Source organism: Methylocystis sp. Sn-Cys (genome assembly GCF_016745395.1).
Classification (GTDB): Bacteria; Pseudomonadota; Alphaproteobacteria; order Rhizobiales; family Beijerinckiaceae; genus Methylocystis; species Methylocystis iwaonis.
This window is the reverse complement of sequence record NZ_JAERVJ010000002.1, coordinates 161,816-217,072: the sequence shown is the minus strand read 5'-3', so window position 1 is coordinate 217,072 and position 55,257 is coordinate 161,816. Positions and strand designations below refer to the sequence as shown.

Sequence of the window (55,257 nt, the reverse complement as noted above, 5' to 3'; positions counted from 1 at the left end):
CATCGGCTATTGCACCGTGCAACCGGGCGGCGGCAAGGTGGTGGCGGCGTGGTTTGCGTCCGATACGCGCGGCCTCGCGATGGGGATTCGTCAGGCGGGCCTGCCGCTGGGCGCGGCGCTCGCGGCCCTGATCCTGCCGGTCGTTGCCGCGCAGCAGGGGTGGCGCGCCGCTTTTGAACTCGGCGCCGGCGCCGCGCTGACGAGCGGGCTGCTTTTCGCCTTTCTGTACCGCCCGCCGCCGGACCCTTTGCCGGCGCGCAAGCGGGGCGAGAACCTTTGGCGAGAGCGCATCGACGAGATCGCGCCACGCCTGCCGCGCATCGCTCTGCCCGGAGCGGCGCTCGTCTGCGTGCAATTCTGCGTGACCGTCTATTTGCCGCTCGATCTTCGCGACCGCTTCGACATTCCCGTCGAAACGGGCGTGAAACTGTTGTTCGCCGCGCAGTTCGCCGGGGCGTTTGCGCGCATCATTCTCGCCCTCTGGAGCGACAGAAGCGCGCGCGGCCGTTTCTTCCCGCTCGCCGTCAGCATGGGCGCGATCATGCTGGGCCTTGCCGCCTATTTGTTTGCCCCCGGCGCGCCTCTATGGGCGGTCGCCTTGCTTGCGATCTGGCTGGGCTTCTTCGGCTTTGGCTGGTACGGGCCCTGGATCGCGCTGGTCAGCGAAGCCGCGCCCAAGGGCGCGATCGGCTTCATGATCGGCCTCGCCATGGCCATCAACCAGATCTGCGTCGTGCTCGCGCCGCCGGCCTTCGGCGCCTTGCGCGATGCGTCCGGAACTTATGCCTGGGGGTGGAGCGCCTTGATCGCAGCGTTGGCGCTGGCGCTGTGGGGAAGCTGGCGAAAGGAAGGTTTATAGGCGCAACCAAGCTAGCAAATAGTTCAGTCCGCGCTCGGCAGACGCCGCATGACGAATTCGATGCGGCCATCCTCGAGCTCGCGCCAGAACTCGATCTCGGTCATATAGGCGGCTTTGGGGTAGCGGTCGAACCACTCACGCGCCTTGGCGCGGGCGTCGAGGCGCGGCAAGGTGAAGGTCTCGCGCCGCCAGCCGTCGCTCCTGGCGCGGCCCTTCTCGCTGAGCCTGCGCGCAATATCCTTCGGCGCCCTGGTTACGCTCATACCGATGCTCCCGCACAGTGCGCTAAAACATAGCGCTTCAGGGGCAGAAATGGGAGTCTGCGATTCGCCCTCCCGCCCGCGTCGGTCAGGCTTTAATCGCGGCTTTATTTCCGGGAGATGAACATGCGTATTTTGCCTCTCGCGATTTTGTTCGCCATCCTTGCCGCCGCGCCCGCCCGCGCCACGGCCAATCTCGACTGCGCGATCGAGGACAAGCGGCTCAAAGGCGCGATCGGCGCCCTGATGGGCTCGCTTCCGGGCCTCCTGCAGATTCACGGCGAATTCGACGTTCTCCTTGACGGCGTTCCCGACGACTTCCGCAAAATCAGCCTTGTTGGCGACAACCTGCCGCATAGCTGGGTTCACGGCAAAGAGCTGAAGCTCCATGCCTATAAGGAACGCGACGGCGAGCGCTTCGCCAGTTTCGAGCTTATCGTCGAGACGAAAATGACGAGCGATCCCAATCAATATCGGGGCGCCTACGCGCTGAAGGTCAGCTTCCTGCCGGGTAAGGGCGCCGAGAGCAAGACGGTCACTGTCCGGGGCAGGGCCTCATGCTCGCTTGGCTGACGCGCAGGCTCCGACTTCCCCGCGTCTCAAAAGCGCGCTATCTCGGGCGCCATGTCTGAGCGCCCCACCTATATGATCTCCACCGCCATTCCCTATGCGAATGGTGCGCCCCACATCGGCCACGCCTATGAGCGCATCGCCACGGACGCCTTTGCGCGTTTCAAGCGGCTCGACGGCTATGACGTGCTCTTCGTCACGGGCATGGACGAGCACGGCCAGAAGGTGCAGCGCACCGCCGAGAAGGAGGGGGTGACGCCCCAGCAGTTCGTGGACGGCATTGCCGCGCAATTCGCCCGCATGGGAGAAGCGCTGAACGCCCGCGCCGACGACATCGTGCGGACGACGCAGGAGCGCCACAAGGAGGCGGTGCTCGACATCTGGCGGCGCATGGAGGCCAGGGGGGATATTTATCTCTCGAAATATTCCGGCTGGTATTCCGTCCGCGACGAAGCCTATTACGACGAGAGCGAGCTCACCGAGCGCGAAGGCAAGAAATACGCGCCGACCGGCACGCCGGTCGAATGGGTGGAAGAGGAAAGTTGGTTCTTCAAGCTCTCGGCCTATGCCGAGAAGCTGCTGGCTTACTATGAGGCCCACCCCGAGTTCATCACGCCCGAGCATTACAAGAACGAGATCGTCGCCTTCGTGAAGCGGGGGCTCTCGGACCTCTCCGTCTCGCGCACGACCTTCGACTGGGGCATCAAGATTCCGCCGCGCCCGCAGACGACGGCGAACCATGTGATGTATGTGTGGGTCGACGCGCTGACCAATTACATCACGGCGACCGGCTGGCTGACCGGCGGCGAGAAGGCGCGTTACTGGCCCGCCGACGCCCATGTCATCGGCAAGGACATCACGCGCTTCCACGCCATCTATTGGCCGGCCTTTCTGATGTCGGCCGAGGCGCCGCTGCCCAAGCAGATCGTGGTGCACGGCTTTCTGTTCTCGCGCGGCGAGAAGATGTCGAAATCGCTCGGCAATGTCGTCGGCCCGCAGGAGCTGATCGATCGCTATGGCGTCGACCAGCTACGTTATTTCTTCCTGCGCGAAGTGCCCTTCGGCAATGACGGCAATTATTCGCATGAAGCGATCGTCATCCGCATCAACGCCGATCTCGCCAATGATCTCGGCAATCTGGCGCAGCGCTCGCTCTCCATGATCGCCAAGAACTGCGATGGCGCCGTGCCGAAGAAGGGCGCCTTCACCGACGCGGACAGGGACATTCTCGCCCAGGCCGCGGGCGCTCTGGAGAAGGCGCGGGCGGCGATGGACGCCTATCAGCCGCATCATGCGCTCGCCGAGATTTTCCGCGTGGTGGCGGAGGCCAATCGCTATTTTGCCGGCGAGGAGCCCTGGGCCAAGAAGAAGACCGACCCGGCGCGCATGGAGACGATCCTCTATGTGACGGCGGAGACGTTGCGCCGGCTGGTGATCCCGCTGCAGGCCTTTATTCCCGAGGCGGCGGGGAAGTTCCTCGATTCCTTGGGCGTTGGCCCGGACGAGCGCGATTTCGCGCATGCCGGGGAGGGGAACGCCCTGCAGGAAGGCGCCTCGTTGCCGCCGCCGGCGCCGGTGTTTCCGAGGTTTGTGGAGGAGGAACTGTCCTGAATATCCCGTTTTTGCTATATTGATCTGAGAGGATGACGTTCATGGCGCTTTACATCAAAGATAAAGACGTCGATGCGCTCGCGGAGAAGCTACAGGCGGCTGTTGGAGCAAGCACGAAAGCGGAAGCCGTGCGGGCCGCACTTTTGCATGAACTCGAGCGCGTGAACGCACGTCAGTCCTTTGCAGAACGAAACGCCGAGGCTTTTGCTCTCGCGGATAAGATCGGCGCACCCAACCCGGACTTCGACGCCAAGGCGTTTATGGACCGGATGTGGGGCGAGTGATTTTCCTCGACGCCTCGGCTGTCATCGCGATTTTGAACCGCGAGCCGGATTCAGAGCGCCTGATCACGGCGATCGAAGAGGCTCGTGGCCAGCTTAATATTTCGCCGATTTCGACGTTCGAGTCAGTTCTCGGCTTGGCCCGGGCTCGGATCGGAGCACCCGCACGCCGCTCGGCTGCAGAGGATCTCAGACTAGCGACCGCCTCGGTGCGAGAGTTCATCAGGGCGAACGACATCAGAGAGATATCCATATCTCCAGAAATCGGCCAGGGCGCGATCCTCGCAGCCGCGACATATGGAAAGGCCGTCGGCCATCCTGCGGACCTCAATTTCGGCGATTGTTTCGCGTATTCTTGTGCTAAGGCGCTGGGGGCGACCCTCTTGTACAAAGGGGACGACTTCACCAAGACCGATTTGGGCGGCTGATCGATCTGCACTCAAAACGCCGAAGGAACAGCGATCTTGTCCTCCGACCCCGCCCGCTTCATCGGCGACATTCCCCGCCATTACGACCGCGGCCTGGGCCCCGTGATCTTCGAGGCCTATGCCGAGGAGACCGCGCGGCGGGCGGCGATTTGGGGACCGCGAAACGCGCTGGAGATCGCCGCCGGCACGGGCATCGTCACCCGCAAGCTGCGCGACGCGTTGCCAGCGGACGCCCGGCTCACCGCGACCGACCTCAACGCGCCCATGCTCGAGATCGCGCGGGAGAAGTTTAGGCCCGACGAACAAGTAAGTCTCGACGTGGCGGACGCGCTCGTCCTGCCCTTCGCGGACGGAGCCTTCGACGCCGTCATCTGCCAGTTCGGCCTGATGTTCTTCCCCGACAAGGACGCCGCCCATCGTGAAGCGGCGCGCGTGCTGAGGCCCCATGGCCGCTATCTGACAAGCGTCTGGGACGCGCCGCGCTACAACCCGTTCTCGCGCCTCGGCCAGGAAATGGTCGAGCGCTTCTTTCCCGGCGATCCTCCCAAATTCGTGTCGCCTTTCTCGTGCCCGGAGATCGATCCGACCAAGGAGGCGCTCATCGCGGCGGGCTTCACCAATATCGTCATCTCCGTCCTGCCGCGCGTGCATGAGATCGCGGATGTCGAGGCTTTCGCCACGGGCCTGGTATTCGGCCACCCGCTCCTCAACCAGATCCGCGCGCGGGGCGAGGTCGCGCCCGAGGCGATCGCCGCGGCCTTGGCGGAGAGGCTCGGGCAGGAATTCGGCGCGCCGGCGAGAATGCCCATGCAAGCCATTCTATTCGAGGCGTCGCGCTTATGAGATTCCTAGGGGCGCTCGCTTTTTTGATCTTCACGTTTACGGCCGCCCAAGCTGGCGATTGGCGGACATATCGCAACGACCGTTTTGGCGCGGCCGCCGACATTCCGGTCGGTTGGCGCATGGGTGAGGCGCCGGAGAATGACGACGGGCGTGTATTCACCTCTCCCGACGGACGCGCCAGCGTCACGGTGTCTGGCAGCTATGCAGTCCTGCCGCGCTTTCAGGAGGTCGAGATCATGACCAAGCCAGGCGCAGGGGAAACCGTCGACTACAAGCGCCAGGGCAGGGACTGGATCGTCGCTTCTGGCCGCAAGGGCGATCGGATTTTTTACCGAAAGTCGCTGCTCTCCTGCGGCGGGACGGTATGGAACAGCGTCTATCTCGACTATCCGGCCGCCGAGAAGGCTGCTTTCGATCCAATCGTCGCGCATGTCGCAGGCTCGCTGCGTGGCGGGAAGGGCTATGGAACGGGCAACTGCCGCTGAATGGGCCCGGCAGAGTCGGCGCTCGCGGCGGCAGCTCTTTGTGATATTCTTGAGGGATGATTTCGACCCTGAAAAAAATGCTCCCCGCGATCGAGAGCTGGCCGGAGGAAGATCAGCAAGCGCTCGCCGACGCGGCGCGCGAAATTGCGGCGGCGCGGGCGGGCTTCTACGCCCTGACTCCGGATGAGGAGCGCGCCGTTGCGGAAGGATTGGCGCAAGCCGATCGCGGGGACTTCGCGACCGAAGAGGAGATGGCCGCACTCTGGCGACGGTTCAAGCGATGAAAATCCGCGTTACGCGGCGTGCTAGAACCGACATGCTCGAAATTCTGTCCTTTGTGGCGGAAAAGTCCCCGCAGGGAGCGGCGCGTGTCGCTGCCGCAATCGAAGCTGGCTTGTCGTTCCTGTCGGAAAATCCCAGGGGCGGGCTGCGCACGGATCACCCAGAGCTTTACGTAAAGATACTGCCCGACTGCCCCTACAAAATTTTCTATCGGTTTCGGACGGACGCTATTGAGGTCGTGCATATCCGCCATTCCGCACGTGCGCCGTGGCCGGCCTCGTGAAGGCCTCCGCGCCGATGCGGGTTTGTCGAAAACTCGTCCTATCTCTTGGGGAAGAGCCGCACCACAGCGGCGCGAAACAAAGCGGTATGATTATGTTCCTAAGCGCCTCTGGGGCTCCCTCGTCCTCATTGGCCCGGAGGCTGGCCGGATCCGCTCTCGCCGCCACGCCGCCACGCCGCCGTCGACGCCTTTCGACGGCCGGTGGATCATCGACGCGACGACATCGAGCTTCGTTTGCCCCGTCGAGCGGAAGCAATTGGTCGCGATTGTGCATGGCGAGCGTGTCGCGCCGACCTAAAGGTTTTCAGCGTCATCGCCGTCATTCGCGGCACGATGAGCGGCCAGTCGGTAGCAGGCGACTGGTCGGCCAATAATATGCTATGCGCGCGGGGCGCCTGGCGCGCCGCCTATGCAGGAAACTGAACGTCACATGCTCATCGACACCCATTGCCATCTCGATTTTCCAGATTTCGCGCCGGAGCAGGCGGAGGTCGTCGCGCGCGCCAAGGCGCGGGGCGTCGGCCGGATGATCACTATTTCCACGCATCTGTCGCGCTTCGACCGCGTGAAAGCGATCGCCGAGGCCTATCCGGAAGTCTTCTGCACGGTCGGCACCCATCCGCTTCACGCCCACGAAGAAGCCGAGCCGACGGTCGAAGAGATTGTGGCGCTCGCACAGCATCCAAAATGCGTCGGGCTCGGCGAGGCGGGGCTCGACTATTTCCATGATCAAGCGCCGCGCGAGCTCTCGCAACGGGTCTTTCGCACCCATGTTGCCGCCGCGCGCGAGACCGGCCTGCCGCTCGTCATCCATACGCGCGACGCCGACGCCGACTGCGCCGCAATTCTGCGAGAGGAAATGGGGAAGGGGGCTTTCACCGCCCTCCTCCATTGCTTCACCTCGAGCCGCGCGCTGGCGGAAACGGCGGTTGATCTCGGCCTTTACATCTCATTTTCCGGCGTCGTGACCTTCAAGAATTCGGCGGAGCTGCGCGAGACGGTGAAGGTCGTGCCGCTGGAGCGGATGCTGGTCGAGACCGATGCGCCCTTCCTTGCGCCCGTGCCGCATCGGGGCAAGCGCAACGAGCCGGCCTTTGTCGTCGACACGGCGCGGCTGCTCGCGGAAATCAAGGGCGTTTCGGAAGAAGAGCTTGCCCGCGTGACGACGGAAAATGCGCTTCGGCTTTTTTCCAAAATGCCGCCGCTCGAGGCCGCCGCTTGACGCTCACGGTCACGATCCTGGGCTGCTCCTCATCGGGCGGCGTGCCACGCGTCGGGCAGGGCTGGGGCAAATGCAACCCGGACAATCCCAAGAACCGGCGCCGCCGCTGCTCGATCCTGGTCGCCCGCGGCGACGATGCGGCGAAAACCCAGCTCCTCGTCGATACGGGCCCCGATTTGCGCGAGCAGCTCATCGACGCGGAGGTCAGGCGGCTCGACGCGGTGCTCTATACGCATCCGCACGCCGACCACACACACGGGATCGACGACGTGCGCGGCCTCGTCATTCTGAACGGCAGGCGCATTCCGGCCTATATGGACGAGCGCACGTCCCGCGATGTCAGCGAGAAGTTCGGCTATATCTTCACCACGCCGCCCGGAAGCCTGTATCCGCCGCTGATGACGGAGCATCGGCTGCATCCGGGCCGGTCCGTGACAATCGAGGGGCCCGGCGGGCCGATCGAAGCGACGCCATTCCGGCTCGATCACGGCGACATGGACGCGCTGGGCTTCCGCTTCGGCAATCTTGCCTACACGCCCGACCTGAACGCCATCCCGCCGGAGAGCGCGCGCTTCCTCGAAGGCCTCGATCTTTGGATCATCGACGCGCTGCGCTGGCAGCGTCATGGCACCCATCTCTCAGTCGAACAGGCGCTGGCCTATATCGATCGTTTTCGCCCGAAGCGCGCCGTGCTGACCGACCTCCATGTCGATCTCGATTATGATGCGCTGACGGCCGTGCTGCCGGCGAATGTCGAGGCGGCCTATGACGGGCTGCAGATCGAGGTATAGCTCGTTATTTTTCAAGCTTATTCGTCTAATTTTCAAAGAAGGATTTAGCCATGAAAGCCGAACGCCGCGCATTCCTCGTCGGAAGCTCCCACGCCATTTTGTTCGGATCAGCGCTCGCCGCCGCCGCCGCCCAGACCGGCGCCACAGACGATCCGACGGCGACGATGCTGCCGCGCGGCGGGACAAGCCACTTCGCGCAGCTCAACGGCGTCAAGCTGCATTATGTGAGCGTCGGTTCGGGTCCTACCGTGATCCTGCTCCATGGCTGGCCGCAGACGTGGTTCGCCTGGCGCGGAACCATGGAGCGGCTTTCCGCCCGGTTCAATTGCGTCGCGCTCGACCTCAGAGGTCTCGGGCTGTCGGAGAAAACGCCGGCCGGCTACGACAAGCAGACAATCGCCGCCGACGTCGCCGCGTTGATCGACCATGTCGCCGGCGGCCGCGCGCATGTGGTTGGGCATGATATGGGCGGCAAAGCAGCCTTCGTGCTTGCCCATCTGCACCCCGGAAAGGTCGAAAAGCTCGTCCTTGTCGATTGCCTGGTTCCGGGGACGGAAAACATGGACGCTAGGCGGGGCGGAGCCTGGCACTATGGCTTCCATATGGCTCCCGAGATTCCAGAGATGCTGACGCACGGGCGGGAGCGAGAGTATATCGCCGCCCAAATTCGCGCCTGGTCGCACAAGAAGGATGCCGTCTCGGAAGCCGCAATTTCCGAGTTCGCGCGCCATTACGCGTCCGCGGGCGGCATGACGGCCGGGTTTTCCTATTATCGCGCTCTTCGTGACGATGCAGCGCTGGTCGCATCTTTTGAAAATCGGAAGCTGGAGGCGCCGGTCCTTGCGATCACCGGCCGCTATGGCGTCGGCGAAAAGCTCGCGGATGCGCTGCGTCCGCACGCGGCTCAATTGACGGCCGTGATCGCCGAAGATAGCGGGCACTTTGTCGCCGAAGAGGCGCCGGAGTTTTTCCGCGCGCAGCTAGAGCGATTTCTAGCGGCGTGACAGCTCTGAATTTGGGGCGAATTTGCCATGTTTCCAGAAATCGGCGCCCATGGCGCGGCGGCATGTTACTTTCGAGACGCGTTCTTGTCGGCTTTGTCGTTCCAAGACTGGGCCCGCCCGATCGTCGGTTTTGGTTCCATAATATCGATTATGCGAATCGATGCTGCGGTCAGTCCTGAACGCCACGCCCTTCCAGTCCGACTCGCCCTCGAAGAATCAGCCGGTTCGATTTTCGGGCAATTTGCTGCTTGCCCGCGAACCGCCGAGCGCTGCTCCGCGTCCGTAGCGGCGAAGGTTCAGAAACGTGGCGGCTTCCGCGGCCATGGCGCGCGCGAATGAAACCTCTGAAAAAACGGCCTATTGCCCCAGCCCGAGCGCGGCAGTTCTTTGGTTTTTTCGATGGGGCCACGAAAATCTCTGGCCAGAACGGCCTGAAATCTGCTAAAAGCCCTGTTGCGCGGGACTATATGGCATTCAACTGGCAACATCCCATCCTTTCCGAGCGGACGCATTTTGCGCGTCCGAACGGTTCTGCTTGGGCGCACGCGTTTGGCATAAGAGTCTTGCCTTTTTTGGCGGAGACGAGCAGGTAGACATGAGCAAAGGTAGAGATTTCCGGGGACCCCGTAAGCGTGGGTTCGACGACGATGGTCCGTTTGGCTATGACGCGCCGCGGCCCAGTCGCGCTCCGAGGTCGCCCTTCGGCGGCGGCGGATTCCCGGATGCGGCGCCCCCGATGATGAACGAGCCGTCCGTCGACGCCGTCGTGAAATGGTTCAAGTCGGACAAGGGCTTCGGCTTTGTCGAGCTGGCCAATGGCACGGGCGACGCGTTCCTCCACATCGGCGCGGTCCAGGCGGCTGGCTATGAGACGCTTCCGCCCGGCGCGAAGCTGCAGGTCGTGGTGACCAGCTCGGTCAAGGGCCAGCAGGTCTCCCGCATTCTCGACGTCGACCTCGCCGGCGCCGCCGAGCGCGCTCCTCCGCCCCCGCGCAGCGGCGGCGGCGGCTTCGACAGCCCCCGTCCTCCCCGTCGCCAGGCGCCTGATCCGTCGAGCGCCGTGCCGGTCTCCGGCAAGGTCAAGTGGTTCGACGAGACCAAGGGTTTCGGCTTCGTCCAGTCGAACGACGGCGGCAAGGACGTCTTCGTCCATATCTCGATCCTCGGTCCCTCGGGCGTGAACCGCCTGCTCGAAGGCCAGCCGGTGACCATGCAGGTCGTCGACACCGCGAAGGGTCGTGAAGCCCTCTCCATTGCTCTGGACTAACGTCCCGGCAATCTGATCAGACGCCGCGTCGCCCCTCCGGGCGCGCGGCGTTTTCTTTTGCTCCAGAGGATCTCCCCCTGATGTCCGGCGACATTGCGCGTCTTATCGAGATCATGGCGGCGCTCCGCACCCCCGGGACCGGTTGCCCCTGGGACCTCGAGCAGGATTTCCGCTCCATCGCTCCCTATACGATCGAGGAGGCCTATGAGGTCGTCGACGCCATCGAATCGGGCGACCTTGGCGATTTGAAAGATGAATTAGGAGACCTGCTGCTCCAGGTGGTCTTTCATTCCCGCATCGCCCAAGAGCAGGACGCTTTCGCCTTCCCCGACGTCGTCGGCGCCATTTGCGACAAGCTTATCCGCCGCCATCCGCATGTCTTCGAAGCGGGCGAATCGCTGACGCCCGAGGGCGTGACGGCGCAATGGAACGACATCAAGGCGGCGGAGAAGGCGGCGAAAGGCGCCCCTGCTCCCGCGAGCCTGCTCGATGGCGTCCCCCTCGCCCTGCCTGCGCTCACGCGGGCGGTGAAGCTGCAGCAGAAGGCGTCGAAAGTCGGTTTCGATTGGAACGACGCCGCGCATGTCATGGGGAAGATCCGCGAAGAGACCGAGGAAGTCGCCGAGGTATTGCGCCGGCCGGACCTCGACCCCAAATCTCTGGAAGAGGAGATCGGCGATCTTCTTTTCGTCGTCACCAATCTCGCGCGTCACGCCAAGGTCGATCCAGAACAGGCGCTACGGGGCGCCAACGCCAAATTCGAACGTCGATTCCACCATATCGAAAGGCGCCTGTCGGAGATGGGCTCGTCCGCGGAGGCGGCGTCTCTGGATGAAATGGAGGCGCTCTGGAGCGAGGCGAAGCAACTGGAAAAAGGGGCAAAGGCCGGCGCCGCGCCAAAGGCGGCGGATGTGCCTTAATTTGGAGCCTTCAACGGCGCTAAGGTCACGCTGACTACCATGGAGGCCATCTGTACCATGTCCATTGCCTCGAACCCATCACGTTACAGCCCGCCGTCGCAGCTCTTTCATTGGCTCACCGTTTTATGCGTCGCAGGCGCCTGGATTCTCGGCGTTGTCGGCGACGATCTGCCAAAGGGCTCGATCCGCCATATGGGCGAGTTCGTTCATGTGATCCTGGGCGAACTGGTCGTGCTGCTGCTCGTCCTGAGGATCGTCTGGCGCTTCATCGCCCCTGCGCCGCCCCTCGAGCCCACGCGCTTCGGAGCCGCCGGTGAACTGGCGACGAAGCTCGGCCATCTCGCCATCTATGGGTTGCTGCTCGCCGTTCCCGTCGTCGGCGTGGTGACGCTCTTCCATAGCGGCGACGCGCTGCCGCTCCTCGGACTCTCGGAAATTCCCTCTCCCTGGATCAAAAACCGCGAGCTGAAGCACTATTACAAGGAAATCCACGAGTTCCTGGCGCATACGCTGATGATAGTGGCGGCGCTTCACGCCGCAGCGGCCATCGCGCATCACCATGTGCTGAAAGACCGGACATTGAAGCGCATGTTGCCGGCGGTTTTCGAATGACGCCCATTTCCGGTTGAACAGCGCGCATCGGGGATCGTCACCGGCGGGCAAGCCCGAGCGGGAATCCAGAGCCACAAAAAGCGTTGCGGCTTTTGCTCTGGATTCCCGATCGCTCGCTTCGCGAGCGTCGGGAATGACACTAAACCAATGAAGCAGATTATGACTTCAATGGCCGCCGCCAAATTTCAAAACGATAATTCCTAATCCTATCAACACGATGCCCGCGATCTCCACCGAACCCAGGCTCTGGCGATAAATGACCCAGCCGGCCACGGAAACCAGCGCGAGGCCGACGCCCGACCAAACCGCATAGGCCACGCCAAGCGGGATGTCTTCCAGCGTCAACGACAGGAAATAGAAGGCCGTCGCATAGCCGGCGACGACGGCAAGCGACGGCAGCGGATTACGGAAGCCTTGGGCCGCCGGCAACGCCGTGGAGGCCGCGACCTCGGAGAGGATCGCAATCGCAAGGTAAAACCAGTGCATGGCGCTAAGATCTTATGTTCGCAAGGCCGATGAATAGCGCCGTCTTACCTCGTCCAGGCGCTCCGGCGCAACGCGCACTGTGAGGCGGGAGCCGCCGTCCTCCTTCGTCTCGCGGGAGAGGACCTCGACATGGGCATGGAGCCAGGCGAGCCCCTGCCCGTCTTCCGGAGAAATCTCCAGTGCGAGCGTCACGCGGCTCTCGGCGAGCAAGGTCTCGATGCGCGCCAGCAGATCGTCGAGTCCCTCGCCTGTCAGCGCCGAGACCAGCGCCGGGCGGCGGCGCGGGTCGAAACCGCGCGCGGCGAGGCGCATGGCTTCGAGCCGCTCGGGCTCAAGCCCATCGATCTTGTTCCAGACCTCGACGATCCGCCCCTCGGCTTCGCCCTTGAGGCCCAGCTCCTCCAGGATCGTCTCGACATCGCGCGCCTGAGCTTCCGAGTCCTCATGGGAGACATCGCGCACATGCAGGATCACGTCTGCAAGGGTCACTTCCTCCAGCGTGGCGCGAAAGGCGGAGACCAGCATGGTCGGCAGGTCCGAGATAAAGCCGACCGTGTCGGAGAGCAGCACGCGCGCGCCATGCGGCAAACGAATTTGCCGCAGCGTGGGATCGAGGGTCGCAAAGAGCATGTCCTGGGCGAGCACCTCGGCCTTGGTCAGCCGATTAAATAATGTGGACTTTCCAGCGTTGGTGTAGCCGACGAGCGCGACGACGGGGTAAGGCACCTCCCGCCGTGTCTTGCGGTGCAGGCCGCGGGTGCGCTTTACCTTATCGAGGTCCTGCTCGATGCGGCGCATACGCTCTTCGATGAGTCGGCGGTCGGTTTCGATCTGTGTCTCGCCGGGACCGCCAAGGAAGCCGAAGCCGCCGCGCTGACGTTCAAGGTGGGTCCACGACCGCACCAGGCGGGACTTCTGGTAAGCGAGATGCGCGAGCTCGACCTGCAGCGCGCCCTCCTTGGTGCGGGCGCGCTGGCCGAAGATTTCCAGAATGAGACCGGTGCGATCGATGACTTTCGCGCCCCAGGCCTTTTCAAGGTTGCGCTGCTGCACGGGCGAGAGCTGGCAATCCATGCTCACGAGGCCCGCCTCTTGCGCCTTCACTGTCTCGGCAATTTCCTCGACCTTGCCCTTCCCGAGATAGGTCGCCGGCCGAACTTCGTTCAAAGCCACAGGAAGCTCGCCAACAATATCGAGGTCGATCGCCTGCGCTAGACCGACCGCCTCAGCGAGCCGGGCCTGGGGATCACGAGAAAGCGCCGCCGGACCGCGCGAGAGATAGGGCCCGACGACGACCGCGCGCGTACGGTCCTCGCCGAGCGCGCGTTCTTCAACTGATACTTCGCCGATCAATCCGCTTATCTTTGCTTCTCCACGCCCTCGTCTTCCGCCGGTTCGAACATCTGGATCGGATGCCCGGGCATAATCGTCGATATGGCGTGCTTGTAGACTAGTTGCGAGTGGCCATCACGACGCAGCAGCAGGCAGAAATTGTCGAACCAGGTGACAATGCCCTGAAGCTTGACGCCGTTGACGAGGTAGATAGTGAGCGGAACCTTGTTTTTTCGGACGAAATTCAGAAATGTATCCTGTAGATTTTGCGAACGCTCCGACGACATCGGCTGTCCTGTTCTTTATCTTGTTGAGCCGAGCGGTATGACGCCGCCCCCCGCGGTTTATGATTTTTAGTTCGGTCGCCGCGCCGCCATTAGAACCCCTCGAAAGTTTTCGCGCAAGGCGGAAGTCGAATGGAGCCGAAGTTAGCCACCGCTATCGGCCACGCTGGCGCTTGGGCGACTGCTTCAGTAAAGGCTTTCGATGCGTTTGCACAACCAAGGCGTGTAGCATTCGCTTGATCTGGAAGAACTCGAAGCAGCGCTCCCCTTGTCCGCCACCCGACCGCGTTACCGAGGGCCCGAATGACGAGAGGGGCGCTCGGGCCGCGCCGGGGCAATTAAGGGAGTCGCAATTGTGCAGCGCAACCGCCCACAGGAGCGCTGGCTTTACTCAGAGCCCGTCATTGCGAGCGAAGCGAAGCAATCCAGGGCGGCGATGCGGCCCTGGATTGCTTCGTCGGCTCCGCCTCCTCGCAATGACGGCGGTGAGTCCCTGCGAATGCGGGCCGTCGGCCAGCCCGCTTCGGAAGCCGCAGATAACCCTAAAGTAAAGCATGAACATTAAGTCATAATTATCTGAAATAACTACTCAATTGAGAGCGACTTCAACTTCCTGTGGAGAGCCGACCTCTCCATTCCGATGAACTCCGCGGTGCGCGAAATATTGCCGGAGAAGCGGTTCAACTGCGCCACCAGATATTCCCGTTCGAAGACTTCGCGCGCCTCTCGCAGCGGGAGGCTCATCAACTTTTCGCCCCTCACGCCGGCGGGGGTGGCGGGCACCAGCTCCCCGACATCGGCCGGCAGCATGTCCGCGGTGATCACCGCGCCGGGCTCGCCGGCGGTCAGGATCATCAGCCGCTCGACGTTATTCTTGAGTTGCCGGATGTTCCCCGGCCAGTCGTGCAGTTGGAGAACGGCAAGGGCGTCCTCGGCGATTTTGCGCCGCGGCAAGCCCGCTGCGAGCGACAGGCTCTCCATGAAATATTCGATGAGGGCGGGAATATCCTCCCGGCGCTCGGCCAGCGACGGCACGCGGACCGGCACAACCGCAAGTCGATGGAAGAGATCCTCGCGCAGCGTCCCTTCCTCGATCGCTGAGGCGAGATCGCGGGCCGAAGACGAGATCACGCGAACGTCCACCTGGACCTTGGTCGACCCGCCGACGCGCTGGAAGGTCTGGTCGACGAGCACCCGCAGGATCTTGGCCTGCGTGTCCTTGGGCATGTCGGCGATCTCGTCGAGGAAGAGCGTGCCGCCATGGGCCTCCTCCAGCGCGCCGATCTTGCGCTCGCCGTCCGGCCCTTCGCGGCCGAAAAGCTCGATCTCCATGTTCTCCGGCGTGATGGTCGCCGAGCTGATGACCACGAAAGGCCCATCCGCGCGCTGGGACGCCTCATGGATGCAACGGGCGGCGAGTTCCTTGCCGGCGCCCGGCGCGCCCATGATCAGCACGCGAGAATTCACAGGCGCGACCCGCGCGATGAGCTGCTGAAGCTGATGCGCCGGCGGCGACGAGCCGACGATCCGGTCGAAGGCCCCTGCCCTCTGGCGGAGCGCCGAGATCTCGCGCCTGAGCTGGTAGGCCTCCAGCGCGCGCTCGGCGACCAGAACCAGACGATCGGCCTTGAAGGGCTTCTCGATAAAGTCATAGGCGCCGATTTTGATGGCGCTGACGGCCGTCTCGATATTGCCGTGGCCGGAAATCATGACCACCGGCAGGCCCTTGTGCTGCTTCTGGATCTGCTCCAGCACCTGCAGCCCGTCGAGCCGCGAGCCCTGCAGCCAAATATCCAGGAAGACGAGATGCGGCCGGCGCGCGGCGATCGCCGCCAGCGCCTCGTCGGCGTCCTTGGCCGTGCGCGTTCCATGGCCCTCGTCGCTCAGAATGCCAGCGACGAGCTCGCGGATGTCTTCCTCATCATCGACAATCAGAATGTCGCTTGCCATTAGGCCCCGCTCGTTTCAGAGGAATTTGCCGTTTCCGGCTGGTTTGTGTTGTCCTTGTCGGCGTCCGCCAGCGGCAGGACGAGCCGCACGCAGGCCCCGCGCCCAACGGGAGCGTCGAGAAGCTCCAGTCGGCCGCCGTGATCTTCTATGATTTTGGCGACAATGGGCAGACCGAGGCCCGTGCCGTCCGACCGCGTGGTCATGTAAGGCTCGAGCAGCCGTTGCCGGTTGATCGCCGGGAAGCCTTTTCCATTGTCGATGACGTCGATTTCCGCCATGCGCTCGCGCACAGACAGGCGGATTTCGACCCTGCCCTTCTCGGCCGCGTCCTGCGGCGCGCGGGCGGCGATCCCCTCTATGGCGTTCTTCACGATATTCGTCAGCGCCTGCGAGAGGAGCCGCCGGTCGAATTGCGCATAGACAGGCCCCCCTAGCTGGGTTTCGACGATGTCGACGTCAGAGTTTCCGACCCGCATCAGGAAGGCGACCTGCCGGGCGCATTCGCTGATGTCGTCGCGCGCCGGCCGCGCCTTGGGCATGCGGGCGAAGGAGGAGAACTCGTCCACCATGCGCTTGATGTCGTCTACCTGCCGCACAATCGTGTCGATACATTGGTCGAACACGTCGCGGTCCACCTGAATCAGCTTGCCATATTTGCGCTTGAGGCGCTCGGCGGAGAGCTGGATCGGCGTCAGCGGATTTTTGATCTCATGGGCGATGCGGCGCGCCACATCGGCCCAGGCGGAGGTGCGCTGGGCAGAGACGAGGTCGGTGATGTCATCGAGCGTGACGACGAAGCTCGGCGCGCCTTCCTCGGCGCGGCGCGCCGAGGTCACGCGAATGTTGAGGGTCCGCTCGGCCGTCCCGCGCTTCATTGTGACCTGGCTCTGCACCGCGCGCGGGAACAGTTCGAGCGCGTCGGTGAGAAGCGGCGCGATCTCGGGCATGACGTCCGCGATATTGGCGCCGACCGTCGCCTGCCCCTTGGCGTCGTTGAGCGACAATTCCTCGGCCGACCGGTTGAGGACGGTCACGATCCCGTCCGCATCGACGCCCATGACCGCCGCCGGCACGCCAGCCAGCACGGCCTCGGTGAATTCGCGCCGCTCGTCGTTGATCCGGTTCGCCTCGAGCAGCCGGCTCTGCTGAAGGTTCAGCTCGGTCGTCATATTGTTGAAGACGTCGCCGAGGCGCGCCAGCTCGCCATGGGCGCGATCGACCCGCACCTGCACCTGGAGATTGCCGCCCGAAACCTGGTCGGTCGCGGCGATAAGCGTGCGGATCGGGCTCACCAGCCGGTCGGCGAAATCGAGGCCGAACCAGACCGAGGACAGCAGCATGATCATCGTCAACAGGGCGTACATGAGCACGAAGGCGCGCTGCACGGCCACGCGATAGGCGTCGAAAGCGTCGTAATTGCTGATCAGCTTTTCGGCCTGCTTGGGGAAGTCGACGGCAAAGGGGTCGATCGGGCGGGTGACGTAAAGAAAGGTGTTCTCGAAGGCGTGCAGCGCCCTGAGCGCGACGAAGCTCTTGCCGTCGTCGATCATCAGACAGAGCGGCTCGCCCTTGCGCGCATTGTCGAATTCCGACTGCGGAGGCGCGATGACGATCGCCGAGGCGTTCTGGCTCACATCCACCCGGTCGATGACCTGACCGTTGGAGGACACCAGGGCCGCAACGGAGAAGCCGAGAAATTTGGCGCGCGAGTCGAAAATCTGGTGGAAATAATTGCGGTCGGTGATGAAGAGCACGCGCGCCCGGTCGAGGTCGGAGGCGGTCAGCTGCGCCTCCTGAAGCAGCGCCTGGCACTGGCTCGATTGAAAGGCTTCGGCCGCCTGGGCGGTGTTGTGCACAAAGACCTTCACGCCATTCATGAAGGCGGGGTTCAGCGCCCGCTCCAGCGTCAGCGACCCCGCGACGGCGAGGAGCACCGCCGGAATGAGCGCGATGACCGAGAAGAAGCCAACGATGCGGACATGCAGCCGCGCCGCCGCCTCGCCGCGCCGCCAGACGCGATACAGCCGCATCGCCTTGGCGACCACCATGGCCAGAAGGACGCCGACGAAGAACACATTGGCGATGAAAAGCGGGATGAGTCGATTGTCCGTCGGCGAGATAACGCCGAACTCAGCCGTGACGAGGAAGGTGGCGAGCGCACAACTGACGGCGCCGACGACGACCGCCGGCCCGAACCAGGCGCGGCCGCCCGCGCTTTTGCCGCTGTCGGAAAGTGCTTGCTCGCCTGTTTGGATCATTGGGCGGTTATAGGCCGCGGGCGAGACTGTCGCAAATGCGTAAGGCTTTGGGTGGGGATGCGCCGGGGACGTCCGTCACGGGTTGGTCTGCGAGTTCTCACAAACCAGCGCCGCTCTCCGATCGGTGTCGGCCGTGCTTGACTACTGGCTTAGGGTAGTTGGTACGTTGAGGATGCAGCCGGAAGCGGTCGGTTGGCTCCGGAGTAGCGATGTTTAGGAAAGCCGCCGCATGCTTGGTGTTAATCGAGGCGGTCGGCTCAACGTCGGCCAGGACATCAAGGCTGGCATGACAAATACGCGCCATCCACGATCTGCGCCGAAACCGACCGCATGAGCGATGCGCTCTTAAACCCTTACCCTCGAACCGGTAATGAGAGATTTCGATGAGGCTTGAGAGTTTCGAGGAATGGTTCGCCGTTCGTCCGAACCATAGCGACGAAGCCGATCACCTGCCCGCACGCCTGACCTTCGATTTGGATGAGGGAATATATCTCGATACGATTCGGTTTTCGGGGAGCCGCGAGAACCAGGATGGCTTTCGCGTCAGCGGCCAGACCTTGACAGGATGGCTGGACTATCAGCGGCCGGCGACACTCATCCAGCCGTGGGTTCAGAGAACCCGTCGATTAAGCATCGGCATGGATACCCCAGTAATGCGGGAGTCCCGACGGTTCGTCGCTAACGCCCTCCTACGGAATGTCTTCTTAGAGGACATCAGCGCCCCCATCTTCACGGGGCTCGCGGTCGAAAACCCGGCATTTCATGCTTGGGTAAATCCTTGCCTTGTCAACCCAGACTGGTCGCGGCCCGAGGACGCTGGTCTCCCCTCCCTTTCTGTCGATGTTCAGCCGCCGCAGCAGCGCACTTTCACCTTGGCAGATGGAACGCAGGCGAAGGTTACCAGCGCGACCCGCGTTCCCAGCGGCGAGGCCACGACGCTGGAGGAATACACCCTGCTGGAGCTGCAATTTCCCAAGCCGGTCAATTTCGACGCGGTTACTCGTGTAGCGGGGCGGGTTTCCGCTCTGTTCGAATTTCTGATCGGCGCACGGGTGCAGGCGCCTATCTATTATCTCCCTACAACGCATAAGCGACTGTGGAATGGCGAGGAACACGAGGTCGTCGCCGAGTACTGGTATCAACCTATCCCCAGAAAGAAGCGCCGAGACGCTCCACCAGAAGTATTCCGTCGCTTGACGTTCGAGAAACGGTCCCCTGTTCCGTTGGAGGCGCTGCTAAACCACGTCTCGGGAAGCAGTGACGAACTCATCTTCCTCGCCGACCAAATTCAGAGCGCTGAAGATTACGATCTCTCGATTACTCAAGGATACGGTGAGATTCTTGGCTGCCTAGAAGACTTTGACCGTCGCACATTCGGATCGGGAGCGGATGAAAATTTTGAGCAGGATATGAAGCGTCTGAATGCGCTGATCGAAAAACACGGCTCAAGAGCGGACATTACCTTATTCAGACGAATAAGCGGGACAGCATCCAATGGATATTCTCTTCTTAAACGTCTCGAACGCTTGCATAAGATTTGGAACGAAGATGGGTTCAGGGGAAATCCAGACCTTAAGCGTATCCGAGAGTTACGGAATCTCCTTCCCCACGGACGGGGACTGGAAGTGTCCAGCGACGTTTTACAGGAAATGGTTATCCATCTTCACTACCTCGCGGCGTTGGGTCGCTACCATGTTCTGAAGGTGCTCGGCTTCACCGGGGATCAGATCAGAGCCGCCTTCTTGTCGCAAGCGCATCGCTATGGGACGTTTATCCCGGATACGCCACGCCGTCAGCCGTCGGCTTAGCGCCACGCGCCCCGGCGGCGCAGGAAGGGCTTGATCGCCAACAGCCAGATATGGCTGATCGCTTTCGCCGGCCCGCCGATATAGATCATTGGGCCGTTATAGGCCGCAGGCGAGACTGTCGCAGATGCGTAACGCTCTGGGTGCGGGTGCCCTGGGGACGGCCGTCACAGGTTGCTCTGCGTCTTCTGACAAACCAGCGCCGCTCTCCGATCGGCGGCGACAGCGCTTGGCCCAAAGCGGCCATTCGCTGAGGCCGCCAAACGGGCCGAGACGATACCGGAATTTCAAGCCTATCTTTTGCACTTAGTAATCGCTGCAAGGCAGCGGCTCGAAAACAGAGATGATAAGATGATAATTCGTTGCGAAGAGCCTGCTGACGTTCCTGAAATTCGAAAGATTGTCGAAGCTGTTTTTCCCACACTCGCCGAAGCGCGGTTGGTCGAGCAGCTCCGGTCGGATGGCGACGCCGTTATCTCAATGATCGCTGTCGAATCCGGGTTCGTGGTGGGACACGTCATGTTATCGAAAATGGGCGCTCCGTTCCCTGCGCTAGGTCTCGGGCCAGTTGCCGTTGCCCCTGATCGACAGCGTAAAGGGATTGGCGGTTCGTTAGTCCGTTCAGCCTTGAAGGAGGCTGAAAAGGAAGGATGGCTGGGTGTTTTCGTGCTTGGCGATCCAGACCTGTATCAAAAATTTGGCTTTGACCCAGCCCTCGCAAGTGGCTTCACATCTCCCTATGCGGGGCCGCACCTCATGGCTCTGTCGTTCAATGGGACTTTGCCCGTTGCGACTGGGATAATCGATTACGCACCAGCCTTTGCGGCGCTTGGTTAAACAAATTTCTGTTTGTGGCGCAAAGCAACCGAGCCCCCGTTTCTAAAGTTTGTGCGCCACGCCGTCGGCCGTCTCGACCCTGATGTCGGCGTAGCGGCACGCGCCCCGGCGGCGCTGGAAAGGCGTGATCGCCAACAGCCAGATATGGCTGATCGCCTTCGCCGACCCGCCGATATGGGCGGCGTAGTCGGAAGCGACGTCCCGCTCCCTTTCGCGCCACGATCCGAGGCCATTCTCGCCGGAGTCGACGATCATGTGCGTCTCGACCGCATTCCAGCCAGGAAGCGGGCAGCGGAAGACCTTGCCGGTCGGCAGCGCGGCGCTCCAGATATAGGTGAGGTCCTGCCCATCCTCGAATTTCACGCCAATGGAGAGATAGTCGTGAACGGGAGCCTGATCCTCCGGGACGGCGGACGGCAGTTGGTCGATCTTCCAGCGCCAGCCGAGCTTTGGACGCGATGCGAGAGGAAGCGACAGCGGCCGCTCGATAATCGACGCGCCTCCCGCGCTCTCACAGACGATCTCGCCGTTCGCGTCCCGAAAGAAGCTCTCCTCACCGCCGCCGAGCAAGAAGAGGTTGGACCAGCCGTCCGGCAGCCTGCGGTTACGCCGCAGGCGCGCCAGCTCCGCCGCCAAGAGGCCGCCGACGTCGCCATGGGCCGCAAGGCTCGCAAGACCCGCGGCGGCCTCTCCGCGCCACAGCAGCGCGACGCCGGTGATTGTCACGTCGTCCTTGGCGTAGACGTCTTCGGGAATGGTCAGGCGGCCGTCCTCGTCGGCGGCCAGCGAAGCCAGGCGGGCCACCTCGATGGGACCGTCGTGCAATACCGTCATGGCGCCCGTGTCGGCGCCGGGGCTGTAGATCGGCCGTTTGCCGCGCGTGCGAGCGTGGAACCCGAGACCGGGACGAAACCAGAGGTCGTGTTGTCGAGACAGCCACCAACGACCGGTGATAAGAAAGGTGATCTGCTGGCCTTTGACAGCCTCGAGACCAAGATCGATCCAAGGCAGATCGGGGCCATTGATTTGGAAGAGCCGATAGCCCGCAAGCTCGGGCGACTGCGCCCGGGCGATAAGGTCTTCGACACCCTTTTTGAAATCCGCTGGCGCCAGGCCGCTCTGCTCAGCGGCGCAGATTGCGTTCGAGGCGGCCGTGAAGGGCAAGGCCACGCCGAGCGCCGCGGCGCGCCGCAAAATATCGCGTCGCGAAAAAGCGCCGGTCGCATTCGCGGCATAGGAAAGATTGAGACAATAAAGGCACATACGCTTCCTCCTTGATCACGCGCAAGCGCTCTGTGGTCAGGCGTTCGTGATCGGGAAGCGGGATGTTATGCTCGCGCCGGAAATCTGCATGCCTTGGCGTGCCGAAATCGAGCTTTTTACGGCGCGAGAGGGCAATCGATGCGACGGACCGGATATACGCGCGCGAGCACGCTCGGGCCGATCGCGGGCGTCGTCATGGAGAACGGCGGCTCGATCGAGCGCGTCTTTCAGCGCGCGGAGCTTCCCATCCGTTTGTTGGAGTCGCCCGACACCCTTCTGCCGCTGCGCGACCATTTTCGGCTGCTTGCGACCGCGTCGCGCGAGCTGCGCGACGAGGCTTTCGCGGCGCGCCTTGGTCGCCAAACCTCGATCGCGGGCCTTGGGGTCTACGGCAAATGGGTCACACAGGCGCCCACCTTATTCGAAGCGATCCACCGCTCGGGAACAAGTCTGCCGCACATGATGCAGAGTGCGACGCGCCTAGCCGTCCGACGATATGGCGACGAGGTCCACTGGTCCTATGAGTTGGCCGACCCCGCCACGGATGGGAGGCCTCAGAACGAGATGCTCGCGCTCTGGTACATGATTGTCATGATCCGCCATTTCGCCGGCGCGGATTGGTTACCAAGCCGCATCATGGTCGGCGGCCTGCCCGTCACCGCGCGACCTTCCATTGATGCGCAGATGGGCGTCGATACACTGATCCGTGACCTGCCCGGCACGATCGTCTTCGATCAACGGCTGCTCATGGCGGTCAACCCGCATCTCAGCGCGGATCGAGGCCTCGACGCCGACGAACTCGCGCGCATTTTCGACATACCGGCTCCGGACGACTTGCCAGGCAATATCGGCGCCCTGATCGATCTGGAGCTTCTCGACGGTCGTCCTGACCTTTCGCGCATTGTTCGTCGGATGGGCCTATCGAAACGAACGCTGCAGCGTCGGCTCGCGGAACTGGGGCTGAGTTTCTCCGATCTTCTGAAAAACACACGGCAGCGACGGGCGATAAGCTTTCTTTGCCAACCAGACCTGTCAATCACCGAGATTGCGATGATGCTCGGCTATCGTGACCCCGCGCATTTCAGTCGCGCCTTCGAAAGTTGGAGCGGCGTAGCGCCCGGCCGATGGCGGAAATTGGCGAAATCTGGCGGATAAAGGCAGGCAAACAAGGTGAAACTTAAAACTAAGCGACTCATCGCGCCCTGTGGGTAGAAGCGCGTCTTCTCCGAAAGCAGGCTCGCTCTTTCCGTTTGGACAGCTCGCGTGGGGCCTTGTCATTCCCGGCGGGCTGAAAGCCCGACCGGGAATCCAGAGCCGCAAGAGCGCTGGTCCGGCTCTGGATTCCCGATCGCTCGCTGCGCGAGCGTCGGGAATGACAGCTCCCCAATCAAGCGGATTTCGTATCGTCCTTGGAAAATTTCTTCACCTCGGCGACCGCATCAGCCGAATGTCGAGATCATTGACCTTCTTCCGCAGCGTATTCCGGTTCAACCCCAGAAGCTCCGCCGCCTTGATCTGATTGCCGCGCGTCGCCGCCAGCGCCGCGGAGATCAGCGGGATTTCGATCTCGCGGATGACGCGGTGATAAAGCCCGGGCGGCGGCAGGCCGTCGCCATAATCGCGGAAGAGCTTGGCAAGGTGCTGCTCGACGGAGGTCGAGAGCGTCTGGCCGTTCTCCAGCTCCTTCGTCGGCGCGGCGCCGGGCGACGACTGCTTATCCACTGTCGCCTGCCGCAACTCGTGGTCCAACTCCGCTTCGACGAGCGGGTCGGAGATCACTTCCTGCGGATGCAGCGCGGCGAGGCGGCGGATGAGATTTTCCAGCTCGCGAATATTGCCCGGCCAGCGGTATCTCTTCATCCGGTCGAGCGCCGCCTGCTCGATATATTTCTGCGGCAGACCTTCGCTCGCCGCCACTTTGAAGAAGTGGTGGACGAGATCAGGAATATCCTCGGTGCGCTCGCGCAGCGGCGGCAGGCGCAGCGGCACGACGTTGAGACGGAAATATAGGTCCTCGCGGAAGAGACCCTGCTGGATCAGACCGCGCAAATCCTTGTTGGTCGCGGCGATGATGCGGACATTCGTCTTGATCGGCGTGCGGCCGCCGACTGTCGTATATTCGCCCTGCTGCAGCACGCGCAGCAGACGCGTCTGCGCCTCCATCGGCATGTCGCCGATTTCATCGAGGAAGAGCGTGCCGCCCTCGGCCTGCTCGAAACGGCCGGCCGAGCGCTGGTTCGCGCCAGTGAAGGCGCCCTTCTCATGGCCGAACAGCTCGCTCTCGATCAAGTCGCGCGGAATCGCCGCCATATTCACCGCGACGAAGGGGCCCTTCTTGCGCTTGCCGTAATCATGCAGCGCGCGCGCGACCAGCTCCTTGCCCGTGCCGGACTCGCCGTTGATCATGACCGTCAGATCGGTCTGCATCAGCCGCGCGAGCGAGCGATAGATCTCCTGCATCGCCGGAGAGCGCCCGACGAGCGGCATGCCCTCCATTTCTTCCGGCGCGGCCTCCTCGCCGCCCTTGCGCGGCTCGGCCATGGCGCGGCCGACGATGCCGACAAGCTCCTTCAGATCGAAGGGCTTCGGCAGATAATCATAGGCGCCCCGCTCAGACGCGCGGATCGCCGTCATGAAAGTGTTTTGGGCGCTCATCACGATGATGGGCAATTCCGGCCGCAGCTTCTTGATGCGCGGCAGAAGCTCGAAAGCATTTTCGTCCGGCATCACCACGTCGGTGACAACGAGATCGCCCTCGCCCGATTGCACCCAACGCCATAAGGTCGCCGCCGTGCCGGTGGTGCGCACCTCGTAACCGGCGCGCGAGAGCGCCTGGGCGACGACAGTGCGGATCGCGGCGTCGTCGTCGGCGACAAGAATTTCGCCTCTCGTCATCAGACCAGTCTCCCCCGCTGGCGAAGCGTCATGAACGGGCCGCCTCTCTCTTCTCCGTTTTGGCGCGATACATGGGCATCAGAATTCGGAAGGTCGTACGTCGGGGAAGGGATTCGCATTCAATAACGCCGCCGTGGTCGTTGACGATTTTGGCCACCAAAGCAAGACCCAGGCCAGTCCCGGAAGACTTCGTGGTGACAAAGGGGTCGAAGAGATGCGCGGCGATGTCGTCGGGCACGCCGGGACCATTGTCGCGCACACAGAATTCGAGCGGCAGGCCGACGGGGCTGCGGGCGCCCATGGCGCGCAGGCTGACCCCCGGCCGAAACGCCGTGGAAAGCTCGATTTCGCCATCGACGGCGTCGAGCCCGATCGCCTCGGCGGCGTTCTTCACCAGATTGAGAAAGGCCTGCACGAGCTGGTCGCGATTGGCGTAAACCGGCGGCAGCGATGGATCGTAATTCTCGACAAATCTGATGCGCCGGGCGAAGCCGCTTTGCGCCACCTGCTTCACGTGATCGAGCACCGAGTGAATATTGACGCGCTCGCGCTTCAATGGCCGCGCGTCGGAGAAAACCTCCATGCGATCGACCAGCCGCACAATGCGGTCGGTCTCCTCGCAGATCAGCCGAGTCAGCGCCCGATCCTGGTCCGAGAGGCCGCTCTCCAGCAATTGTGCGGCGCCGCGAATTCCGGACAAAGGATTTTTGATTTCATGGGCCAGCATCGACGCGAGCCCGGAAACTGAGCGCACGGCGCCGCGATGGCTGAGCTGCCTGTCTATTTTATCGGCAATTGTTCGTTCTTGCAGCACAACCAGAACCAGCCCGTCCTGCTCCGGAAGCGGCGCGCAATGGACATCCACGCGGCGGTCGCCCTCCTGCCCTGGCCGGCCCAGATCGACCTTATATTCGTTGATCGCCGCGCCGCGGTCCTGAACATGCTGGACGAGGGTGATGAGCGGCGAGCCGAAGGGCAGCAGCCGCTCGAGTTTCTGGCCGATGAGCAAAGGCTTGCCCAGCTCGAAGAAGCTTTCGGCCGCGGCGTTGGCGTCCTCGATCACCCCCTCGCGCGAGACGGTGAGAATGACGCTCGGCAGCGCCTCGAGCACGCAGCTACGGCCGCGCTCGTCGATGATCTTGAGCGGGGTAAACTCGCCGCGCCGGGGGTCGTCGCGTCTGGGGCGATCCGAAAGGCTCATGCGGCGACCTCTTGTCCCTCTGTAAAAATGGCGTCGATCAGCCTGAAGGCCTCCGACGCGCAAGCGGTGGTGACGAGCGCGTGGCGCAGCGCCGCGACCTCGACGCAAGCGGCGCCGAAAGCCTCGTCTACATAAGCGGCGAGATGTTTGCGCGCGTGGCGCAGGCCCGCCTCCGCGCCCATTTGCGTGAGAAGCCCATCGAGATGCTCGCGCGCGAGCGCGCTGCGCTCGGCAAGCGACGGCTCGGCGCGACGCCGCCCGGCGCCAAGATAATGCGCAATATCGCCAACGAGCCAGGGTCGCCCCTGCGCGGCGCGGCCGACCATCACCGCATCGGCGCCAGACAATCTCAGCATTTCCGCGGCGTCGTCGACCGAGCCGCAATCGCCATTGGCGATAACCGGGATCGAAACGGTTTGCTTGACCGGGGCGATTGCCGCCCAATCCGCGCGGCCTTTGTAGAATTGCTGGCGCGTGCGTCCATGGACGGTGATCAGCGCGGCGCCTTCCTGCTCGGCGCGGCGCGCGAGCTCGGGCGCATTGCGCGAAGCGTCGTCCCAGCCGAGCCGCATCTTCACGCTCAGCGGAACGCTTATGGCCGCGCGCGCAGCCGCAATGAGGGCCGAGGCCTGGTCGAGGTCGCGCATAAGCGCCGCGCCGGCGAGACCGCCGGTCACCCGTTTGCAGGGGCAGCCCATATTGACGTCGACCCAATCGGCGCCCGCTTCTTCAGCATGGCGCGCGGCGACGGCGATTTCCTGCGAGTCGCGCGCCGCGATCTGGATCACGCGCGGCGCCATATTTGTATTGCTGGAAGACGCGAGCCGCAGCGCGGTCTCGCGGTCGCCCCGGGCGACGCCCGCCGCCGTGATCATCTCGCTCACGGTCGCGCTGGCGCCATAGCGTTCGGCAATGCGGCGCATGGCCGGATCGGTGACGCCTGCCATGGGCGCTAGAAAAGCGCGCCCGGAAAGGCGGACGGGGCCGATTCGCAGCGCCTCGCGCTCGGGTTCAAAGCCCGATTTTTCAGCAGCAGTCATCTTGCCTATACCATAAGCAGCTAGCTTCGCAGTTGCAACATAGCATTTCGCCGCATTCTCGCACATTTGACGCGATGCATGAAAAGCGACACAGGAGCGGCATGGTTGATGGAACGGAAATCTCTATCCTCGTCGTCGCCGGGGGACGCGGTTCGCGCGCCGGCGAAGGCTTGCCCAAGCAGTATCGCCGGCTCGCTGGCAAGACCGTGCTCGCGCGCACGCTGGAGGCGATGGGCGCCAACGCGCCGGGCGCGCGCCTGAAGGTTGTCATCCACCCGGACGACCGCGCGCTTTATGCGCAAAGCGTCGCCGAATTGAGCGACGCGGCGCGCGCCGCCGTCTCGGAGCCTGCGCTTGGCGGCGCCACACGGCAGGAGAGCGTGCGCAACGGGCTCGAAGCCGTCGCCAGAGAAAGCGCGCCGCAGATTGTGCTGATCCACGACGCCGCCCGGCCCTTCGCCGATCCGGCGCTCATCGCCCGCGCCATCGCGGCGGCGCGGGCCCATGGCGCCGCCGTCCCGGGCGTGCCGCTCAACGACACGGTGAAGGAGATCGACGCGGCGGGCTTCGTCGTCGCCACGCCCGACCGGGCGAGACTGCGCGCCGTGCAGACGCCGCAGTCTTTTCGCTTCCCGCTTATTCTCGCGGCGCATCGCGCGGCGGCGGCGGCCGAGCGCGACTACACGGACGACGCGATGATCGCGGAAGCCGCCGGCCACGCCGTGCACGTCTTTCCGGGCGATCTCGCCAATTTCAAGCTCACGACGCCAGAGGATTTTGCACGCGCCATGGATCAGATCAAAGCTCTGTCCGCCGCTTCCGGGTCAGATAATTTAACAGACGTTAGAACGGCTAGCGTTTTAACGGACGTTAGAACAGGACAGGGCTATGACGTCCATGCCTTCGCCAAGGGCGACCAGGTTTGGCTCGGCGGCGTGTCGATCCCCCACAGCCATTCCCTCGCCGGCCATTCCGACGCCGACGTGCTGATGCACGCGATTACCGACGCGGTTCTGGGCGCCATCGCCGAGGGGGACATCGGCGCACATTTTCCGCCCTCCGATCCCCAGTGGAAAGGCGCGGCCTCGACAATCTTCCTCGAACATGCCTGCAAGCTCGTCCGCGCGCGCGGCGGCATGATCGCCCATATCGACGCGACGGTGGTCTGCGAGGCGCCCAAGGTCGGACCGCATCGCGACGCCATCCGAGCGAGTCTTGCCGAGATCATGGGCCTCGACATCGGCCGGGTGGCGATCAAAGCAACGACGAGCGAAAAACTCGGCTTTACCGGACGCCGCGAGGGGATCGCGGCGCTGGCGATCGCGACGGTGCGGCTGCCGGAGTGACGGGACATTGCGTCGGCGCCTTCGCGCTGCCCGGCGCAACTGTCGTAATTCTCCGGCCGACGAAACCAGTCATACCGTTTCCGTTTGAATAGCGCGCACGGGGGCGTGTCATTCCCGGCGGGCTGAAAGCCCGACCGGGAATCCAAAGCCACAAGAGCGCTTGTTTTGCGCCCAGAGCCCGTCATTGCGAGCGAAGCGAAGCAATCCAGGGCAGCGATGCGGCGCTGGATTGCTTCGTCGGCTCCGCCTCCTCGCAATGACGGCGGTAATTCCGATCGCTCATTTTGCGAGCATTGGGAACGATAGCGAACCAATCAAATGCACCTCGTATCAGAGTGACGGACGCTTGCCCGGCCATCTCAACGCGCCGGCGTCCGGGTGATATTCACCATCTTTTCGAGAAAATGCGGACATTTCAGCGCGGCGCGCGCATGAATGTTTCGGGCCACTTTGAAGAAAAACCGCGCATCTTTTGATGGGGGGCATTTTTTCATGCGCGCAAGCGCCAAAGTTGCTCACTCCGCCTTGCCCGCCATGCGCGTCGATTGGGTCGATTACGCCAGGGGCTGGTGCATCATTCTCGTCGTGATGATGCATTCGACACTGGGCGTCGAGGAGGCGCTCGGCCAGCAGAGCTGGCTTCATGGCTTTATCGACTGGGCGCGGCCCTTCCGCATACCGGATTTCTTTCTGGTCGCGGGCCTCTTTCTCGCGCGCACGATCGAGAAGCCCTGGCCCGACTTTCTCGATCGCAAGGTGCTGCACTTCGCCTATTTCTTCGTCCTGTGGACGCTGATCCAGGGCGCGCCAAAGCTGCTGCTCGCGGGCGGCGATCCCTTGTCGATCTTGGGCGATCTTGCTTTCGCAATGGTCTTCTTCGTGACCACCAAGCTCCTGCGCCCCGCCCCGCCCTGCGCTGTGCTGACCGCCGCCAGCGCGCTTCAGATGGCGAATGTCGCCACGAATTCGACCGTGATTGACGAATTCGCGGCACGCTACGTCTACTTTTATGCAGGCTATCATTTTGCGCCGCGAATTTTCGCTTTCGCCGAAGCTGCGCGCGCGAATCTGCGACGGACAATTCCAGCCCTCATCCTTTGGGGCGTGACAAACGAACTTGCCGTGCGGTGCGGCTATTCGGGCCTCCCCGCAGTCTCGCTTCTTCTCGGCTTCGCCGGCGCGGCGGCGGTCGTCGCCTTCTCCGCGTTGCTGGCGGAGGCCCATGTGCTGCACTCATTGGCTTGGCTGGGCGCGCGCTCGATGGTCGTCTATCTCGCCTTCTTCCTGCCGATGGCGGCGACGCGCATCGCGCTTTTAAAGACGGGCCTCATTGTGGATGGGGGCGTGATCGCGCTGATTGTCACAGCCATCGCAGTACATGTTTCCATATTTGTTAGAACAGCAACCCTGGCCACTCCGTTCGAATTTCTGTTCGAATGTCCCACTTTTTTCAGAACGGCCGCCGCACGCCTGCCGGCTCACACCGGCCAGCAAGCCTTGTCGGCGGCGCGTCGGCAGTAGGTGCGTTCACCCGCATGCTTGTGAGCCGCATGCGTGCGTCCCTCTGTCGCCAGGGCTCCGAATTCGGGTTAACGAGCAGACGTGTTGCGGCGTCATGGCCGCGCTTGTCGCGGCCATGACGCCGCGCCAACGCGGGAAGCTGAGAGCATGAGCCGGAATAACGCCGCTTCTTCTCCCCGCACGTCGCAATGTCTCGGCGTGGATGCCCGCGACAAGCGCGGGCATGACGCGGCTGCCCTCCGTCGCCACGCGCCTTGACAATCGCCGAACGCGGTCGCGTTAAGAGAGGCCGGAACAAGCCCGGCGTGTCGAGACGGCCCCGATGATCCGCGTCACCCCTTCTATCTTTCTGGACGACTCCGAGATTTCGCTGGAGTTCCTCCGGGCGTCCGGCCCTGGCGGGCAAAATGTCCAGAAGGTCGAGAGCGCCGTGCGGCTTCGCTTCGACATTTGGCGGTCGCCGAACCTTCCGGAAGGCGTAAAACAGCGGCTGGCGCGGCTCGCCGGCTCCAGGCTCACCAAAGAGGGCGAAATCATCATCGAGGCGCAACGCCATCGCACGCAGGAGCGCAACCGCGCCGATGCGCTGGAGCGGCTGATCGACCTCATTCGCGAGGCCGCCGCGCCGCCTCCGCCGCCAAGGCGCAAGACCAAGCCGACGCTCGGCTCGAAGATGCGGCGGCTCGAAGGCAAGAAGCTGCGCGGCGACGTAAAGGCGATGCGGGCGAAACCAGCGCAGGATTGAGCGATGGCAGAAAATACATCTAACGTAAAAGCTATTACGCTTATCGTAAAAGCTAAAGAGCGCGGATTTCGCGTCGCAACGGCGGAATCCTGCACGGGCGGGCTGGTCTCGGCGGCGCTGACCGACGTCCCCGGCGCGTCAGACGTCTTCGACCGCGGTTTTGTCACTTATTCCAACGCCGCCAAGATCGACATGCTCGGCGTCTCCGACGCCATTCTCGCGGCGCATGGCGCCGTCAGCGCCGAGACCGCGCAGGCCATGGCAAGGGGCGCGCTCGAGCACTCGCTCGCCGACGTCGCCGTCGCCATTACCGGCGTCGCAGGGCCCGGCGGCGGCACGCCCCAAAAGCCGGTCGGCCTCGTGCATTTCGCCTGCGCCAGGCGCGGCGGCGAGGTCGTGGCCTTGGAGCGGCGCTTCGGCCCCCTCCCCCGACGCGACATCCGTCTGGCGGCGGTCGATCAGGCGCTCGATCTCATGATTTCGGCGCTCGGCGATTAGCGCCTATTTGCGCCGGTAAACCGCATCCGCCCGGCTCACGAAAGCGTCGGCATATTTCTGGAAAGCCTTGTCGAACATCGCGCCCATCAGAAGCCCGAGCGCCATGCTCTTGAACTCATAGGCGATGAAAAATTCCACGGTGGAGCGCGGGCGCCCGTCGGGCCCGGGCGCCTCGTCGCGGAAAGACCAGCGATTGTCGAGCTTGCGGAACGGGCCGTCGATATAGGTGACCCTCACCTCCAGCTTGTTGGAATCGCAGGTCACCCGGCTCGTGTAGCGCTCGCAGACAGCCTTGAAGCCAACCTGCATTTCAGCGACGAGCTCGACGACCCCGGGCGCGATCTCTGCACGCTTACGCACCTTCAGCCCCTCGCAGAGCGGCACGAACTGCGGATAGGAGTCGACGTCGCAGACGAGCGCGAACATATCGGCGGCGCTGTGCGACACATGGCGGCGGGTGCGAAAGCTTTTCATGAGGCTGGGCTTTTAAGCCATTTCCGCGCGCGATGGAACGCCGCGACCAAGCGCCTCTCGCACGGTCGACGGAAAGGGTCTAGCTTATTCCCTGTCACAGGGGGGAATCCATGGCGAACAAATCCAGCTTCACGGCCGAGCAGTGGGACAGGATCATTCAGGCGCCTCTCCTGGCCGGTTTCGCCATCAGCGCCGCCGACCCGAACGGCTTCATCGGCGCGCTGAAGGAAGGCATGGCCAGCGCCGAGGCCCTCTCCGCCGCAAAGACGGACGGCGGCGCGGATGAATTGATCCAATCCGTGGTGGACGATCTTTTCACCCCGGAAGGCCGCACTTCCGCCCGCGAGGGCGTCAGGAAGATCATCCAGGGCGCCGCGCTCGACGACATCAAGATCCGCGCCCTGGAGGAGCTGCGCAGCACGGCCAAAATCCTCGACGCCACGGCGCCGTTGGAGGCGCGGCCGTTCAAGAACTGGCTCAGCCATATTGCGCGACTTGTCGCCGAAGCCAGCGCCGAGGGCGGATTTCTCGGTTTCGGGGGCGAGCAAGTCAGCGCCAGCGAGCGCGCGACGCTGGCCGAGATCGCTTCGGCGCTCGGCGCCTAGAGCGCGTTCTTTTCGCGAAACGAATGCGCCTTAGCTTTTTAAATCTACGCGCTTTCTCATCGCTCGCATGATTCCATGCGAGCGGAAAGCGCGCTAGGCCACGGCGAACTGCGCCGCCTTTCGACGATCGATAAGCGCCGCAACGGCGTGAAGCCCCTTCAGGCTCACGGCGACGAAGACCACGTCGAACAAAGGAGACGCGGTATATGTCTCCCGGATGATTTGCCCGACCGCGCTGAGCACGCTACCCAGGCAGTACACAGGCAAAGCATGCCGCCCCATGAGGGATGTCGCAGGATAAAGGGAGACGGACCGGAGCCTTTGGGTGAAGCCCGAACAATAGATCACATAGGCAAGGGCCATGAAATCGAGGATGCGGACGGTCCCCAACTGGGTCTTGTCCCAATCGAGATACTCCCCCGCCGCATCGACCAGGCCCGGAACGAAGCCGAAGCAGTTGGATACGATGAGAGCCGCCCCCAGCGTGAAGCTGTGCGCCAGTCTATAAGTCACCGGCTCCGCCGTGAATCTGCGCCGAATTCCCCCGAAACCGCAGAACATGCCGAGCGCGAACATCAATTGCCATGCGAAGGGGTTGAAATACCAAAAGCCCTCGTCCGGCCACGAGGGCGCGTTGATCCCGCTCCAGCGCGCGAATGCGTAGGAAGCGGCGGACACGGCGAGCATCTTCCAACGATTTTGCAGCCCCAAGACAAACAATGCCGGGGCTGCGAACAATAAAACAACGTAGAGGGGAAGGATGTTGAAATAGCCGATCTGATGGGTGAGCGTGAGAATCCCGAGCACGCCCCGCAGCGGGTCGGCGAATGGCGTCCCGCGTCCGTGCTCCGCGAGAAGCGAATCCTGGCCGGTGATCGCGCTCGCGAGCCCAAAAAGCGCCAGGGCGGCAATCGTCAGAACCAGATGAACCCCATAGAGGCGCAAAGCGCGTTTGACGAGGGACGCGGCCCCGAAGAGCGCGGCGGACTGGAAGCGGTTTCCGTAAGCCAGCGAGACGGAGACCCCGGAAAGAAAAACGAAGGCCTCGGCAGAGTCCGAAAAGCCGAAATTTCGGGGTGTGATATTTCCCAGGATGTTGCCGGGAATGTGGTTGATGAAGATGGTGACGAGCGCAATGCCGCGCCAAAAATCTATCTCGTCGATACGCTCTCGCATTGCGATTGCCGGTTTTCCTGTGGGACGTCCTGCCGCCAGAAAATCATAATTATCCCGATTCGACAGGGCAATGCGCCCTAGCGCTTTCTCGTCGCAAAAGCCTGTCCACTTTTGCGGAATGCGCTCTAATGTCCGTAGAGGTAAATCACATAGGAACTGAGAAAATAGCAGGCGGAGAGCGCAAGGCTGGTCCAGCCGATCAGCCCGAAAAAGCGGGTGGATGGCCGATAAAGCAGGGCGACGATGACAATGCCGGACATAATGACGGCCGCAAAAGCGGTCACGGCGTGCGTCGGCGACGCGGCGGCGAAGAGAGCGCCGGAGCGGTAAGCAACATCGTCGACCGCCAGGACCAACATATTGAATAGGTTGCTGCCGAGAAGATTGGCGATGCCCATATCCAGCGCGCCAATCCGCAGGGCGGCCAGCGTGACGATCAACTCGGGGGCGGATGTCGCAGCCGCGATGAACAATGTGCCGACAAAGGTCGCCTGCCAGCCCATCGCCTCGGAAATTTCCGTGCCGGCAAACGGCAACCAGACACCAGCTCCCGCCACAATCACGGCGGCGGCGAGATAGCCCAGGACGGCGCGGGCGAGCCCGATGCGCGGCCCGGCGTCCTGCGAGTCCAAGGCGAGAGGGCGGCGCGCCTCATAATCGAAAAGGGCGCGCATCGCCACAAGGTAGAGGACGATCAGGACGGGCGTGAAAATCCCGACGTGAGAGAACGCGGGCGCGAAACCGCTCGATCCGACCAGAACTGAGGCTCCGGCAAAGCCGATCAGGATGACCCCGAAGCCCGCCGTGAGCACGTGGCCCTGATCCATTCGGGTGAAAACCGAACTTTCGCGGCTCATGACGTCGAGCAACACCAGGATCACCAAATTGAAAATGCAGCTTCCTAAGGCGTCGCCAACTGCAATATTCGGCGCTGCGGCGGCTGTGACGGCGCTCACGCCCGTGAAAAGCTCGGGAAGAGAGGTCGCTGTCGCCAGGAGCAACAAGCCGATCCATCCCCGCGACAAGCCCGTCTTTTGGGCGATGACGTCTCCATATCGGCTGAGTGAGGGCCCGGCGACGGCAATCAGGGAGACGCAAACGACGAACTTGCCCCAGACTTCCATCATCAGTGAGGGCCCCCGTTTGCTTCGTCCAGAAACCCGAGCCGCCGTAGCAGCAAGGGCATCGTGAGCCCCTGGATCACGATGGAAAAGCCAACCACGGCGAATGTGGCCACCATGATCTCGTCGCGCATCGGCAGGGTTGGCGGCAGCGAAAGCGCGAGGGCGAGCCCCAGTGCGCCCCGCAGACCGCCCCACCAAAGAACATGCTGCTCGGGGAACGTCACCGCCCAGCGGGAGCGCAGGAACGCCGAGCTGATCGGGTAAACAGTCAAGGCGCGGCCGATCAGCCCAATGAGAATGGCCCCGGCAATGAGTTTAGGGCCATAGGACTCGAAAGGCGCGCCGGCGACGTCGATCCCGATCAGCAGAAACACGACCGAATTGGCGACAAAGGCCGCATATTCCCAAAAGGAGACGACAAACTCCCGGCCTTTCCGGGTGAGATAGCTCTTATCCTCGGCGCTCAGAAGCCCGAGGTTCCCCATCATCAGCCCCGCTGTCACGGTCGCGAGCACGCCGGAGACGTGCAGATGCTCGGCGAGCAGAAAGGAACTGAAAGCGGCAATCGTCGTCAGCGCGGCTTCGACAAGATGCTCGGATGCTCTTCCGGCCAGAAGGATGGCGGCGGCGCCGCACGCCGCCCCGACGCCGATCCCCCCAAGGACGATGCGCGCGAGCGTGCCGAGCGTCTCCAGGCCGAGCTGCTCGCCGCCGCCCGCCAGCGCCCATCCGAGCGTCACGGCAAAAAGGACCGCCGCCGCCCCGTCATTCATGAGGCTTTCCGCTTCGACGAGCAGCCGCATCCGCCCATGAATTTTATTGTCCTTGAACATGGCGATGATCGCCACGGGGTCGGTTGCGGCGATCAGGGAGCCATAGACGAGCGCCGACGCGAGTGGCCACCCGAGCAGCCATGTCATTCCGATGGCCACGGCGGCGGCGGCGGCAGCCGTTCCCAATGTCGAAAGCGCCAGGATCGGCGGGCCGTCGCGCCGCAGTTCACGCCACGGAATGCTGAGGGCCGCCTCGAAGAGAAGCGGCGGCAAAATCAGGTCGTAGATCAAGTCGTGGGTGAGATGCGGCCCAAAATCTGTGTGTGAGAGCGTCAGCGCCGCCCCGACGACGACCAAACCGACAGTATAGGGCAGCTTGATTTGGCGCGCCCCGATCGCGACGATCATCGCCACGGCCAACAACAGGACGACCTGTCCTATGCTCTCGTCCATCTCAACTCTTCTCTCACATGAATTACGTTGCTGGGAATAACGCGAAAGGCGGGGAGCTTGCGCGGCGGATCGTTGTGTGCGCAGCTCGATCATAGGCACACCGTCTCCCGAGAAATGTCCAGCGTTTTCGGACATTCGTGGAGCGCTCCAACCACTCGAGATGGGCTTGATCGGTTCGCGGTCATTCCACGCTCGTAAAACGAGCGATCGGACCGCCGTCATTGCGAGGAGGCGGAGCCGACGAAGCAATGACGGCTCTGAGCAAAACCAGCGCTCTTGTGGCTCTGGATTCCCCGTCGCGCTTTCAGCCCGCCTGGAATGACACGTCCCCATGCGTTCTATTCAAACGGAAACGGTAACTTCAGAAAGTGAAGGCGGCTGGGCGCGGCGGGACTGCAGATTTGGCCGCGGAATGCTAACGCGAAGACGCCTTGCGCAGCCTTTCGAAATCCTCCCCCGCATGATGGGACGAGCGGGTCAGCGGCGAGGCGGCGACATAGGCGAAGCCCTTGGCGAGCGCGATCGCTTTATAGGCGTCGAACTCCTCCGGGGTAACGAAGCGATCGATGGGATGATGCTTGCGGGTCGGCTGGAGATATTGGCCAAGCGTCAAAAAGTCGACATTGGCGCTTCGCATGTCGTCCATGACCTGCATCACCTCGTTGCGGGTTTCGCCGAGGCCCAGCATCAGGCCGGATTTGGTGAACAGCTTCGGGTCGAGCTCCTTGACGCGCTGGAGCAGACGCAGGGAATGGAAGTAGCGGGCGCCCGGCCGCACCGTGACATAGAGCGAGGGCACGGTCTCGAGATTATGGTTGAAGACATCCGGGCGAGCCGCCACGACCCGCTCGAGCGCCGCCTCCTTGCGCAGAAAATCGGGCGTCAAAACCTCGATCGTCGTCCCCGGACAGACCTGGCGGATCGCTTCTATGGTGCGGGCGAAGTGCTCGGCGCCGCCGTCGGGAAGATCGTCACGGTCGACCGAGGTGACGACGACATGGGAGAGCCCCAGGGCTTTGGTCGCCTCCGCCACCCTGCCCGGCTCGCTCGGGTCGAGCGGCGCGGGCAAGCCGGTCGCGACATTGCAGAAGGCGCAGGCGCGGGTGCAGACCTCGCCCATGATCATGAAAGTGGCGTGCTTTTTCTCCCAGCACTCGCCGATATTGGGACAGGCCGCCTCCTGGCAGACGGTCGCGAGGCCGGAGCCTTTCAATAGCGCGTTGGTCTCGCCCCAGGCGGCGGACCCAGGCGCCTTCACCCGTATCCATGGCGGCTTCCTGAGGACCGGCTGATCCGGCCGCGCGGCTTTTTCTGGATGGCGCAGAGCCGCCGGCTCCCGCGCCTCGCTGTTGGGCCGAGGGTCGTCGTTGAGCAAATCGATGGTGGGCACAGGGCGCCTCCTGCGCCCTTATCTACGCATGGGACTGGTGAATAGCAATGTCGTCGCCAGCCTCAACCGGATGGAGCCGGCGCCAGGCATAGGCGAGCCACAACGCCCCGATGGCGGCGGCCGCCAGCTCGTCGGCGCTGCCATGTTCAGCCTGCCTGAACAGGTGGGCGAATTCCGCCCCCATCCATGCCCCACAGACGCCAATCATGGAGAGCGAGCTGGACCAGCCCGCTCGTCCCCGGGGCCGCGCGAGCAGCCAGCCGACCATGGCGCCGATCGCCAGGAAAGAGACAAATTGAACGCAAGGGAAAAGGGCGGAAGCGCTGAACGCTTCGTCGAACGTCGCCGACATAGCCAACCCCGAATGGCCCGCCGCCAAGCCCTGTGGCCTGGCGCTCCTGCGGCCAAGAGACCAACGTCGAAAGGGCGTGAATGTTCCAGTTGAAAAGAAAAATTTTGGCTAGGAAAAAGTTCGCAAATTTATGGAGAGGCCGTTTTCGCGAGGGCGCGGCCAAAACATTTGCGCTCTTGTTTGACATTAGTCTCGTCATTGCGAGGAGCGAAGCGACGAAGCAATCCAGGGCAGCCACGGCGGCCCTGGATTGCTTCGCTTCGCTCGCAATGACGGGCGGTCGTCTCCACCTCCCGACGCACATCAAGAGACTTACATTTCAACTTCAAGATCATTCATTATGATATTTCAAAACAATATGTTGCATGCTCATCTTACACTAAAACATGAACTAATCCTCTACAGATACTCGACCTCCAGAACCCCAGGAATCTCCCGCAGCGCGCTCGCTACGTCGGCATTGACGGGGTAAGAGCCCGGCAGGCGAATTTCGACCTCTTCGGGCGCAACGTCGCGTTTGACGAGCAGCGACACCTCGCCTTCGCCCCTGCCGGAGAGCCTGCCTTTAATCCTATCGAGCGGACTTTGGTCGCTGACGACGATCCGCAAACCCTTCTGCGCGCGGGCCGCGGCGGCGGCGAGAGGCGTGACCGAGACAATTCTGGCGCGCACATCGTCGCCGTCGACGCTCGCCGTGAGCTGCACCAAGACGGCGGCGCCCTTCTCCAGCGCATCGCGATATTGGTTGAGCGCCTCCTGGAAAAGAATGGCCTCATACTGGCCAGTCGGGTCCGACAATTGGACGATGCCCATCTTCGAGCCGGACTTGGTGCGCCGCTCGGCGCGGTCCAAAACCACTGCCGCGAGGCGGTCGGCTTCGGCGCCGCGCTTCACCGCCGCCGAGAATTTCGCCCAGTTTGTTACCCTCAATTTGGGTAGGAGGCCGGCATAGGCGTCGAGCGGGTGGCCGGAGAGGAAAAAGCCGGCCGCCTCATACTCCCGCCGCAGCGTCTCGCCCGCCGGCCAGGGCTGGACCTTGGGCAGGACGAGGTCGTCCGCCTCGGCCTCGCCGAAGAGCGCATTCTGGCCGGCCTTGCGATCCTCGGCGTGGCGGTTGGCGGTGGCGAGCACGCTTTCGATGGCCGCAAAAGCGCGCGCGCGGTTCGGCTCCAGCTCGTCGAAAGTCCCGCAGGCGGCGAGATTCTCGAGCACCTTTTTGTTGACCTCGCGCGGATTGAGCCGCCGGGCGACGTCGGAAAGGCTCTTGAAGGGCCGCTCGCCCCGCGAGCGCACGATCGACTCCGCCTGCCCCTCACCCACCCCTTTGATCGCGGAGAGCGCATAGCGGATCACCTGCTTGCCGTCGGGAGCGGTCGCGACGTCGAAATCAACGCCCGAGCGCTTGATCGAGGGCGGCTCCACGGCAATGCCGAGGCGTCGCGCCTCGTCGCGAAATTCGGCCAGCTTGTCGGTCTGGCTTTTATCGAAGGTCATGGAGGCGGCGAGGAACTCGGCCGGATAATGCGCCTTGAACCAGGCTGTCTGATAGGCGATCAGCGCATAGGCGGCGGCGTGCGACTTGTTGAACCCATAGTCGGCGAATTTCGCGAGGAGGTCGAAGATCATATTGGCGAGCTCCGGCGCCAGCTCCCGCTCGACGGCGCCTTTCACGAAGCGCTCGCGCTGGGCGTCCATCTCGGCCTTGATCTTCTTGCCCATGGCGCGGCGCAGCATGTCGGCTTCGCCCAGCGTATAGCCGGAGAGCGCCTGGGCGATCTGCATCACCTGTTCCTGATAGATGATGACCCCGAAGGTCTCCTTCAGGATCGGCTCGATCTTCGGGTGGTAGTAATTCGCCTCCTCGTCGCCGAGCTTCACGGCGCAATAGGTCGGGATATTGGCCATCGGGCCCGGCCGGTAGAGCGCGACGAGGGCGATGATGTCCTCGAAACGGTCGGCGTGCATCTCGACCAGGGCCTTGCGCATGCCCGCGCTTTCGAGCTGGAACACGCCCACGGTCTCGCCGCGGCCGAGCATGGCGTAGGTGTCCTTGTCGTCGAGCGGCACTTTGGCGAGGTCGAAATCCGGGTCGCGGCGGCGCGCCAGCCGGCTCGCCATGGCGAGCACGGTCAGCGTCTTGAGGCCGAGGAAGTCGAATTTGATGAGACCGGCGGGCTCCACCCATTTCATATTGAACTGGGTCGCTGGCATGTCGGACTTCGGGTCGCGATAGAGCGGCGCGACCTCATGCAGCGGCCGGTCGCCGATCACGACGCCGGCGGCGTGGGTCGAGGCGTTGGAATAGAGCCCTTCGAGCGCGCTGGCGATCTTGAAGAGCCGCGCCACGCGCTCGTCCTCGTCGACCGCCTCGCGCAGCTTCTGCTCCCCGGCGAGCGCCTCGGCGAGGCTCACGGGCTTGGCCGGGTTCTGCGGCACGAGCTTGGCAAGCTTGTCGACCTGCCCCAACGGCATTTCCAGCACGCGGCCGACGCTGCGCAGAACGCCGCGCGCCAGGAACGAACCGAAGGTGATGATCTGCGCCACCCGGTCCGCGCCGTAGCGGTCGCGGACATAGTCGATCACCTCGCCTCGGCGAGTCTGGCAGAAGTCGATGTCGAAGTCCGGCATCGAGACGCGTTCGGGGTTCAGGAAGCGCTCGAAGAAGAGACCGAAGCGCAGCGGATCGAGATCGGTGATGGTCAGCGCATAGGCGACCAGCGAGCCCGCGCCCGAGCCGCGCCCCGGCCCGACCGGAATACCCTGCGACTTGGCGTATTTGATGAAGTCGGAGACGATCAGAAAGTAGCCGGGAAAGCCCATCTTCTCGATCGTGCCGAGCTCGAAGTCGAGGCGGCTGACATATTCCTCCCGCTCATGGCCCGGCGCCGGCCCGTGGGCCGCGAGGCGCGCCTCCAGCCCTTCGATCGCCTGGCGGCGCAGCTCCTCGGCTTCGACCTCGGTGAGCGGCCGGTCGTCGGGCGCGTCGCGCAGGAAGCGCGGCATGATCGGCTTGCGGGTTTTGGGCCTGTAGGCCGTTCGGCGCGCGATCTCGATCGTGTTGGCGGTCGCCTCCGGCAGGTCGGCGAACAGCGCCAGCATTTCCGAGCGCGTCTTGAAGTAATGCTCGGGGGTGACGCGGCGCCGCTCGGCGACGCTCGTCACCGTGCCTTCTGCGATGCAGAGCAGCGCGTCATGGGCCTCGAAATCGCCGCGCGATGCAAAGTAAGGCTCATTGGTGGCGACCAGCGGCACGCCCCGGCGATAGGCGAGGTCGAGAAGCTGAGGTTCGACCTCTGTTTCCGATTGAAGCTTGTGCCGCTGGATTTCGAGATAAAGCCTGTCCTGGAAAAGCTCCTGCAGCGTGTCGAGCCGCGTGCGCGCAAACTCCGGCCGGCCGGCAGCGAACATGCGGTCGAGCGGTCCGTCCGGCCCGCCGGTCAGGGCGATCAGCTCGGCGGCATCCTCGGCGAGGGCCGCAAGCGAGACATGCGGCTCATCCCCCTCCTCCGTGTCGAGATAGGCGCGCGAGGCGACGCGCATGAGATTGAGATAGCCGGCTTCGGTCTTGGCGAGGAGCACGATATTGGCCAGCGCCTCGTTCCGCCCCAAGGGGCCGCTCGTCTTGGCGTCGGCGAAATCGACGCGCAGTTGCACGCCGGCAATCGGCTGAATCCCCGCTTTGGCCGCTTTTTCGGAAAATTCCAGGGCAGCGAAGAGGTTGTTGGTGTCGGTGACGGCGAGCGCCGGCTGCTCGTCGCGCACGGCGAAGTCGATCAGCTTGCCGATCGTGAGCGCGCCTTCGCGCAGCGAAAAGGCGGTGTGGAGATGGAGGTGGACGAAGCCGGCGGAAGTGGCGCTCATGGCCGGAGTCTAGCGCTTGCGAAGACGCCCTGAAACCAATGTTTGCGACCGTCCACAGTGGTCTGGACCGCGCGCCTTCAGGCGCGCTTCCTAAAATGCGCGCCTGAAGGCGCGCGGTCCAGCTTCCCCCCAAACGACCAACGCCCGGCCGGGGAAGCTCCCCGCCGGGCGTCTGATACTCCGCCCCGGACGAAAGGGGGCCGCGAAACGGCGTTTTTACTCGGCCGCCGTCGTGAAATTCTTCGTGGCCGTTTCGATCGGCTTGAAGGCTTCCTTGGCGATAGCGGTGTACAACTCGCCGAGCTTGGTCGCCTCGGCGACAAAATCCTCATAGGCGCTCTTGGCGTAGTCCGACTGCAGCGCGAAGGCTTCGTCGATCTTCTTCACCGTCACGAGCTTTTCGGCGAGCAAACGGCTCTTCTCGAAAGACTTTTTGGAATAGTCCGTCGTCTCGGCGGCGATGTTCTGCCAGCCCTTCGTGACGGCCGCCGCGGCGGCGGAGACGGCTTCGAAGTGCTCTTTTCCGAGCTGCTGTACGCTTTCGAAATTGGCCACCATTGGCTTCGTCCTCATAATGTGGCGCGACCAGCCAGCCGCCGCCCCCTGGCGGCGCGACCCACGCGCCCTGCTGACAGCATAGATATATGCGTTGCACAAATACGCGTCAATTAAAATGTTGCATTGCAAAATTGCCATAGAAAATCCTGTTTTCGCTTAACTCCCGAGTAACCGCGTTCTCTTACCCTTGATAACTGTAGCGTTTATGCGACGCCAATCCACGGTTGTCGCCTCGCGCAAGCGCCAGTTCCGTAAGAGGCGTAGGGCAAATGTCGAAAACCAGTCAGCTAGAACGTCTGGCGCAACCCCGTTCCCTGGCAGCTATTTTCGCGGTCGTCATGGCGTTTGTCGCCATCACGGCGATCCCGGCGGAAGCGCGCAGGCATGGCCATCGCCATCACGCCTTCCATAGCCGGCACGTTTTCCATCATGCCTTCGCGCATCACAGAGGCGCCCGTCATGCACGTCATGCGCGCAGTCATCGCTTCTACGCCGCGACGGCGAGCGAAGGCGGCAGCGGCGAGATGGTCGGCGAGCATCATGGCTTCGCCGCCATCGTCGTGGACGGCAACAGCGGGAGAACCATTTACGCCCGCAACGAGCACGAGCTGCGTCACCCGGCCTCCGTCACCAAGGTGATGACGCTCTATCTCCTGTTCGAGCAGCTCGAGAAGGGCCAGCTCCGGCTCGACTCGCCGCTCATGATTTCGGGCCATGCGGCGGCCCAGGCGCCCTCGAAGCTCGGCCTGCAGCCGGGAGAAACGATCAGCGTCGAAAACGCCATCAAGGCGGTGGTCACCAAATCCGCCAATGACATCGCTTGCGCCATCGCCGAGAATATCGGCGGCGATGAAACCAGATTTGCGCAGATGATGACGCGTAAGGCCCATGCGCTCGGCATGCGCAACACGCATTACGAGAATGCCTCCGGATTGCCGAACGCGCGCCAGATCACCACGGCCTATGACCTTGCGATCCTCGGCCGCGCGATACAGGACCGCTTCCCGCGCTATTACCGGTATTTCTCGACGCACAGCTTCGCCTACAACGGCGCCCTGCACCGCAACCACAATCATCTCCTCGACCGGGTCGAGGGAATGGACGGCATCAAGACCGGCTATACGCGCGCGTCCGGCTTCAATCTGCTGACCTCGGTCCGTCGGCACAGCCACCATATCGTCGCTGTCGTGATGGGCGGAACAACCGCCGGCGCACGCGATCGCATCATGGCGCAGCTCATCGAGCAATATATCGGCGGCGGCGCTTCCACGCGCACGGCCGCGGCCATAACGGAAGACAACGCCGCCGAAGAGGTTGCGCCCGCCCCGACCGCCATCGCCGCGATCGAGCGTGCGCCTGCCGTCTCAGAGCCGGTCGCCGAGCGTCAGCCGGAACGGAGCTCCTACGCCGCGGAAGAGCCGGCGATCGACTCCGAAACGGCCGTGGGCTCCATCCCGCGACATGCAACGGCTCCCGTCCTGAAAGAGAAGGTCGAGCGCGCGCCGCAGGCCGACGCCGCCGCGCAAGTGCGCCCGGCCTTTGTCTCTGGCGTGCAGAAGCGCGTCGCCGAGGAGCCCGCCGTCACGGAGAAGAAGGGACGCGGAAAGACGGCCGAGAAGAAGAGCGCCTCCTCCCCCATCGCCGACGGCTCGACCTCCGGCCGGCCGACCAAAGGCATCACCGTCGCCACGACAACGCCCGCCGCCATTCGCTCGACCACCAATGTGGCGAAGGCCGAGGCCGCGCGGCCGACGAAGCCCGGCTGGATGATCCAGATCGGCGCCGCCGAGGATCCGGCCAAGGCCAATGAGCTGCTCTCGCGCGCCCGCAGCCAGCTTCAGGGCTTCCCCGCCACCGCCAGATCCTTCACGGAGAAGGTGCAAAAGGGCAACGAAACCCTCTATCGCGCCCGCTTCGCCGGCCTCGAGGAAGATAGCGCCCAATCCGCCTGCAAGGCGCTGAAACGCGCCGGCTTCGCCTGCTTCACCACCAAGAACTAAAAAAGAAGAGACGCCCCCGCCATGTCCGCCACCTGGGACCGCCTCGAGGGCTCCCGTCGCGCCTCAGTGATGGCGCCGCATCAGGACATCCTTAGCTTCATTCACGCGGGCGGCCAGATCCGTCGTCCCGCCAAGATCTGGATGAAGCTTTTTCATCAGATCGCGATGAGCCCGCGCAATATCAGCGGCGGCCGCGCCCTTTTTCAGGCCGAGGATTTCGTAGGCTTCATCCTCCGTAATCGTGCCCGCGCGGCGCGCGCGCGTCTCGCCGCCCCCAGAGTCGCGGTTCGGATCGCTTGCCGCACGCCATCCGGCAAAGCGGCGGTCCAGATACGCTTCAAGTAGCCGCGCCCCGTCGGGATCGTCGCGCAGGCACATATTGTAGAGGTCGAGAAGCGCCGGCCGGGTCAGGGCGTCGAGGCGCTTCCCCTCGTTCCTGCCGGCGAGGATCATGCCCCGAATGGCGCCGGTCGCATGGTCGAGCTCCATCTCGATCATCGCCGAGCGCACGCGGGAGACTCCGGCGCCCCCGGCGCCGGCGTTGCGCAATCCGGCGCGTTCCGAGCGCCCCATGATCCACAGGCCGGCCGCGCCGAGCGCGAGACCGAAGTCGATCCGCCCGCGCGCCAGCAGCAGGCCGCCGAGCGCCATCAGCAGAAATCCGCCCCCGCGCCTGATCATGCGCGCCAGAATGGCCGGCGACGCCCTGGTATAGGCCTTGAGCGCGAAGAGCATGAGCGCGAGCGCGAAAAATCCCATCAAGACCGGCATGGCTTATCGTGACCCCATCTGCGACAGCAGCAGACGCGCAGCTCCCTCGCCCTCGCCCGCGCGTTTTTCCAATTCCGGCAATCCGCCAACGGCATAAGCAGCGGCGGCGCCAAGCAGTTCCGCGAGACGGCGCGGCGCCGAAAGATCGAAGGCGGCGTATGCGCCGCCGGAGAGGCGCGCAATCTCCTGGAAAGCAGTCCGCGTTTTCGCGTCCTGGCCCTCCTGGAACATGAAAGTCTTGAGCCCGAGAAGCCCCATCTGACCAGCGGCAGCCGCCAGATGGTCGATCTTCTCCTCCATCGCGTCGCCGATATAGACGAGCGCGCCCACGCGCTCGGATCGCGTCTCATCGAGCGCGTGGCTCAACACGCGGCCGATTTGCGTGTGGCCGGCCTGACAGGAAATCCGCGACATCAGCGCGCCGAGCCCCTCGCCTTGCGAGACGAAGCCGGAGGCGCGGCATTCGCGGAAACCCCGGAAATAGACAAGCTGGACGTCGAGACCGCCCTGCGCGGCGGTCGTGCGGAACATCTCGCCCTGTATGGATTGCGCCAAATCCCATGTCGGCTGGCGGCTCATTGTGGCGTCCAGGGCGAAAATCAGCCGCCCCCGCGCGCGCCGCTCGGCGACGCCGCGCGCCTTTTCGAGAAAGGCGTCGACATCGCCATTACGTGCGGGGCGCGGCGCCGGCGCCTTCATCTGATCGTCGCCCACTTTTGTTCACGTCGCTTGTTCGTAACGATATATAAAATCGTGCCAGCGGCCTACAAAGCAAGTGGCCCGAGCGAGAGTTGGAAGCTACGCCGGATGGCGCGGAACGCAAGCGCGAGAGGGGCAATATGCAAGCGCATCATCGGACCGCGAGCCTTCAGGCTCGCTTTCGAGGGGCGAGCCTGAAGGCTCGCGGTCCAGGACATCCGCGCGGAGGGCGTTATGGAGCGTGAAACGCCCGCCACTCCCATCGCCGCTTTGCCGGCTGAGGACAGCGAGAATGTTCAGGCGCTCATGCGCCGCTTTGCGCTCGAGCTTGCAGAAAGCGGCGTGCGGGTCGCGGGCGTCACGCAGATGCGCGGCGCCGACTCGGCAGGCCGCTCGCGGATTTTCCTGCGCGATGTCGCCTCGGAGGCGGAATTTGTGATCTCGCAGGACCTTGGGCCGGGCTCCGTCGCCTGCAACCTCGACACGAGCGGGCTCGCCATGGCCTGCGCCTCCGTCGAGCATGCGGCGCGCGCGGGCGCTGGTCTCATTGTCGTCAGCAAATTCTCCAAGCAGGAAGCCGAACGCGGCGGTCTTTGCGACGCGTTCCGAGCCGCCATGGCTGCGCAGGTTCCCGTGATTGCGGCTGTGTCGCCGCATTTTCGCGAGGAATGGCGCCGCTTCGCGGGGCCGCTCGCGGAGGATGTTTCGCCGACGCGCGAGGCGCTGCTCGAATGGTGGTCGCGCGCGCGGGTTTCAGCCTGAGGCGCGCGAGCGGAAGGTCAGCCTGTCGGCATGGCGCGCCCGCGATTCCTCGATGGGCGCATCATCCGGCTCTTTGGGCCGGCATGCGATCGCCACCAGCGCATAGCTGACGATCTGGAGCAAAAACCACGATCCGAGCTTGCCGAGGCCGACCGGCTTCCAGACCGCAAGTTGATCCGGATAAAGCCAGACATGGCTGTAAGTCGCGATATTTTCCGCGAGCCATATGAAGCAAGCCGCAAGGAAGGCCGCAAGCAGCAGCGGCATCGTCCGCCAGCCATGGTGGATGCGGTAATAGATGGTCGTCGGCCAGAAAATCGCGGCGCTCGCGGCGAACAGAAGGAGGCGCATGTCGGCGACATAGTGATGCGTGAAGAAGTTAAGGTAGATCGCCAGGGCGAGCGCGCCGACCTGCCATAGCGGCGGATGTTTGTGGAAGCGAAAATCGAAGAGCGCCCAGGCGCGCATCATATAGCTGCCGACACAGGCGTACATGAAGCCGGTAAAGAGCGGCACGCCGCCAATGCGAAAGAAGGCGGCTTCCGGATAGACCCATGAGCCATGCGCCGTCTTGAAGATCTCCATCGCCGTGCCGACGAGATGAAAGAGAAAGATCACGCCGGCTTCCTCGAGCGATTCGAAACGCAGAAGGATCAGCGCCGCTTGTACGCCAAGCGCGGCGAGGAACAGAAAATCATAGCGCGCAAGGGCCGCATGGGCGGGATAGAAGAAGCGCGTCGCCAATACGAGAGCGACCATCAGGCCGCCGAAGAGGCAGGCCCACGCTTGTTTGATTCCAAAGCGGACGAACTCATAGACAAAACGTCGCGTCGGCTTTTGCGAGGCCCATCGCCCCAGGCGCGCCTCTCCTTCGACAAAGCGCGCGAGCGGCGGCCAAAGCTCCGCCGCGCTTTTTTCCCTCAACCCACGTTCACCTGACTGCCGGCGCATAAAGTAGCCCGCCCTTATTCCACAAAGCGTTCAAGCGACGCTCCATATTGAGCGGCGAGGACTGCCCGAGATTGCGCTCGAACACATCGGCGTAATTGCCAACATGCTTGATGATTCGATAAGGCCAGTCGCCCGGCAGCGCGAGACCGACGCCGCGGTCGCCTTCGACGCCAAGGAGGTGGCGGATGCGCGGCTCCTCGGACTTCAGAGCGGCGTCGACATTCGCGTTGGAAATCCGCTGCTCCTCCGCGTCGATCATCAGGAAGAGCGTCCATCGCACGATGGAAAGCCATTGGTCGTCGCCCTGCCGCACCACGGGGCCGCGCGGCGCCTTGGTGAGGAGATCGGGCAGGACGTCGTGCTCCACTGGCGCCGCCAGCTTCGTTCGCGCCCCATAGAGCGTCGCGGCGTCCGCCGTCAGCGCGTCGCACTCGCTCTTGTCATAGCCCGCGGCAGCCTCCTCGAATGTGGCGAAGAGCTTGGGTTGATAGGACGTTTTGCGTTTGTGGAAAAAATCCGCGAGCTCCAATTCATAGGACGTGCCCTGCTGCACGCAGACGGCGACCTCGGCGAGATCCTGCGCCGAGGCGAAACTGCGTTGTCGGCGCACGAGAAAAGACTGGCCGTCATAAAGCGAGACGCCCGCGTAAATCACCCGCTGGCCGCCGTCGCGGGTTTGCGTCCAAGGCGCGGCGCTGGCCAGCAGATCGACCCAGCCGGCTTGCAGCGACGGAACGCGCTCCTTCGCGCTGAGGCCGAGGAAACGGACTTTCGTGGGATCGTCGAAAATGGCGGCGGCGACGGCGCGGCAAAAGTCGACGTCGAAGCCGCGCCACTCGCCGTTCTCGCCCGAGGGCTGCGCAAACCCCGGCGACTCGACGACGCCGCAGGCGAGATAGCCGCGTTTGACGACGCCCGCGAGCGTCGGTCCGGCCTCAGTCTGCGCCCAAGCGCCCTGCCCCGACAGAATGGGCAAAAAGCCGGCAAGCACGATCGCTGTGGCGACGGCGAAAAACAAGCGTCGTGCGATCATGTAAGAGGCTCGGATTTGGACGGTCGCTATATTACGTTCGACCCAGGCAGGCGCAAGCGGGCGCTCGGCGAGCCAGGGACCATGATGAAGAGCGATAAACACGAAAAGCGGCAAAAAAAGCGTATTGCCACGGTTGTGACGCAAGCCGGTAGAGAACCCTTCGAGCATTTCGGCTTCGTCAATCCGCCGATCTATCGCGGCTCCACCGTGCTTTTTCCGACTGTCGCGGAGCTGGGCGCCCCGAGCCAGCCCTACACCTATGGCACGAAGGGCACGCCGACGACGCGCGCTTTGGAAAAGGCCTGGAGCGAGATCGCCGGCGCCGAGGACACGGTTCTGGTCCCCTCGGGGCTCGCCGCGATCGCTCTGGCGCTGCTCACCGCCACCAAGGCCGGCGCGCATCTTCTGGTGACCGATTCCGCCTATGCGCCGACGCGCTTCTTTTGCGACGGCTTCCTGGCGCGATTCGGCGTGACGACGGAATATTATGATCCTGCAATCGGCGCGGACATAGCGGCGCTGATCCGGCCCGAGACGACGGCGATCCTGCTGGAATCGCCGGGCTCGCAGAGCATGGACATCCAGGATGTCCCCGCCATCGCCGCCGCGGCGCATGAAAAGGGCGTCTGCGTCATCGTCGATAATACTTGGGCGACGCCGCTTTACTTTCCGCCGCACGAGCGCGGCTGCGATCTCGCGATCGAAGCAGGCACCAAATATCTCTCCGGTCACTCCGACCTGCTGCTCGGCCTCGTCTCGGCCAATGCAAAATGGGCCAAGCGGCTACGCCACACTTTCAATCTCTTCGCGGTCGGCTCCGGGCCCGACGACGCCGCGCTGGCGCTGCGCGGCCTGCGCACCATGGCGCTGCGTCTACGCGAACAGGAGCGCGCCGCGCTCGACATGGCCAATTGGCTGGCGGCGCGGCCGGAGGTCTCGCGGGTGCTGCATCCCGCCTTGCCCGACCATCCCGGCCACGACATCTGGAAAAGGGATTTTTCCGGCTCCTCGGGCGTCTTCTCGATCATATTGAAGCCCGCGTCCGAGGCGGCCGTCGCAGCCTTCGTCGACGGGCTGGAGCTTTTCGGGATCGGCTACTCCTGGGGCGGCTTTGAGAGCCTCGTGCTGCCCTTCGACTGCGCGTCGTACCGCACGGCGACCAAATGGCAGGCGGAAGGGCCCGCGCTGCGCTTTTCGATCGGGCTCGAGGATGTCGCCGATCTCAAGGAGGATCTGGAAGCGGGGTTTGCGCGGTTGACTTCCTAGCCCGTCATTGCGAGCGAAGCGAAGCAATCCAGGGCCGCGATGGAGCTCTGGATTGCTTCGTCGCTTCGCTCCTCGCAAGACGAGCGTCGTCAAAGAACGGTCGACTTTCCGAAGGCCAGTATGATCTCTCGCAACTCCGGTTCGTCCACCTGCTCGGCCGCCAGGGCGTAAGGAAACCAATAGGTCGCGCGCTCCGACTTTTCCGGCCATTTCTTGCGCTGCAATTCGACCCGCAGTGGGAACACTTCGACGAGGCACTCGACGGCGGAGCCCGACTTGAGCCGCTTCGGATAGTGATATTCTCCGAGCTTTGTCTTCTCGATCTTGCCGTGCAGGCCCGCCTCCTGCTGCGCCTCGATGGCGGCGACGATATGCGGCTTACGCCCCTTCATCGGCCAGCCCTTGGGGATGATCCAGCGCCTGGTGTCGCGCGACGTCGCAAGCAATATTTCGACGCCCTTCTTTGCGTCGACACGCCAAGGCAACGCGCCATATTGCATGCGCGGCGCTCCGGGAGGCTTTTTCTTCGCCTTGTCGGCGGATGATTTCTTTGGGGCCTTCATGCGGGGCTTCGTTCTAGTTGGGCAGGCGGCTGGCCGGCCCTGCTGGCCCAGGGCGAAGACTGATCTATACCGTTTTCCTGTTCTCCGGTCTTGGACAAACGCTGTCGTCGGCGAATTGAACACACGCCCGTCTTGCTGATTTACCGCGTCGTGCTGCCGGTCCTGTCGTCCTTACCGAAGCTGATCTCGCCGGTCGGCCCACTGGTCGCGGCCTGGGCGGGGGCCGCTTTCATGCTGGCGGTTCGCCGCAGCATGGCGCGCAGCCGATCGCGCACGGCCGAGGACATGAAAGAAGCGTTGCGCAGCGGTACAAACTTATCGCTGCGATAGACGAAGGCGCCGGTCTCCTCCACCAATATGTCGCCGCTCTGCAAGGTCGGATCTTCCCGGGCGGTCTTTTCGAAAAACGCTTGCGAGGTGCTCGGATCGTTACAGACGCAACTGCTGTTCGCCTTGTCCCGGAAAGCGAAGGCGGCAGGCAGGGCCGAATAGCGCTGACCCTTGGAATTACGCGCCGTCTCGATCGAACCGCCGTCATATATCTCCACCTGAGCCGACGGGCAGGCGAGCTCGCAGGATTGCTGGCGCGACGCGCGGGTCGATTTGATCAGCGGGAAAAAATAACCGTCGCAGGTGCGCACGCAAAAACCGCCGGCGTTTGTCGACGCGAAGCCGCTCCCTTCCTTCGGTTGGCCGAAACGCAAGTCGCCCTGCACCTTGGCGCGCCGCCGCGCGGAATCCGGGGCGCGCTGCGGCGCCATCTGCACGGGCTCGGGATCGGAGCCGAAAAGGAAATCCAGCAGCCCCGCCTCGGCCTGGCTGGAGAGCCCGGTGGCGAGAAGCGCCGCGAAGACAGCGAAAATTGGTCGATGGAGCCGCATCTGCGCCGTTCCCGTTCCCTTGTCGCGCCCACATTGGCGACCCCGGCAGGATTCGAACCTGCGACCCACTGCTTCGAAGGCAGTTGCTCTATCCGGCTGAGCTACGGAGCCATCAGTGTAAGCTTGCCGCTCCGCCGGCGGCGAAACGGTTTTCTGAATAGGTCAAGCCGCCCTTGGACAGGCAACCTGCTACATAAATATGTCGAATCTGGCGACCCCGGCAGGATTCGAACCTGCGACCTACTGCTTAGAAGGCAGTTGCTCTATCCGGCTGAGCTACGGGGCCTTGGAATTCGAGGTCAATGCGTCCACAAACCAATACGATTGGTTCTGAAATTATCCGAATAGGTCACGGTGCGGCGCGAGGCCGTCTCGGGCTTGGGCTCTTCTACCCGATAGGGAATTCCCTCGCGCTCGGCGTAAGCGATCGCTTCTTCCTTGGTCTCGAAACGCAGGCGAATTTGCTGCTTCATGTCGGCGGAGCTGGTCCAGCCCATGAGCGGCTCGATCGAGCGCGGCAGCTCGGGGTCGAAAACCAGACGCCAGGGCTTGGCGGAGCCCGGTCCCGACTGCGTCACGCTCGGCGATTGGCGATAGATGCGAGCCGTCATCTCAACCTCTTGCTTCATTTGGAGCGGCGGCGGGCGCCGCCCTCGTCTCAATTGCCGCGTTTCAGGCGCAAGCCGTCGCTTCCTTCGTAATCGGCCGAAGACAATTTGCAACCCGAACTTTTCAGTTATGCGACCTTTTGGCCAGGACCGCGAGCCTTCCGGCTCGCGCTTTGATCCTGCGAGCCGGAAGGCTCTCGGTCCCGGCTGAATGCTGGTCGGGGCAGCAGGATTCGAACCTGCGACCTGAAGTACCCAAAACTTCCGCGCTACCAGGCTGCGCTATACCCCGACGATCCGACGAAAAGCCTTCCCTTCGCTATCACGCGGCGCCCTCCCCCACAAGGCGGGGGTCGCGCGTCGAAAGCCCGTTAGCGTTTGAAGGCCCGATGCCGAATCTGGTCGCCTGTTTTCAGGCCGATCTTCTCTGCGACGCCGGCGTTGAGCTCGATCACGGCATAGGCGGGGCCGTCCGACGAGATGACCTCTTCCGACATGGGAACGGTATTCGCCGCGACACGCGTCACCAACCCCTGCCGCGACACGAAGATCATGTCCAGCGGAATATAAGTGTTCTTCATCCACATCATGACCGGCCCTTCGACATGGAAGTCGAAAAGCATGCCCTGATTCTGGGGCATGGATTTGCGATACATCAGGCCCTTGGAGCGCTCGCTCGGCTTGTCGGCGAGTTCGACCTGAAATTCATGCGCGCCGCTCTCGGTGATAATTTCCAGCCGCTCCAGCGCGGCCTCCGCTCTTGCGCCCGCCATCGCCAGGCAGAGGACGAGTGCGGGAAACAACGCTCGGAAGATGGGCAGGACAGCAAAACGTCTCACCACGGCAGATCCACGCGCCATATGCGCACTCCGATCGACAGGGCGCTCGGCTGAGGGGTTATCGGCCGATGCGCCGCTTTTCAGTGGGAGGGATTCTTGGCTTCGAGCGGGCGCACCTCGGCGGCCATCAGCCCCTTCGGACCGTCGCCGTAACGCACCAGCACGCTGTCGCCGGGCTTGAGTTCGGTCATGCCGAAGCGTCGCACCGTCTCCATATGGAGGAAAATGTCCTCCGTGCCTTCGCCGCGCGTAAGGAAGCCGAATCCCTTTACGCGGTTGAACCACTTCACGATGGCGATTTCATAGCCGCTCGTGGCCTTGATCTGGACATGTGTGCGGGCGGCGGGGGACTGAGCCGGATGCACGGCCGTGGTTTCGTCCATCGCAATCACGCGGAAGACCTGTAGGCCCTTCGTGCGTCTTTGCGCCTCGCAGACCACGCGCGCGCCCTCGAAAGCGGTCTGATGGCCGCTGCGGCGCAGAATGGTCACGTGTAAAAGAATATCGGGCGAACCGTCGTCCGGCACAACGAAGCCATAGCCCTTGGCGACGTCGAACCATTTGATGCGCCCGGCAACTTCGATAAGATCGAGAGCCTCTTCGCCCTCGGCGGCGGGCGCAGCGCCCAACTCGTCTGCAAAAGTCACCTTCGCTCCCAAGCGACCAACTCCCCGTGCTGATCCAGAGCATTCGACCGGCGCAGTCTGCGAGCTATAAAAATCTCGAATCGCTGCGTGCCAAATGAATCACTGAGGTAAAGATAGCATTGACGACGTGGCGTCCAACCAAAGAATTTGACCGAGAGCGCAAAACCTTGTGGATACACGCGAAGAGGGCAATTGTTTGATCTTTGCCAGCGCTCAATGCCGGGCGCGCGCAATTCGATTTGATTTGATTTTCTTCTTTGCTGTAGATGTCCTAGCCGGCCGCTGCAGCGCAACAGCTTCGCGGCGACGCCATGCGCCCCCGCCGCGCCCGGGCCGGCGGCCGCGTTTACGAGGATTTGACAAATCCGCCGTCGCGCGCAATCGAAAGCTGCGCGGACTTGTCGAACAAGGCGATCCCCGCCCCCTTCACCCATCTTGGAGCCGCCGCATGACCGATCTTTCGACTGCGCATTCGGGCGTTTCTGCTGCGCAAGGCGCACACGCGCGCGACGCCTCCCCTTATGATCTCGCGGCGATGGTCGCCGCGCGCGAAGACGAACGCTTCTCGCTGCACTCCAAATATCTCAATGAAATGTGGGTGCGGGTGCTCAAGACGATCGGCTACGACGTCGGCTTCACGCGCGGCCTCGGTCCCTATCTGTGGGACCGCAAAGGCGACCGCTATATCGATCTTCTGAGCGGCTGGGGCGTGTTTGCAATCGGCCGCAACCATCCGGCCGTGCGCGACGCCCTCGTCAGCGTCATCGACGGCGAGTTCGCCAATCTCGTCCAGCTCGACGTGTCGACGCTCGCCGGCATACTCGCCGAGAAACTCATCGAGCGCGCGCCTTATCTCGAGAAAGTCTTCTTCGCCAACTCGGGCGCGGAGTCGATCGAAGCCGCGATCAAATTCGCGCGCGCCGCCACGGGGCGTCCCGGAATTCTCCACTGCGCGCATTCCTTCCACGGTCTGACCTACGGCTCGTTGTCGATGAATGGCGACGAGATATTCAAGAAGGGCTTCGGACCGCTGTTGCCGAATGCGCGGGAAATCCCCTTCGACGATCTCGCCGCGCTGGAGCAGGCGCTGGCCGGACGCGATGTCGCGGCGTTCTTCGTCGAGCCGATCCAGGGCAAGGGCGTCAACATTCCCGCCGACGATTATCTCGCGGGCGTGCAGGCGCTTTGCCGTAAATATGGAACGCTGTTCGTCGCCGATGAAATACAGACCGGCATCGGCCGCACCGGCAAATTCTTTGCGATCGACCATTATGCGGGGGTGGAGCCCGACATGGTCGTCGTCGCCAAGGCGCTTTCGGGCGGCCATGTGCCGGTCGGCGCCGTGCTCACGCGCAAATGGGTCTTCGACAAGGTTTTCGATCGCATGGACCGCGCCGTCGTGCATGGCTCGACGTTCAGCAAGAACGACCTCGCCATGGCGGCGGGCGTCGCGACGCTCGATGTGATCAAGAACGAGCGCATTGTCGAAAACGCCGCGGCGAAAGGCGAGCGCCTGCTCGCATCGTTCCGCAAGATGGCGGAAGGCTATGAGCTCGTCTGCGACGCGCGCGGCAAAGGACTGATGGTCGGCGTCGAATTCGGCCCGCCGAAATCCCTCAAGCTGAAAGCGGCGTGGAACCTGCTCGAGACCGTCAACTCCGGCCTCTTCTGCCAGCTCATCTCCATCCCGCTGTTCCGCGACCACAAGGTGCTGACGCAGGTCGCCGGCCACGGCAACCACACGATCAAATTGCTGCCGCCGCTGACGCTGACCGACGCCGATTGCGACTGGATCGAAAGCGCCTTCGACGCGGTGATTGCGGACGCCCATGACGCGCCTTCCGCCGTCTGGTCGCTCGGCAAGACGCTTGCCGGCCACGCGATCAAGGCGGGCATCGGCCGCTGATCCTCGCCGACCGCGCAGGGAGCTTACCTTCGCGGCCGGAACGCTATTTGCCCTGAGTGGAAGGCGCGCCGCCGAGGCGCGCCAATTTCGGACAGTTGCGGCGCAAAAGCCCACAACCGCTCCGATCCGACACGAAAGGGCGCCTGTCATGCGTTTCATTTCAGGATTTCAGGCCGCCGCCCTTGCGGGAGCGCTCATGCTGCTCCCCGGCGCGCCGCTTGCCCAGGGTGGCGGCTTCGGCGGCGGACATGTTGGCGGCGGACATGGCGGTTTCGGCGCCGGCGGTTTTGGCGGCCATCGTGGCGCACCCGGTCCTCTCCCGGGCTATGGCGCGAACGCCTATGCGCCCGGCCAGGGCAACACCGGCGCGGCCGGCTGGAACGGCG

General features: G+C 63.4%; 57 protein-coding genes and 3 tRNA genes (2 of these 60 only partly in view). 29 read left to right on the top strand and 31 right to left on the bottom strand.

Annotation, left to right across the window (positions count from 1 at the left end):
• Positions 1-859, top strand: partial view of an MFS transporter gene (locus JJT62_RS05820; RefSeq protein ID WP_202071766.1) — the 3' portion only. The gene continues 344 nt to the left of window position 1, outside the view; 859 of the gene's 1,203 nt are visible here — the last part of the coding sequence; the start codon falls outside the window, past its left edge; the stop codon is at positions 857-859.
• A 23-nt stretch (positions 860-882) separates the two neighbouring features.
• On the opposite strand, the gene JJT62_RS05815 is transcribed toward JJT62_RS05820, so the two are convergent.
• On the bottom strand, positions 883-1,122 hold the full coding sequence (locus tag JJT62_RS05815; RefSeq protein ID WP_202071765.1) for a hypothetical protein: 240 nt from the start codon (positions 1,120-1,122) through the stop codon (positions 883-885).
• Positions 1,123-1,245: 123 nt separating this feature from the next.
• Here JJT62_RS05815 and JJT62_RS05810 point away from each other — a divergent pair, with 123 nt between their 5' ends.
• From JJT62_RS05810 to JJT62_RS05740, 15 genes are all read left to right on the top strand, one after another.
• Positions 1,246-1,692 carry a hypothetical protein gene (locus JJT62_RS05810; protein ID WP_202071764.1) on the top strand — a complete coding sequence of 149 codons (447 nt, stop codon included), beginning with the start codon at positions 1,246-1,248 and terminating at the stop codon, positions 1,690-1,692.
• Positions 1,693-1,743: 51 nt separating this feature from the next.
• A complete protein-coding gene (metG, locus tag JJT62_RS05805) occupies positions 1,744-3,300 on the top strand; it encodes a methionine--tRNA ligase (RefSeq protein WP_202071763.1) in 1,557 nt (518 codons plus the stop codon).
• A gap of 41 nt (positions 3,301-3,341) precedes the next feature.
• The gene (locus JJT62_RS05800) at positions 3,342-3,584 is read left to right on the top strand and encodes a type II toxin-antitoxin system VapB family antitoxin (protein ID WP_202071762.1); all 243 of its coding nucleotides are present in this window, start codon (positions 3,342-3,344) and stop codon (positions 3,582-3,584) included.
• Positions 3,581-4,009 (top strand): type II toxin-antitoxin system VapC family toxin, encoded by a 429-nt coding sequence (locus tag JJT62_RS05795; RefSeq protein WP_370568487.1) that lies wholly within the window; start codon positions 3,581-3,583, stop codon positions 4,007-4,009. Before JJT62_RS05800 ends, JJT62_RS05795 begins: the two co-directional genes overlap by 4 nt.
• A gap of 36 nt (positions 4,010-4,045) precedes the next feature.
• On the top strand, positions 4,046-4,852 hold the full coding sequence (locus JJT62_RS05790) for a class I SAM-dependent methyltransferase (protein ID WP_202071761.1): 807 nt from the start codon (positions 4,046-4,048) through the stop codon (positions 4,850-4,852).
• On the top strand, positions 4,849-5,337 hold the full coding sequence (locus JJT62_RS05785; protein ID WP_202071760.1) for a hypothetical protein: 489 nt from the start codon (positions 4,849-4,851) through the stop codon (positions 5,335-5,337). The genes JJT62_RS05790 and JJT62_RS05785 overlap by 4 nt, the downstream gene beginning before the upstream one ends.
• Positions 5,338-5,393: 56 nt before the next feature.
• Positions 5,394-5,621 carry a hypothetical protein gene (locus JJT62_RS05780; protein ID WP_202071759.1) on the top strand — a complete coding sequence of 76 codons (228 nt, stop codon included), beginning with the start codon at positions 5,394-5,396 and terminating at the stop codon, positions 5,619-5,621.
• On the top strand, positions 5,618-5,902 hold the full coding sequence (locus JJT62_RS05775; RefSeq protein WP_255537169.1) for a type II toxin-antitoxin system RelE/ParE family toxin: 285 nt from the start codon (positions 5,618-5,620) through the stop codon (positions 5,900-5,902). The genes JJT62_RS05780 and JJT62_RS05775 overlap by 4 nt, the downstream gene beginning before the upstream one ends.
• Positions 5,903-6,332: 430 nt before the next feature.
• Positions 6,333-7,124, top strand: coding sequence for a TatD family hydrolase (locus JJT62_RS05770; RefSeq protein WP_202072025.1), 792 nt, complete (start codon positions 6,333-6,335; stop codon positions 7,122-7,124).
• Positions 7,121-7,915, top strand: coding sequence for an MBL fold metallo-hydrolase (locus JJT62_RS05765; protein ID WP_202071757.1), 795 nt, complete (start codon positions 7,121-7,123; stop codon positions 7,913-7,915). Before JJT62_RS05770 ends, JJT62_RS05765 begins: the two co-directional genes overlap by 4 nt.
• Before the next feature lie 50 nt (positions 7,916-7,965).
• Positions 7,966-8,919, top strand: a complete 954-nt coding sequence (locus tag JJT62_RS05760; RefSeq protein WP_202071756.1) for an alpha/beta fold hydrolase — start codon at positions 7,966-7,968, stop codon at positions 8,917-8,919.
• Positions 8,920-8,946: 27 nt separating this feature from the next.
• Positions 8,947-9,258, top strand: a complete 312-nt coding sequence (locus tag JJT62_RS05755; RefSeq protein WP_202071755.1) for a hypothetical protein — start codon at positions 8,947-8,949, stop codon at positions 9,256-9,258.
• 256 nt (positions 9,259-9,514) lie between these two features.
• A complete protein-coding gene (locus JJT62_RS05750; protein ID WP_202071754.1) occupies positions 9,515-10,186 on the top strand; it encodes a cold-shock protein in 672 nt (223 codons plus the stop codon).
• An 80-nt stretch (positions 10,187-10,266) separates the two neighbouring features.
• The gene (mazG, locus tag JJT62_RS05745) at positions 10,267-11,106 is read left to right on the top strand and encodes a nucleoside triphosphate pyrophosphohydrolase (protein WP_202071753.1); all 840 of its coding nucleotides are present in this window, start codon (positions 10,267-10,269) and stop codon (positions 11,104-11,106) included.
• A 57-nt stretch (positions 11,107-11,163) separates the two neighbouring features.
• The gene (locus JJT62_RS05740; RefSeq protein ID WP_246744737.1) at positions 11,164-11,718 is read left to right on the top strand and encodes a cytochrome b; all 555 of its coding nucleotides are present in this window, start codon (positions 11,164-11,166) and stop codon (positions 11,716-11,718) included.
• Between the two features lie 165 nt (positions 11,719-11,883).
• Here JJT62_RS05740 and JJT62_RS05735 read toward each other — a convergent pair whose 3' ends face one another.
• The 5 genes from JJT62_RS05735 to JJT62_RS05715 all read right to left on the bottom strand — a co-directional run bounded on the left by JJT62_RS05735 (position 11,884) and on the right by JJT62_RS05715 (position 18,028).
• Positions 11,884-12,204, bottom strand: coding sequence for a multidrug efflux SMR transporter (locus tag JJT62_RS05735; protein ID WP_202071751.1), 321 nt, complete (start codon positions 12,202-12,204; stop codon positions 11,884-11,886).
• A 12-nt stretch (positions 12,205-12,216) separates the two neighbouring features.
• Entirely contained in the window at positions 12,217-13,557 is a 1,341-nt protein-coding gene (gene hflX / locus JJT62_RS05730) for a GTPase HflX (protein ID WP_202071750.1), read from the bottom strand.
• 5 nt (positions 13,558-13,562) lie between these two features.
• Positions 13,563-13,823 carry an RNA chaperone Hfq gene (hfq, locus tag JJT62_RS05725; RefSeq protein WP_202071749.1) on the bottom strand — a complete coding sequence of 87 codons (261 nt, stop codon included), beginning with the start codon at positions 13,821-13,823 and terminating at the stop codon, positions 13,563-13,565.
• 582 nt (positions 13,824-14,405) lie between these two features.
• Positions 14,406-15,770 carry a sigma-54 dependent transcriptional regulator gene (locus JJT62_RS05720; protein ID WP_202071748.1) on the bottom strand — a complete coding sequence of 455 codons (1,365 nt, stop codon included), beginning with the start codon at positions 15,768-15,770 and terminating at the stop codon, positions 14,406-14,408.
• Positions 15,770-18,028 carry a PAS domain-containing sensor histidine kinase gene (locus tag JJT62_RS05715; protein WP_202071747.1) on the bottom strand — a complete coding sequence of 753 codons (2,259 nt, stop codon included), beginning with the start codon at positions 18,026-18,028 and terminating at the stop codon, positions 15,770-15,772. Before JJT62_RS05715 ends, JJT62_RS05720 begins: the two co-directional genes overlap by 1 nt.
• A gap of 383 nt (positions 18,029-18,411) precedes the next feature.
• On the opposite strand from JJT62_RS05715, the gene JJT62_RS05710 reads away from it, so the two are divergent.
• The gene (locus JJT62_RS05710) at positions 18,412-19,836 is read left to right on the top strand and encodes a hypothetical protein (protein ID WP_202071746.1); all 1,425 of its coding nucleotides are present in this window, start codon (positions 18,412-18,414) and stop codon (positions 19,834-19,836) included.
• A 348-nt stretch (positions 19,837-20,184) separates the two neighbouring features.
• Positions 20,185-20,670, top strand: coding sequence for a GNAT family N-acetyltransferase (locus tag JJT62_RS05705; RefSeq protein ID WP_202071745.1), 486 nt, complete (start codon positions 20,185-20,187; stop codon positions 20,668-20,670).
• 42 nt (positions 20,671-20,712) lie between these two features.
• Here the strand turns inward: JJT62_RS05705 and JJT62_RS05700 are convergent, their stop codons facing one another.
• Positions 20,713-21,933, bottom strand: coding sequence for a DUF3047 domain-containing protein (locus tag JJT62_RS05700; RefSeq protein WP_202071744.1), 1,221 nt, complete (start codon positions 21,931-21,933; stop codon positions 20,713-20,715).
• A 138-nt stretch (positions 21,934-22,071) separates the two neighbouring features.
• Between JJT62_RS05700 and JJT62_RS05695 the strand changes: the two genes are divergently transcribed.
• Positions 22,072-23,088 carry an AraC family transcriptional regulator gene (locus tag JJT62_RS05695; protein WP_202071743.1) on the top strand — a complete coding sequence of 339 codons (1,017 nt, stop codon included), beginning with the start codon at positions 22,072-22,074 and terminating at the stop codon, positions 23,086-23,088.
• Positions 23,089-23,355: 267 nt separating this feature from the next.
• On the opposite strand, the gene ntrC is transcribed toward JJT62_RS05695, so the two are convergent.
• Genes ntrC through dusB form a run of 3 tightly spaced genes read right to left on the bottom strand, consistent with a single transcriptional unit; the run spans position 23,356 to position 27,069 of the window.
• The gene (ntrC, locus tag JJT62_RS05690) at positions 23,356-24,828 is read right to left on the bottom strand and encodes a nitrogen regulation protein NR(I) (RefSeq protein ID WP_202071742.1); all 1,473 of its coding nucleotides are present in this window, start codon (positions 24,826-24,828) and stop codon (positions 23,356-23,358) included.
• Between the two features lie 28 nt (positions 24,829-24,856).
• A complete protein-coding gene (locus JJT62_RS05685; RefSeq protein ID WP_202071741.1) occupies positions 24,857-26,029 on the bottom strand; it encodes a nitrogen regulation protein NR(II) in 1,173 nt (390 codons plus the stop codon).
• Entirely contained in the window at positions 26,026-27,069 is a 1,044-nt protein-coding gene (gene dusB / locus JJT62_RS05680; RefSeq protein ID WP_202071740.1) for a tRNA dihydrouridine synthase DusB, read from the bottom strand. The genes JJT62_RS05685 and dusB overlap by 4 nt, the downstream gene beginning before the upstream one ends.
• Positions 27,070-27,170: 101 nt before the next feature.
• On the opposite strand from dusB, the gene JJT62_RS05675 reads away from it, so the two are divergent.
• The 4 genes from JJT62_RS05675 (at position 27,171) to JJT62_RS05660 (ending at position 31,179) form a co-directional block, all read left to right on the top strand.
• Positions 27,171-28,415, top strand: coding sequence for a bifunctional 2-C-methyl-D-erythritol 4-phosphate cytidylyltransferase/2-C-methyl-D-erythritol 2,4-cyclodiphosphate synthase (locus JJT62_RS05675; RefSeq protein WP_202071739.1), 1,245 nt, complete (start codon positions 27,171-27,173; stop codon positions 28,413-28,415).
• A gap of 492 nt (positions 28,416-28,907) precedes the next feature.
• Complete coding sequence (locus JJT62_RS05670) at positions 28,908-29,936, top strand: acyltransferase family protein (protein WP_202071738.1); 1,029 nt, start codon at positions 28,908-28,910, stop codon at positions 29,934-29,936.
• Between the two features lie 322 nt (positions 29,937-30,258).
• Positions 30,259-30,681, top strand: a complete 423-nt coding sequence (arfB, locus tag JJT62_RS05665) for an alternative ribosome rescue aminoacyl-tRNA hydrolase ArfB (protein ID WP_202071737.1) — start codon at positions 30,259-30,261, stop codon at positions 30,679-30,681.
• A 3-nt stretch (positions 30,682-30,684) separates the two neighbouring features.
• Positions 30,685-31,179, top strand: a complete 495-nt coding sequence (locus tag JJT62_RS05660) for a CinA family protein (RefSeq protein WP_202071736.1) — start codon at positions 30,685-30,687, stop codon at positions 31,177-31,179.
• A gap of 3 nt (positions 31,180-31,182) precedes the next feature.
• Here JJT62_RS05660 and JJT62_RS05655 read toward each other — a convergent pair whose 3' ends face one another.
• Positions 31,183-31,653 carry a type II toxin-antitoxin system RatA family toxin gene (locus JJT62_RS05655; protein ID WP_202071735.1) on the bottom strand — a complete coding sequence of 157 codons (471 nt, stop codon included), beginning with the start codon at positions 31,651-31,653 and terminating at the stop codon, positions 31,183-31,185.
• A gap of 110 nt (positions 31,654-31,763) precedes the next feature.
• Between JJT62_RS05655 and JJT62_RS05650 the strand changes: the two genes are divergently transcribed.
• The gene (locus tag JJT62_RS05650) at positions 31,764-32,258 is read left to right on the top strand and encodes a hypothetical protein (RefSeq protein WP_202071734.1); all 495 of its coding nucleotides are present in this window, start codon (positions 31,764-31,766) and stop codon (positions 32,256-32,258) included.
• Positions 32,259-32,351: 93 nt separating this feature from the next.
• Here JJT62_RS05650 and JJT62_RS05645 read toward each other — a convergent pair whose 3' ends face one another.
• The 8 genes from JJT62_RS05645 to JJT62_RS19070 all read right to left on the bottom strand — a co-directional run bounded on the left by JJT62_RS05645 (position 32,352) and on the right by JJT62_RS19070 (position 42,487).
• Positions 32,352-33,434 carry an OpgC family protein gene (locus JJT62_RS05645; RefSeq protein ID WP_202071733.1) on the bottom strand — a complete coding sequence of 361 codons (1,083 nt, stop codon included), beginning with the start codon at positions 33,432-33,434 and terminating at the stop codon, positions 32,352-32,354.
• A gap of 125 nt (positions 33,435-33,559) precedes the next feature.
• Positions 33,560-34,561, bottom strand: a complete 1,002-nt coding sequence (locus tag JJT62_RS05640) for a sodium:calcium antiporter (protein ID WP_202071732.1) — start codon at positions 34,559-34,561, stop codon at positions 33,560-33,562.
• Positions 34,561-35,784 carry a sodium:proton antiporter gene (locus JJT62_RS05635; RefSeq protein ID WP_202071731.1) on the bottom strand — a complete coding sequence of 408 codons (1,224 nt, stop codon included), beginning with the start codon at positions 35,782-35,784 and terminating at the stop codon, positions 34,561-34,563. The genes JJT62_RS05640 and JJT62_RS05635 overlap by 1 nt, the downstream gene beginning before the upstream one ends.
• A gap of 415 nt (positions 35,785-36,199) precedes the next feature.
• Positions 36,200-37,174 (bottom strand): lipoyl synthase, encoded by a 975-nt coding sequence (lipA, locus tag JJT62_RS05630; protein ID WP_370568486.1) that lies wholly within the window; start codon positions 37,172-37,174, stop codon positions 36,200-36,202.
• A gap of 22 nt (positions 37,175-37,196) precedes the next feature.
• Positions 37,197-37,553, bottom strand: a complete 357-nt coding sequence (locus JJT62_RS05625; RefSeq protein ID WP_202071730.1) for a hypothetical protein — start codon at positions 37,551-37,553, stop codon at positions 37,197-37,199.
• Positions 37,554-37,925: 372 nt separating this feature from the next.
• Complete coding sequence (gene dnaE, locus JJT62_RS05620) at positions 37,926-41,387, bottom strand: DNA polymerase III subunit alpha (protein ID WP_202071729.1); 3,462 nt, start codon at positions 41,385-41,387, stop codon at positions 37,926-37,928.
• A 216-nt stretch (positions 41,388-41,603) separates the two neighbouring features.
• Positions 41,604-41,945 carry a phasin family protein gene (locus JJT62_RS05615; RefSeq protein WP_202072023.1) on the bottom strand — a complete coding sequence of 114 codons (342 nt, stop codon included), beginning with the start codon at positions 41,943-41,945 and terminating at the stop codon, positions 41,604-41,606.
• A 287-nt stretch (positions 41,946-42,232) separates the two neighbouring features.
• Positions 42,233-42,487, bottom strand: coding sequence for a hypothetical protein (locus JJT62_RS19070; RefSeq protein ID WP_246744736.1), 255 nt, complete (start codon positions 42,485-42,487; stop codon positions 42,233-42,235).
• Between JJT62_RS19070 and JJT62_RS05610 the strand changes: the two genes are divergently transcribed.
• Positions 42,470-43,945 (top strand): serine hydrolase, encoded by a 1,476-nt coding sequence (locus tag JJT62_RS05610; RefSeq protein WP_246744735.1) that lies wholly within the window; start codon positions 42,470-42,472, stop codon positions 43,943-43,945. The two genes, JJT62_RS19070 and JJT62_RS05610, sit on opposite strands and share 18 nt — an antisense overlap.
• Positions 43,946-44,008: 63 nt before the next feature.
• Here JJT62_RS05610 and JJT62_RS05605 read toward each other — a convergent pair whose 3' ends face one another.
• Positions 44,009-44,716 (bottom strand): DnaJ domain-containing protein, encoded by a 708-nt coding sequence (locus JJT62_RS05605; protein WP_202071727.1) that lies wholly within the window; start codon positions 44,714-44,716, stop codon positions 44,009-44,011.
• A gap of 3 nt (positions 44,717-44,719) precedes the next feature.
• Complete coding sequence (locus JJT62_RS05600) at positions 44,720-45,415, bottom strand: VWA domain-containing protein (RefSeq protein WP_202072022.1); 696 nt, start codon at positions 45,413-45,415, stop codon at positions 44,720-44,722.
• Between the two features lie 234 nt (positions 45,416-45,649).
• Between JJT62_RS05600 and JJT62_RS05595 the strand changes: the two genes are divergently transcribed.
• Complete coding sequence (locus tag JJT62_RS05595; RefSeq protein WP_202071726.1) at positions 45,650-46,177, top strand: DUF2478 domain-containing protein; 528 nt, start codon at positions 45,650-45,652, stop codon at positions 46,175-46,177.
• Here the strand turns inward: JJT62_RS05595 and JJT62_RS05590 are convergent.
• Positions 46,169-47,128 carry a DUF817 domain-containing protein gene (locus JJT62_RS05590; protein WP_202071725.1) on the bottom strand — a complete coding sequence of 320 codons (960 nt, stop codon included), beginning with the start codon at positions 47,126-47,128 and terminating at the stop codon, positions 46,169-46,171. The two genes, JJT62_RS05595 and JJT62_RS05590, sit on opposite strands and share 9 nt — an antisense overlap.
• Entirely contained in the window at positions 47,109-48,161 is a 1,053-nt protein-coding gene (locus tag JJT62_RS05585; RefSeq protein ID WP_202071724.1) for an amino acid ABC transporter substrate-binding protein, read from the bottom strand. The genes JJT62_RS05590 and JJT62_RS05585 overlap by 20 nt, the downstream gene beginning before the upstream one ends.
• An 84-nt stretch (positions 48,162-48,245) precedes the next feature.
• Between JJT62_RS05585 and metC the strand changes: the two genes are divergently transcribed.
• Positions 48,246-49,427 carry a cystathionine beta-lyase gene (gene metC, locus JJT62_RS05580; protein ID WP_202072021.1) on the top strand — a complete coding sequence of 394 codons (1,182 nt, stop codon included), beginning with the start codon at positions 48,246-48,248 and terminating at the stop codon, positions 49,425-49,427.
• A gap of 89 nt (positions 49,428-49,516) precedes the next feature.
• On the opposite strand, the gene JJT62_RS05575 is transcribed toward metC, so the two are convergent.
• The 8 genes from JJT62_RS05575 to JJT62_RS05540 form a co-directional block, all read right to left on the bottom strand.
• A complete protein-coding gene (locus JJT62_RS05575) occupies positions 49,517-49,990 on the bottom strand; it encodes an NUDIX hydrolase (RefSeq protein ID WP_246744734.1) in 474 nt (157 codons plus the stop codon).
• A 140-nt stretch (positions 49,991-50,130) separates the two neighbouring features.
• A complete protein-coding gene (locus tag JJT62_RS05570; RefSeq protein WP_202071723.1) occupies positions 50,131-50,871 on the bottom strand; it encodes a DUF2865 domain-containing protein in 741 nt (246 codons plus the stop codon).
• Positions 50,872-50,905: 34 nt separating this feature from the next.
• A tRNA-Arg gene (locus tag JJT62_RS05565) sits at positions 50,906-50,982 on the bottom strand.
• Between the two features lie 98 nt (positions 50,983-51,080).
• A tRNA-Arg gene (locus tag JJT62_RS05560) sits at positions 51,081-51,157 on the bottom strand.
• Positions 51,158-51,170: 13 nt separating this feature from the next.
• Complete coding sequence (locus JJT62_RS05555) at positions 51,171-51,482, bottom strand: ETC complex I subunit (RefSeq protein WP_202071722.1); 312 nt, start codon at positions 51,480-51,482, stop codon at positions 51,171-51,173.
• A gap of 212 nt (positions 51,483-51,694) precedes the next feature.
• Positions 51,695-51,771 (bottom strand) — tRNA-Pro (locus JJT62_RS05550).
• A gap of 79 nt (positions 51,772-51,850) precedes the next feature.
• Complete coding sequence (locus JJT62_RS05545; RefSeq protein ID WP_202071721.1) at positions 51,851-52,339, bottom strand: DUF192 domain-containing protein; 489 nt, start codon at positions 52,337-52,339, stop codon at positions 51,851-51,853.
• Between the two features lie 59 nt (positions 52,340-52,398).
• Complete coding sequence (locus tag JJT62_RS05540; RefSeq protein WP_202071720.1) at positions 52,399-52,977, bottom strand: cold-shock protein; 579 nt, start codon at positions 52,975-52,977, stop codon at positions 52,399-52,401.
• Between the two features lie 436 nt (positions 52,978-53,413).
• Between JJT62_RS05540 and JJT62_RS05535 the strand changes: the two genes are divergently transcribed.
• Both JJT62_RS05535 and JJT62_RS05530 read left to right on the top strand, forming a co-directional pair.
• Positions 53,414-54,871, top strand: coding sequence for an aspartate aminotransferase family protein (locus tag JJT62_RS05535; RefSeq protein WP_202071719.1), 1,458 nt, complete (start codon positions 53,414-53,416; stop codon positions 54,869-54,871).
• Positions 54,872-55,019: 148 nt separating this feature from the next.
• On the top strand, positions 55,020-55,257 hold the start of the coding sequence (locus JJT62_RS05530; protein ID WP_202071718.1) for a hypothetical protein. The gene runs 359 nt beyond the window's last position; 238 of the gene's 597 nt are visible here — the first part of the coding sequence; the start codon lies at positions 55,020-55,022; its stop codon lies off the right edge, out of view.

Bases quoted from the DNA above. Each gene is read 5' to 3' on its own strand.
- JJT62_RS05815 (WP_202071765.1), bottom strand. From the start codon at position 1,122: ATGAGCGTAACCAGGGCGCCGAAGGATATTGCGCGCAGGCTCAGCGAG.
- JJT62_RS05810 (WP_202071764.1), top strand. From the start codon at position 1,246: ATGCGTATTTTGCCTCTCGCGATTTTGTTCGCCATCCTTGCCGCCGCG.
- metG (WP_202071763.1), top strand. From the start codon at position 1,744: ATGTCTGAGCGCCCCACCTATATGATCTCCACCGCCATTCCCTATGCG.
- JJT62_RS05800 (WP_202071762.1), top strand. From the start codon at position 3,342: ATGGCGCTTTACATCAAAGATAAAGACGTCGATGCGCTCGCGGAGAAG.
- JJT62_RS05785 (WP_202071760.1), top strand. From the start codon at position 4,849: ATGAGATTCCTAGGGGCGCTCGCTTTTTTGATCTTCACGTTTACGGCC.
- JJT62_RS05780 (WP_202071759.1), top strand. From the start codon at position 5,394: ATGATTTCGACCCTGAAAAAAATGCTCCCCGCGATCGAGAGCTGGCCG.
- JJT62_RS05775 (WP_255537169.1), top strand. From the start codon at position 5,618: ATGAAAATCCGCGTTACGCGGCGTGCTAGAACCGACATGCTCGAAATT.
- JJT62_RS05770 (WP_202072025.1), top strand. From the start codon at position 6,333: ATGCTCATCGACACCCATTGCCATCTCGATTTTCCAGATTTCGCGCCG.
- JJT62_RS05760 (WP_202071756.1), top strand. From the start codon at position 7,966: ATGAAAGCCGAACGCCGCGCATTCCTCGTCGGAAGCTCCCACGCCATT.
- JJT62_RS05755 (WP_202071755.1), top strand. From the start codon at position 8,947: ATGTTTCCAGAAATCGGCGCCCATGGCGCGGCGGCATGTTACTTTCGA.
- JJT62_RS05750 (WP_202071754.1), top strand. From the start codon at position 9,515: ATGAGCAAAGGTAGAGATTTCCGGGGACCCCGTAAGCGTGGGTTCGAC.
- mazG (WP_202071753.1), top strand. From the start codon at position 10,267: ATGTCCGGCGACATTGCGCGTCTTATCGAGATCATGGCGGCGCTCCGC.
- JJT62_RS05740 (WP_246744737.1), top strand. From the start codon at position 11,164: ATGTCCATTGCCTCGAACCCATCACGTTACAGCCCGCCGTCGCAGCTC.
- JJT62_RS05735 (WP_202071751.1), bottom strand. From the start codon at position 12,204: ATGCACTGGTTTTACCTTGCGATTGCGATCCTCTCCGAGGTCGCGGCC.
- hfq (WP_202071749.1), bottom strand. From the start codon at position 13,823: ATGTCGTCGGAGCGTTCGCAAAATCTACAGGATACATTTCTGAATTTC.
- JJT62_RS05720 (WP_202071748.1), bottom strand. From the start codon at position 15,770: ATGGCAAGCGACATTCTGATTGTCGATGATGAGGAAGACATCCGCGAG.
- JJT62_RS05715 (WP_202071747.1), bottom strand. From the start codon at position 18,028: ATGATCCAAACAGGCGAGCAAGCACTTTCCGACAGCGGCAAAAGCGCG.
- JJT62_RS05710 (WP_202071746.1), top strand. From the start codon at position 18,412: ATGAGGCTTGAGAGTTTCGAGGAATGGTTCGCCGTTCGTCCGAACCAT.
- JJT62_RS05705 (WP_202071745.1), top strand. From the start codon at position 20,185: ATGATAATTCGTTGCGAAGAGCCTGCTGACGTTCCTGAAATTCGAAAG.
- JJT62_RS05700 (WP_202071744.1), bottom strand. From the start codon at position 21,933: ATGTGCCTTTATTGTCTCAATCTTTCCTATGCCGCGAATGCGACCGGC.
- JJT62_RS05695 (WP_202071743.1), top strand. From the start codon at position 22,072: ATGCGACGGACCGGATATACGCGCGCGAGCACGCTCGGGCCGATCGCG.
- ntrC (WP_202071742.1), bottom strand. From the start codon at position 24,828: ATGACGAGAGGCGAAATTCTTGTCGCCGACGACGACGCCGCGATCCGC.
- JJT62_RS05685 (WP_202071741.1), bottom strand. From the start codon at position 26,029: ATGAGCCTTTCGGATCGCCCCAGACGCGACGACCCCCGGCGCGGCGAG.
- dusB (WP_202071740.1), bottom strand. From the start codon at position 27,069: ATGACTGCTGCTGAAAAATCGGGCTTTGAACCCGAGCGCGAGGCGCTG.
- JJT62_RS05675 (WP_202071739.1), top strand. From the start codon at position 27,171: ATGGTTGATGGAACGGAAATCTCTATCCTCGTCGTCGCCGGGGGACGC.
- JJT62_RS05670 (WP_202071738.1), top strand. From the start codon at position 28,908: ATGCGCGCAAGCGCCAAAGTTGCTCACTCCGCCTTGCCCGCCATGCGC.
- arfB (WP_202071737.1), top strand. From the start codon at position 30,259: ATGATCCGCGTCACCCCTTCTATCTTTCTGGACGACTCCGAGATTTCG.
- JJT62_RS05660 (WP_202071736.1), top strand. From the start codon at position 30,685: ATGGCAGAAAATACATCTAACGTAAAAGCTATTACGCTTATCGTAAAA.
- JJT62_RS05655 (WP_202071735.1), bottom strand. From the start codon at position 31,653: ATGAAAAGCTTTCGCACCCGCCGCCATGTGTCGCACAGCGCCGCCGAT.
- JJT62_RS05650 (WP_202071734.1), top strand. From the start codon at position 31,764: ATGGCGAACAAATCCAGCTTCACGGCCGAGCAGTGGGACAGGATCATT.
- JJT62_RS05645 (WP_202071733.1), bottom strand. From the start codon at position 33,434: ATGCGAGAGCGTATCGACGAGATAGATTTTTGGCGCGGCATTGCGCTC.
- JJT62_RS05640 (WP_202071732.1), bottom strand. From the start codon at position 34,561: ATGATGGAAGTCTGGGGCAAGTTCGTCGTTTGCGTCTCCCTGATTGCC.
- JJT62_RS05635 (WP_202071731.1), bottom strand. From the start codon at position 35,784: ATGGACGAGAGCATAGGACAGGTCGTCCTGTTGTTGGCCGTGGCGATG.
- dnaE (WP_202071729.1), bottom strand. From the start codon at position 41,387: ATGAGCGCCACTTCCGCCGGCTTCGTCCACCTCCATCTCCACACCGCC.
- JJT62_RS05615 (WP_202072023.1), bottom strand. From the start codon at position 41,945: ATGGTGGCCAATTTCGAAAGCGTACAGCAGCTCGGAAAAGAGCACTTC.
- JJT62_RS05610 (WP_246744735.1), top strand. From the start codon at position 42,470: ATGGTCGGCGAGCATCATGGCTTCGCCGCCATCGTCGTGGACGGCAAC.
- JJT62_RS19070 (WP_246744736.1), bottom strand. From the start codon at position 42,487: ATGATGCTCGCCGACCATCTCGCCGCTGCCGCCTTCGCTCGCCGTCGC.
- JJT62_RS05605 (WP_202071727.1), bottom strand. From the start codon at position 44,716: ATGCCGGTCTTGATGGGATTTTTCGCGCTCGCGCTCATGCTCTTCGCG.
- JJT62_RS05600 (WP_202072022.1), bottom strand. From the start codon at position 45,415: ATGAAGGCGCCGGCGCCGCGCCCCGCACGTAATGGCGATGTCGACGCC.
- JJT62_RS05595 (WP_202071726.1), top strand. From the start codon at position 45,650: ATGGAGCGTGAAACGCCCGCCACTCCCATCGCCGCTTTGCCGGCTGAG.
- JJT62_RS05590 (WP_202071725.1), bottom strand. From the start codon at position 47,128: ATGCGCCGGCAGTCAGGTGAACGTGGGTTGAGGGAAAAAAGCGCGGCG.
- JJT62_RS05585 (WP_202071724.1), bottom strand. From the start codon at position 48,161: ATGATCGCACGACGCTTGTTTTTCGCCGTCGCCACAGCGATCGTGCTT.
- metC (WP_202072021.1), top strand. From the start codon at position 48,246: ATGAAGAGCGATAAACACGAAAAGCGGCAAAAAAAGCGTATTGCCACG.
- JJT62_RS05575 (WP_246744734.1), bottom strand. From the start codon at position 49,990: ATGAAGGCCCCAAAGAAATCATCCGCCGACAAGGCGAAGAAAAAGCCT.
- JJT62_RS05570 (WP_202071723.1), bottom strand. From the start codon at position 50,871: ATGCGGCTCCATCGACCAATTTTCGCTGTCTTCGCGGCGCTTCTCGCC.
- JJT62_RS05555 (WP_202071722.1), bottom strand. From the start codon at position 51,482: ATGACGGCTCGCATCTATCGCCAATCGCCGAGCGTGACGCAGTCGGGA.
- JJT62_RS05545 (WP_202071721.1), bottom strand. From the start codon at position 52,339: ATGGCGCGTGGATCTGCCGTGGTGAGACGTTTTGCTGTCCTGCCCATC.
- JJT62_RS05535 (WP_202071719.1), top strand. From the start codon at position 53,414: ATGACCGATCTTTCGACTGCGCATTCGGGCGTTTCTGCTGCGCAAGGC.